General features: G+C 61.5%; 55 protein-coding genes (1 of these 55 running past the window's edge). 34 read left to right on the top strand and 21 right to left on the bottom strand.

Annotated elements, in window-relative coordinates:
• Positions 1–1,045 carry the 3' portion of an adenylate/guanylate cyclase domain-containing protein gene (locus FHT79_RS22935; protein WP_063475265.1) on the top strand. 173 nt of this gene lie to the left of the window's left edge, so the window shows 1,045 of its 1,218 coding nt (coding positions 174–1,218); the start codon falls outside the window, past its left edge; the stop codon is at positions 1,043–1,045.
• Between the two features lie 21 nt (positions 1,046–1,066).
• Here the strand turns inward: FHT79_RS22935 and FHT79_RS22930 are convergent, their stop codons facing one another.
• The 4 genes from FHT79_RS22930 to FHT79_RS22915 all read right to left on the bottom strand — a co-directional run bounded on the left by FHT79_RS22930 (position 1,067) and on the right by FHT79_RS22915 (position 4,375).
• A complete protein-coding gene (locus tag FHT79_RS22930) occupies positions 1,067–1,846 on the bottom strand; it encodes an SDR family NAD(P)-dependent oxidoreductase (RefSeq protein ID WP_183904179.1) in 780 nt (259 codons plus the stop codon).
• 79 nt (positions 1,847–1,925) lie between these two features.
• The gene (locus FHT79_RS22925) at positions 1,926–2,321 is read right to left on the bottom strand and encodes a DoxX family protein (RefSeq protein ID WP_183904178.1); all 396 of its coding nucleotides are present in this window, start codon (positions 2,319–2,321) and stop codon (positions 1,926–1,928) included.
• Between the two features lie 95 nt (positions 2,322–2,416).
• A complete protein-coding gene (dgoD, locus tag FHT79_RS22920) occupies positions 2,417–3,565 on the bottom strand; it encodes a galactonate dehydratase (RefSeq protein WP_047616194.1) in 1,149 nt (382 codons plus the stop codon).
• Positions 3,566–3,631: 66 nt separating this feature from the next.
• Positions 3,632–4,375: a FadR/GntR family transcriptional regulator gene (locus FHT79_RS22915; RefSeq protein ID WP_183904177.1), complete on the bottom strand. Its 744-nt coding sequence runs from the start codon at positions 4,373–4,375 to the stop codon at positions 3,632–3,634.
• A gap of 212 nt (positions 4,376–4,587) precedes the next feature.
• Between FHT79_RS22915 and FHT79_RS22910 the strand changes: the two genes are divergently transcribed.
• From FHT79_RS22910 to FHT79_RS22865, 10 genes are all read left to right on the top strand, one after another.
• Positions 4,588–5,571, top strand: a complete 984-nt coding sequence (locus tag FHT79_RS22910) for an arabinose ABC transporter substrate-binding protein (protein WP_047616198.1) — start codon at positions 4,588–4,590, stop codon at positions 5,569–5,571.
• 69 nt (positions 5,572–5,640) lie between these two features.
• The gene (gene araG, locus FHT79_RS22905; RefSeq protein WP_063475267.1) at positions 5,641–7,146 is read left to right on the top strand and encodes an L-arabinose ABC transporter ATP-binding protein AraG; all 1,506 of its coding nucleotides are present in this window, start codon (positions 5,641–5,643) and stop codon (positions 7,144–7,146) included.
• Between the two features lie 17 nt (positions 7,147–7,163).
• Complete coding sequence (araH, locus tag FHT79_RS22900) at positions 7,164–8,114, top strand: L-arabinose ABC transporter permease AraH (protein ID WP_183904176.1); 951 nt, start codon at positions 7,164–7,166, stop codon at positions 8,112–8,114.
• Positions 8,111–9,001, top strand: coding sequence for an aldose 1-epimerase (locus FHT79_RS22895; protein ID WP_097543060.1), 891 nt, complete (start codon positions 8,111–8,113; stop codon positions 8,999–9,001). Before araH ends, FHT79_RS22895 begins: the two co-directional genes overlap by 4 nt.
• Positions 9,002–9,781 carry an SDR family oxidoreductase gene (locus tag FHT79_RS22890; protein WP_047616204.1) on the top strand — a complete coding sequence of 260 codons (780 nt, stop codon included), beginning with the start codon at positions 9,002–9,004 and terminating at the stop codon, positions 9,779–9,781.
• A 151-nt stretch (positions 9,782–9,932) separates the two neighbouring features.
• Positions 9,933–10,364 carry an OsmC family protein gene (locus FHT79_RS22885; RefSeq protein ID WP_047616206.1) on the top strand — a complete coding sequence of 144 codons (432 nt, stop codon included), beginning with the start codon at positions 9,933–9,935 and terminating at the stop codon, positions 10,362–10,364.
• Positions 10,365–10,585: 221 nt separating this feature from the next.
• The gene (locus tag FHT79_RS22880; RefSeq protein ID WP_047616208.1) at positions 10,586–11,194 is read left to right on the top strand and encodes a TetR family transcriptional regulator; all 609 of its coding nucleotides are present in this window, start codon (positions 10,586–10,588) and stop codon (positions 11,192–11,194) included.
• 50 nt (positions 11,195–11,244) lie between these two features.
• Positions 11,245–12,384, top strand: coding sequence for an efflux RND transporter periplasmic adaptor subunit (locus tag FHT79_RS22875; protein ID WP_097543062.1), 1,140 nt, complete (start codon positions 11,245–11,247; stop codon positions 12,382–12,384).
• 27 nt (positions 12,385–12,411) lie between these two features.
• On the top strand, positions 12,412–15,558 hold the full coding sequence (locus FHT79_RS22870; RefSeq protein ID WP_047616212.1) for an efflux RND transporter permease subunit: 3,147 nt from the start codon (positions 12,412–12,414) through the stop codon (positions 15,556–15,558).
• Between the two features lie 234 nt (positions 15,559–15,792).
• The gene (locus FHT79_RS22865; RefSeq protein WP_183904175.1) at positions 15,793–17,703 is read left to right on the top strand and encodes a family 20 glycosylhydrolase; all 1,911 of its coding nucleotides are present in this window, start codon (positions 15,793–15,795) and stop codon (positions 17,701–17,703) included.
• Between the two features lie 14 nt (positions 17,704–17,717).
• On the opposite strand, the gene FHT79_RS22860 is transcribed toward FHT79_RS22865, so the two are convergent.
• Positions 17,718–18,629, bottom strand: a complete 912-nt coding sequence (locus tag FHT79_RS22860) for an ROK family protein (RefSeq protein ID WP_183904174.1) — start codon at positions 18,627–18,629, stop codon at positions 17,718–17,720.
• Between the two features lie 295 nt (positions 18,630–18,924).
• On the opposite strand from FHT79_RS22860, the gene FHT79_RS22855 reads away from it, so the two are divergent.
• The 9 genes from FHT79_RS22855 to FHT79_RS22815 all read left to right on the top strand — a co-directional run bounded on the left by FHT79_RS22855 (position 18,925) and on the right by FHT79_RS22815 (position 28,924).
• A complete protein-coding gene (locus FHT79_RS22855) occupies positions 18,925–19,545 on the top strand; it encodes an exopolysaccharide biosynthesis protein (RefSeq protein WP_280952264.1) in 621 nt (206 codons plus the stop codon).
• Positions 19,546–19,723: 178 nt separating this feature from the next.
• Positions 19,724–20,677 (top strand): sugar-binding transcriptional regulator, encoded by a 954-nt coding sequence (locus tag FHT79_RS22850; protein WP_047616217.1) that lies wholly within the window; start codon positions 19,724–19,726, stop codon positions 20,675–20,677.
• Between the two features lie 145 nt (positions 20,678–20,822).
• A complete protein-coding gene (locus FHT79_RS22845) occupies positions 20,823–22,133 on the top strand; it encodes a sugar ABC transporter substrate-binding protein (protein ID WP_047616219.1) in 1,311 nt (436 codons plus the stop codon).
• A gap of 139 nt (positions 22,134–22,272) precedes the next feature.
• Complete coding sequence (locus FHT79_RS22840) at positions 22,273–23,145, top strand: sugar ABC transporter permease (protein WP_047616221.1); 873 nt, start codon at positions 22,273–22,275, stop codon at positions 23,143–23,145.
• A 1-nt stretch (position 23,146) separates the two neighbouring features.
• Entirely contained in the window at positions 23,147–23,977 is an 831-nt protein-coding gene (locus tag FHT79_RS22835; protein ID WP_018483649.1) for a carbohydrate ABC transporter permease, read from the top strand.
• A 17-nt stretch (positions 23,978–23,994) separates the two neighbouring features.
• Positions 23,995–24,993: an ABC transporter ATP-binding protein gene (locus tag FHT79_RS22830; protein ID WP_047616223.1), complete on the top strand. Its 999-nt coding sequence runs from the start codon at positions 23,995–23,997 to the stop codon at positions 24,991–24,993.
• A gap of 78 nt (positions 24,994–25,071) precedes the next feature.
• A complete protein-coding gene (locus tag FHT79_RS22825) occupies positions 25,072–26,553 on the top strand; it encodes a mannitol dehydrogenase family protein (RefSeq protein ID WP_183904173.1) in 1,482 nt (493 codons plus the stop codon).
• A gap of 98 nt (positions 26,554–26,651) precedes the next feature.
• The gene (locus FHT79_RS22820) at positions 26,652–27,341 is read left to right on the top strand and encodes an HAD family hydrolase (protein ID WP_183904172.1); all 690 of its coding nucleotides are present in this window, start codon (positions 26,652–26,654) and stop codon (positions 27,339–27,341) included.
• Positions 27,341–28,924, top strand: a complete 1,584-nt coding sequence (locus FHT79_RS22815; protein WP_183904171.1) for an FGGY-family carbohydrate kinase — start codon at positions 27,341–27,343, stop codon at positions 28,922–28,924. Before FHT79_RS22820 ends, FHT79_RS22815 begins: the two co-directional genes overlap by 1 nt.
• Before the next feature lie 34 nt (positions 28,925–28,958).
• Here the strand turns inward: FHT79_RS22815 and FHT79_RS22810 are convergent, their stop codons facing one another.
• Positions 28,959–29,813 carry a MurR/RpiR family transcriptional regulator gene (locus FHT79_RS22810; protein ID WP_047616230.1) on the bottom strand — a complete coding sequence of 285 codons (855 nt, stop codon included), beginning with the start codon at positions 29,811–29,813 and terminating at the stop codon, positions 28,959–28,961.
• A gap of 233 nt (positions 29,814–30,046) precedes the next feature.
• Here FHT79_RS22810 and FHT79_RS22805 point away from each other — a divergent pair, with 233 nt between their 5' ends.
• Positions 30,047–30,763, top strand: a complete 717-nt coding sequence (locus tag FHT79_RS22805) for a sulfate transporter family protein (protein ID WP_183904170.1) — start codon at positions 30,047–30,049, stop codon at positions 30,761–30,763.
• A 3-nt stretch (positions 30,764–30,766) separates the two neighbouring features.
• Here FHT79_RS22805 and FHT79_RS22800 read toward each other — a convergent pair whose 3' ends face one another.
• On the bottom strand, positions 30,767–31,192 hold the full coding sequence (locus FHT79_RS22800) for a VOC family protein (protein WP_183904169.1): 426 nt from the start codon (positions 31,190–31,192) through the stop codon (positions 30,767–30,769).
• A gap of 82 nt (positions 31,193–31,274) precedes the next feature.
• Here FHT79_RS22800 and FHT79_RS22795 point away from each other — a divergent pair, with 82 nt between their 5' ends.
• Positions 31,275–31,853, top strand: a complete 579-nt coding sequence (locus tag FHT79_RS22795) for a TetR family transcriptional regulator (protein ID WP_183904168.1) — start codon at positions 31,275–31,277, stop codon at positions 31,851–31,853.
• Here FHT79_RS22795 and nth read toward each other — a convergent pair.
• Positions 31,818–32,624 carry an endonuclease III gene (gene nth, locus FHT79_RS22790; RefSeq protein ID WP_183904167.1) on the bottom strand — a complete coding sequence of 269 codons (807 nt, stop codon included), beginning with the start codon at positions 32,622–32,624 and terminating at the stop codon, positions 31,818–31,820. The genes FHT79_RS22795 and nth overlap by 36 nt on opposite strands.
• Between nth and FHT79_RS22785 the strand changes: the two genes are divergently transcribed.
• Entirely contained in the window at positions 32,623–33,120 is a 498-nt protein-coding gene (locus tag FHT79_RS22785; RefSeq protein ID WP_047616676.1) for a DUF2244 domain-containing protein, read from the top strand. The genes nth and FHT79_RS22785 overlap by 2 nt on opposite strands.
• Positions 33,121–33,199: 79 nt before the next feature.
• Complete coding sequence (locus FHT79_RS22780; RefSeq protein WP_183904166.1) at positions 33,200–34,072, top strand: bifunctional helix-turn-helix domain-containing protein/methylated-DNA--[protein]-cysteine S-methyltransferase; 873 nt, start codon at positions 33,200–33,202, stop codon at positions 34,070–34,072.
• Positions 34,073–34,136: 64 nt separating this feature from the next.
• Here the strand turns inward: FHT79_RS22780 and FHT79_RS22775 are convergent, their stop codons facing one another.
• Positions 34,137–35,162, bottom strand: a complete 1,026-nt coding sequence (locus FHT79_RS22775) for a sugar-binding transcriptional regulator (protein WP_047616241.1) — start codon at positions 35,160–35,162, stop codon at positions 34,137–34,139.
• A gap of 422 nt (positions 35,163–35,584) precedes the next feature.
• Here FHT79_RS22775 and tal point away from each other — a divergent pair, with 422 nt between their 5' ends.
• The 8 genes from tal to FHT79_RS22735 all read left to right on the top strand — a co-directional run bounded on the left by tal (position 35,585) and on the right by FHT79_RS22735 (position 42,112).
• A complete protein-coding gene (gene tal / locus FHT79_RS22770; RefSeq protein WP_047616243.1) occupies positions 35,585–36,550 on the top strand; it encodes a transaldolase in 966 nt (321 codons plus the stop codon).
• A 92-nt stretch (positions 36,551–36,642) separates the two neighbouring features.
• The gene (locus FHT79_RS22765) at positions 36,643–37,311 is read left to right on the top strand and encodes a DUF1345 domain-containing protein (RefSeq protein ID WP_183904165.1); all 669 of its coding nucleotides are present in this window, start codon (positions 36,643–36,645) and stop codon (positions 37,309–37,311) included.
• A gap of 81 nt (positions 37,312–37,392) precedes the next feature.
• Positions 37,393–37,839 carry a DoxX family protein gene (locus tag FHT79_RS22760; RefSeq protein WP_183904191.1) on the top strand — a complete coding sequence of 149 codons (447 nt, stop codon included), beginning with the start codon at positions 37,393–37,395 and terminating at the stop codon, positions 37,837–37,839.
• A gap of 122 nt (positions 37,840–37,961) precedes the next feature.
• Entirely contained in the window at positions 37,962–38,453 is a 492-nt protein-coding gene (locus tag FHT79_RS22755) for a hypothetical protein (protein WP_183904164.1), read from the top strand.
• A gap of 188 nt (positions 38,454–38,641) precedes the next feature.
• A complete protein-coding gene (locus tag FHT79_RS22750) occupies positions 38,642–38,920 on the top strand; it encodes a hypothetical protein (RefSeq protein WP_183904163.1) in 279 nt (92 codons plus the stop codon).
• Between the two features lie 253 nt (positions 38,921–39,173).
• Entirely contained in the window at positions 39,174–39,914 is a 741-nt protein-coding gene (locus FHT79_RS22745) for a response regulator transcription factor (protein WP_183904162.1), read from the top strand.
• Complete coding sequence (locus FHT79_RS22740; RefSeq protein WP_183904161.1) at positions 39,911–41,287, top strand: ATP-binding protein; 1,377 nt, start codon at positions 39,911–39,913, stop codon at positions 41,285–41,287. Before FHT79_RS22745 ends, FHT79_RS22740 begins: the two co-directional genes overlap by 4 nt.
• 165 nt (positions 41,288–41,452) lie before the next feature.
• Positions 41,453–42,112: a DUF3313 domain-containing protein gene (locus FHT79_RS22735; protein WP_183904160.1), complete on the top strand. Its 660-nt coding sequence runs from the start codon at positions 41,453–41,455 to the stop codon at positions 42,110–42,112.
• A gap of 62 nt (positions 42,113–42,174) precedes the next feature.
• Here FHT79_RS22735 and FHT79_RS22730 read toward each other — a convergent pair whose 3' ends face one another.
• The 7 genes from FHT79_RS22730 to FHT79_RS22700 form a co-directional block, all read right to left on the bottom strand.
• Positions 42,175–42,348: a DUF1328 domain-containing protein gene (locus FHT79_RS22730; RefSeq protein ID WP_003566688.1), complete on the bottom strand. Its 174-nt coding sequence runs from the start codon at positions 42,346–42,348 to the stop codon at positions 42,175–42,177.
• 149 nt (positions 42,349–42,497) lie between these two features.
• Positions 42,498–43,925, bottom strand: a complete 1,428-nt coding sequence (locus FHT79_RS22725) for a gamma-aminobutyraldehyde dehydrogenase (RefSeq protein ID WP_097595189.1) — start codon at positions 43,923–43,925, stop codon at positions 42,498–42,500.
• Between the two features lie 13 nt (positions 43,926–43,938).
• On the bottom strand, positions 43,939–44,751 hold the full coding sequence (locus FHT79_RS22720; RefSeq protein ID WP_183904159.1) for an ABC transporter permease: 813 nt from the start codon (positions 44,749–44,751) through the stop codon (positions 43,939–43,941).
• A complete protein-coding gene (locus FHT79_RS22715; protein ID WP_183904158.1) occupies positions 44,741–45,703 on the bottom strand; it encodes an ABC transporter permease in 963 nt (320 codons plus the stop codon). Before FHT79_RS22715 ends, FHT79_RS22720 begins: the two co-directional genes overlap by 11 nt.
• Complete coding sequence (locus FHT79_RS22710) at positions 45,700–46,686, bottom strand: ABC transporter ATP-binding protein (protein ID WP_183904157.1); 987 nt, start codon at positions 46,684–46,686, stop codon at positions 45,700–45,702. Before FHT79_RS22710 ends, FHT79_RS22715 begins: the two co-directional genes overlap by 4 nt.
• A gap of 199 nt (positions 46,687–46,885) precedes the next feature.
• Complete coding sequence (locus tag FHT79_RS22705) at positions 46,886–48,046, bottom strand: ABC transporter substrate-binding protein (RefSeq protein ID WP_183904156.1); 1,161 nt, start codon at positions 48,044–48,046, stop codon at positions 46,886–46,888.
• A 119-nt stretch (positions 48,047–48,165) separates the two neighbouring features.
• Positions 48,166–49,074, bottom strand: coding sequence for a LysR family transcriptional regulator (locus FHT79_RS22700; RefSeq protein ID WP_047616258.1), 909 nt, complete (start codon positions 49,072–49,074; stop codon positions 48,166–48,168).
• A 179-nt stretch (positions 49,075–49,253) separates the two neighbouring features.
• Here FHT79_RS22700 and FHT79_RS22695 point away from each other — a divergent pair, with 179 nt between their 5' ends.
• A complete protein-coding gene (locus tag FHT79_RS22695; RefSeq protein ID WP_183904155.1) occupies positions 49,254–50,003 on the top strand; it encodes a hypothetical protein in 750 nt (249 codons plus the stop codon).
• 167 nt (positions 50,004–50,170) lie between these two features.
• Here FHT79_RS22695 and lysS read toward each other — a convergent pair whose 3' ends face one another.
• From lysS to FHT79_RS22670, 5 genes are all read right to left on the bottom strand, one after another.
• Positions 50,171–51,667: a lysine--tRNA ligase gene (gene lysS, locus FHT79_RS22690; protein WP_063475288.1), complete on the bottom strand. Its 1,497-nt coding sequence runs from the start codon at positions 51,665–51,667 to the stop codon at positions 50,171–50,173.
• A 22-nt stretch (positions 51,668–51,689) separates the two neighbouring features.
• Positions 51,690–53,156, bottom strand: a complete 1,467-nt coding sequence (gltX, locus tag FHT79_RS22685; protein WP_183904154.1) for a glutamate--tRNA ligase — start codon at positions 53,154–53,156, stop codon at positions 51,690–51,692.
• Between the two features lie 245 nt (positions 53,157–53,401).
• Positions 53,402–54,151: a TerC family protein gene (locus FHT79_RS22680; RefSeq protein WP_183904153.1), complete on the bottom strand. Its 750-nt coding sequence runs from the start codon at positions 54,149–54,151 to the stop codon at positions 53,402–53,404.
• A 106-nt stretch (positions 54,152–54,257) separates the two neighbouring features.
• Positions 54,258–55,097 (bottom strand): AraC family transcriptional regulator, encoded by an 840-nt coding sequence (locus tag FHT79_RS22675; RefSeq protein ID WP_183904152.1) that lies wholly within the window; start codon positions 55,095–55,097, stop codon positions 54,258–54,260.
• A gap of 105 nt (positions 55,098–55,202) precedes the next feature.
• Positions 55,203–55,883: a TetR/AcrR family transcriptional regulator gene (locus tag FHT79_RS22670; protein WP_047616269.1), complete on the bottom strand. Its 681-nt coding sequence runs from the start codon at positions 55,881–55,883 to the stop codon at positions 55,203–55,205.
• A 152-nt stretch (positions 55,884–56,035) separates the two neighbouring features.
• Here FHT79_RS22670 and FHT79_RS22665 point away from each other — a divergent pair, with 152 nt between their 5' ends.
• Positions 56,036–57,250, top strand: coding sequence for an HlyD family secretion protein (locus FHT79_RS22665; protein WP_183904151.1), 1,215 nt, complete (start codon positions 56,036–56,038; stop codon positions 57,248–57,250).
• Positions 57,251–57,267: the final 17 nt, after the last annotated feature.

Below are 57,267 nucleotides of genomic sequence, written 5' to 3'. Positions count from 1 at the left end.
TGCTTTCCGCTGGGACAGCGTCGAGGAGATCCAGACAGAGTTCGAATATGGTCCGACGAGCTCGGGGGAAGCGGCGTCGAACTGGCAGCGTTCGGCTTTCTATCATCTTTGGTCTCGCAACGAGCGGGAGATCCGCCGGCGTCTCGGTTTCGGCGATCCGATCGATTTCAGCCTGCTCGATACGATCGCTGAAGCCGGCCACACGGATTTCGTGGCGATGATGCATCGTTTTTCCGAGGCTGGAACGATCGGCGAGATGGATTGCTTCTTCTCGCATTTCGCGACGAAACATCCTGAGGGCTTTTCCGATCACGACCTTGCCATCCTGCGCAAGCTGGTGCCGGTGTTGGGGCTGGCGATCAAATGCATCGCGCTTGGGCGCATCGCCCGCACCATCGCAGAGGTCTATCTCGGCGAAGACGCCGCGCGCCAGGTCATGGAAGGCAAGATCAGCCGCGGCAAATCGGAGCGGATTTCCGCAGCGCTCTGGTTTTCCGATCTGCTAAACTACACCAAGATCTCCGACAGCGTGCCGCCGGAGGAGATCATCCCGCTGCTCAACGACTACAGCGAGGCTGTGATCACGGCGATCCACGCATCCGGCGGCAACGTGCTGAAGCTGATCGGCGACGGCGTGCTGGCGATCTTCAAGGGCGAGGTTCCGGCGGAGGCTTGTTCCGCGGCCCTACGCGCCGAATCCCTTCTGCGGGAAAAGCTCGGCACGTTGAATGATGAACGCCGGGCGGCCGGCCGGGCCGCGACCGACGTCTATATCGGCCTGCATATCGGCGACGTCTTCTACGGCAATATCGGCAGCCAGGACCGGCTGGACTTTACCGTCATCGGCCCTGCCGTCAACGAGGTCAGCCGCATCGCCTCGATCTGCCGCTCGGTCGATCTCAACCTCTTGATGTCCTCCGATTTCGCCTCGGCGATCCCGGAGGAGGAGCGCGCGACACTCGCCTGCATCGGGCGTTACGCATTGCGCGGCGTACAGCGCGCCCAGCAGCTCTATACGCTGGAAAGCGCCCGGCTGAACGGCTGACCGCGGCAGAATCGGCAAGGACTATCGCAGCAGACCCTGACCGCCGTCGATCCAGATCGGCGTGCCGGTGATGTGTCGGGCGCGGTCGGAGGCGAGGAAGAGGATGGTTTCGGCGACGTCCTCGCTCTTGCCTGCCCTGCCGCCGGCGATCGGGATATCCCCCTGCGGCCAGATGACCGGCACCTCGGTCTCTTCGCGATGGCGGCTGTTCGTGTTGGCGCCGATATTGGTCTCGATCTCGCCGGGGCAGACGGCATTGACGCGAATGCCGTGCCGACCAAGTTCGAGGGCGAGCTGCTGGACCATGGCGACCTGGCCGGCCTTGGTTGCGGTGTAGGCGGTGGCGCCCGGCGTGGTGAAGCTACGGGTGCCGTTGATGGACGAAACGACGACGATCGAACCGCCGCGGCGCTTCAGATGCGGAACCGCCAGATGCAGGGTCAGATAGGTGCCGCGCAGATTGACGGCGATGGTCTTGTCCCATTCATCCGGCTGCAGATCATCGATCGGCGCCCAGACTCCGTTGATCCCGGCATTGGCGACAACGATGTCGAGGCCGTCGAAGGTGTTGGTCAGTTGCTTCACGGCGCCCCGCATTTGAGCTTCGTCGCTTGTATCTGCCGTCAACGCCATCGACTGGCCGCCGGCGGCCTCGATCTCGGCGCAGGTTTTCTCGACTTCTTCCGCTGTGCGGCTCAATGCTGCGACCCTTGCTCCCTCGGCGGCAAGCCGCAAGACGGCGGCTTTGCCGATGCCCGAACCGGCGCCTGTCACCAATGCGATCTTTCCTTTCAGTTCCATGGGCTCTCCTTGCCGTTTTGCCGGTAAGCCAATGTTCGGCGCGGTTGTTTGGTTCCGCAAGGAGCGCCGGTCGTTCGGGCTATCTGAGGAGGCTGTGGTTCAACGTCCATTTCTCCGGCCCATGGACGGCGGCAAAGAGCAGGCCGGCGAGGAAGGTAAAGTGATCGATGAAGAAGCCGAACTCTGCCTGGTTCTGCTGCCAATGGGATGGGCCGTGGAAGGCGAAGGCGAGGAAGATCACATAGATGCCTGCGAGCAGGCTGGCCTCGGTGAAGAAGGCTCCCGATATGAGGGCAAGCGCCAGCGCGATCTCGAAGAAGGCGGCGACCCAGGCCAGGAATGTCGCCATCGGAAAGCCTGCGGCGGTGATATAGCCCGCCGTCGCGGCGATATCGGCGAATTTGAAGCCGGCGGCCATGAAGAAGATAAAACTGAAGATGATGCGGGCGACGATGATTGCGATCGCTCTGGCCATATGGAAACCTCCTCTTGAGCTTCTACTATGACGGATGAGAGGCTCGATGTCCGACACCATGAATGAAAAAGGGCCGCTTGCGCGACCCTTATCTCTTACCACTCGGCGAAGCTGCCGTCGGCGTGCCGCCAGATCGGGTTGCGCCAGCGATGGCCCTCCTTGGCGCGTTCGATGACATAAGCCTCGTCGACCTCGATGCCGAGGCCGGGACCCTGCGGGATCGAAACGAAACCATCGGCATAGTGGAACACCTCCTTGTTGGAAATGTAGTCGAGGATGTCGTTGCCCTTGTTGTAGTGGATGCCGAGGCTCTGTTCCTGGATGAAGGCGTTGTAGCTGACGGCATCGACCTGCAGGCAGGCGGCGAGCGCGATCGGGCCGAGCGGGCAATGCGGCGCCAGCGCCACGTCATAGGCTTCGGCCATCGCCGCGATCTTGCGGCATTCGGTAATGCCGCCGGCATGGGAGAGATCCGGCTGGATGATGTCGACATAGCCGTCGGACAGAACCTGCTTGAAGTCCCAGCGCGAAAACAGCCGTTCGCCGAGCGCGATCGGCGTCGAGGTATGGTTGACGATATCGCGCAGCGCTTCCTTGTTTTCCGAAAGCACCGGCTCCTCGATAAACATCAGCTTGTAGGGATCGAGCTCCTTGGCGAGAACCTTCGCCATCGGTTTGTGCACGCGGCCGTGGAAATCGACGCCGATGCCGATATGCGGGCCGATCGCTTCGCGGATGGCGGCGATGGTTTCGACTGCCTTCTCCACCTTCTCGTTGGTGTCGACGATCTGCATCTCCTCGCAGCCATTGAGTTTGATCGCCTTGAAACCGCGGGCAACCACCTCCCTGGCATTGTTGGCGACATCCGAGGGGCGGTCGCCGCCGATCCAGGAATAGACCTTGATACGATCACGGAGCTGGCCGCCGAGGAGCGAATGGATCGGCTGGCCGAGCGCCTTGCCCTTGATGTCCCACAGCGCCTGGTCGATGCCCGAGATCGCGCTCATATGAACGGCGCCGCCGCGATAGAAGCCGCCGCGATACATCACGGTCCAGTGGTCCTCGATCAGGAAGGGATCCTTGCCGATCAGATAGTCTTCCAGTTCGTGGACGGCCGCCTGAACAGTCAGCGCCCGGCCCTCGACGACCGGTTCGCCCCAGCCGACGATGCCCTCGTCGGTCTCGACCTTCAAAAACAGCCAGCGCGGCGGCACGATATAGGTGGTGAGTTTGGTGATCTTCATCGCTGTCTTTCAGTTTCTTCCCGGATTTGCGATCGGTGGCGCTTCGGCGGGGTTTCTGGTGATCCATCACTTCGTTCTGCCGATCGCCTTTTCGGCGGCGGCAAGGTCGCGCACCGCAAGATCGAGCATGCGGTTGGCGCATTCGCGGGCGCCCGCCTTGTCGCGCATGCGCAGGGCCTCGACCAACTGGCCGTGGACGATGACCGCATCCTCGCGATTCTCGACGGCGATGTTGGAGGCATGCAGCGCATATTTCAGCGCCGCATGGATGGCGCTCGACAGGCGGCGGAAGACCTGGTTGTGGCTGGCGGTGAGCAGCACCGTATGGAACATGACATCGGCCTCGGTGAAGCTTTCCGGGTCGCGGGCACTGTCGCGCATCTGCCGCCAGGCCTTGTCGAGATCGGCGATCTCCTGGGCGCTGGCCCGCTCGGCGGCATATTCCGCAGCTGCCGGCTCGATGGTGCGGCGGGCTTCGAGAATGCAGCCGAGCAGGTCGAAATCCTTGATGTAAGGGCCGATCCACTCGAGCACGTCGGCATCGAGTATATTCCAGTCGTCCCGGTCGCAGACGGTGGTTCCGACCCGCGGTTTGCCGCGGACGAGGCCCTTTGATTCCAGCACCTTCAGCGATTCGCGAATGACGGTGCGGCTGACGCCGTAGAGCTCGCACAGGTCGTTCTCGCGCGGCAGCGGCGTGCCTGAGGGATAGCGGTTCGCGCAGATATCCTGAGCGATCGCCGCCGTGACGTTGCGGCCTACGCGCGGTCGGCGCTTTTCGGCCGCGTCCTGTCGCTCGATTGTTTCCAACTCACCTCTCCGCTCTATCTCCGGCGCGAAGCAATCGAACCTCATTATCCGAATTCGATCCGCTTTGCGACGCTTCCTCCCGGCCTCTCGTCAATAATCCTATTATTCCAATCATCATACATTGGCAATTGACTGGTATGATGATTTATCATAATTCATAGGGCGCTGCCGGGGAGGCAGCTGCTCGGTTTTTAGAGTTCAGGGAGAGAGACATGCGCTTGTTCAAAGCAGCCATCCTGGCTGGCACCTTCGCCATTCTGGCGGCCGGCTCGGCATTTTCCGCAGACGTCAAGATTGGGTTCATCGTCAAGCAGCCCGAGGAGCCGTGGTTCCAGGACGAATGGAAATTCGCCGACCAGGCCGCCAAGGAAAAAGGCTTCACCGTCGTCAAGATCGGCGCCGAAGACGGCGAGAAGGTGCAGTCGGCAATCGACAATCTCGGCGCCCAGGGTGCGCAGGGCTTCATCATCTGCACGCCCGACGTAAAACTCGGCCCCGGCATTGTCGCCAAGGCTGAAGCCAACCAACTGAAGCTGATGACGGTCGACGACCGCCTCGTCAGCGCCGATGGCAAGCCGTTGGAAGACGTACCGCATATGGGCATTTCTGCCACCAAGATCGGCGAGACCGTCGGCCAGGCCATCGTCGACGAAATCAAGAAGCGCGGCTGGGATATGAGAAATGTCGGTGCGGTGCGGGTCTCCTACGACCAGCTACCGACTGCCGTCGACCGCGTCGAAGGGGCGATCTCGGTGCTGAAGTCCGCCGGCTTCCCGGCCGAGAACATCTATGACGCGCCGCAGGCAAAGACCGACACGGAAGCGGCGCTCAATGCGGCAACCACCGTTCTCAACAAACATGCTGATGTGAAATATTGGGTCGCCTTCGGCCTCAACGACGAAGCCGTTCTCGGCGCCGTCCGTGCCTCCGAGTCGGTCGGCATTCCGGCGGCCAACGTCATCGGTGTCGGCATCGGCGGCGCGGAATCGGCGATCAACGAATTCAAGAAGCCGGCTGCGACGGGCTTCTTCGGCACCGTCATCATCTCACCGAAGCGTCACGGCTATGAGACGGCGCTCAACATGTATGACTGGATCGCCAACGGCAAGGAGCCGGCAAAACTGACGCTGACCGCTGGTTCCCTGGCGCTGCGCGGCGATTACGACAAGGTTCGCAAGGATCTTGGCATCGAGTGATCGTCCTTTGAGGATGATATATGCCCGGCGGCCGCTCAGCGCCGCCGGGTCTTTCTCGACGGAGCGACGATGGCTTTCCTCGAATTCAACAATATTTCCAAGGGTTATCCCGGCGTGCAGGCGCTGGCGGATGTTTCCTTCCCTGTCGAGAAGGGCGCCGTCCACGGCCTGATGGGCGAAAACGGCGCCGGTAAATCGACGCTGATCCGGGTGCTGTCAGGCGACCAGGCCGCCGATAGCGGCACTATCCTCATCGACGGCGAGGAGCAGAAATACGGCTCCGTCCGCGACGCCTTCCATGCCGGCGTCATCGTCATCCATCAGGAACTACAGCTCGTTCCGGAGTTGACGGTCGCCGAAAATCTCTGGCTTGGGCGCTTTCCGGCCAAGGGCGGCGTCATCCATTCGAAGACGTTGATCGAGACGGTGCGCACGAAGCTGGAAGAGATCGGCATCGAAGTTGATCCCGCGGCCAAGGTTGCCTCACTTTCGATCGGCGCGCGGCAGATGGTCGAGATCGCCAAGGCCGTCATGCTCGATGCACGGGTAATCGCGCTCGACGAGCCGACCTCCTCGCTTTCCTCGCGCGAAAGCGAGATCCTGTTTTCTCTCATCGAGACACTGAAGGCGAAGGGAACTGTCATCCTCTATGTCTCGCATCGTCTCGACGAAATTTTCAGGCTTTGCGACAGCCTGACGGTGCTGCGCGACGGCAAGCTTGCCGCCCACCATCCTCAAATCGGCGAAACGACGCGCGAACAGATCATCTCGGAAATGGTCGGACGCGAGATCAGCAATGTCTGGGGATGGCGCGAACGTCCGCTCGGCGCCGTTCGGCTAGAGGTCAAGGGCCTGTCGGGGCCGAGGCTGCGCCACCCGATCAGCTTTTCGGTCCGCCAGGGCGAGATTCTCGGCTTCTTCGGTCTGATCGGCGCCGGCCGCAGCGAGATGGCGCGGCTGCTTTACGGCGCCGATGCCCGGCATCAGGGCCAAGTGACGATCGACGGCGTCGCCGTTTCGCCGAACAATCCGAAAGCGGCGATCAATGCCGGCATGGTGCTGTGCCCCGAGGACCGCAAGTTCGACGGCATCGTCCAGGGCCGATCGATCGAAGAGAATATCGCGATCTCGTCGCGCCGGCATTTTTCGCCCTTCGGCATTCTGAGCCTGAGACAAGAGGCGGCGCTCGCCGACCAGTTCATCGCCAAGCTTCGGGTGCGAACGCCGTCGCGCAAGCAGGACATCATCAATCTCTCCGGCGGCAACCAGCAGAAAGTCATTCTCGGCCGCTGGCTGTCCGAGCAGGGCATCCAGGTTCTCGTCATCGACGAGCCGACGCGCGGCATCGACGTCGGGGCGAAATCGGAAATCTACGAAATCCTCTACGAGCTTGCCGCCGGCGGTATGGCGATCGTGGTGATTTCAAGCGAGTTGCCCGAAGTCATGGGCATCTCCGATCGCATCATGGTGATGTGCCAGGGCAGGGTGGCGGCCAATGTCGCCCGCCAAGATTTCGACGAGCGCAGCATCCTGACGGCGGCGCTCCCCGACAAGAATGCCGCAGGCACCATTTAAGACTGGGAACACGGACGATGCATTCGGTGAAAAAAATCCTTCTCGGCGAACAGGGACTGGTGGTGATCTTCACTGCTGCCTTCGTGATCGTCTCGCTCTTCGTGCCGAACTTTCTGACCGAGCGAAACATGCTGGGGCTGCTTCAGTCGGTCGTCACGATCGGCATCGTCGCCTGTACGATGATGTTCTGCCTGGCGTCTCGCGATTTCGACCTTTCAGTCGGATCGATCGTCGCCTTCTCCGGCATGATCGCGGTGATGGTCTCGAATGCGACGGGCTCCATTCCCCTCGGGCTGCTCGCCGCCTTGCTGTGCGGCGCCCTCGTCGGCTTCGTCAACGGCATCGTCATCGCCCGCCTTCGCATCAATGCGCTGATCACCACGCTGGCGACCATGCAGATCGTGCGCGGGCTGGCGCTGATCGCCTCGGATGGTCGCGCCGTCGGCATCAACGATCCTGCCTTCTACCAGCTTGCCCTGTCGCGTTTCCTGACCGTGCCGACGCCGATCTGGATCATGCTGATCCTTTTCATCCTCTTCGGTTTCGTTCTCAACCGCACCGTCTTCGGCAAGAACACCCTGGCGATCGGCGGCAATCCCGAGGCCTCGCGGCTTGCGGGCGTCAACGTCGTCAACATGCGCATCTGGATCTTTGCGCTGCAGGGTCTCGTCTGCGGCGTTGCCGGCATCCTGCTTGCCTCGCGCATCACCTCCGGCCAGCCGAATGCAGCGACGGGACTCGAACTCTCGGTGATTTCGGCCTGCGTTCTCGGCGGTGTTTCGCTGGCCGGCGGCAGGGCGGCGATGAGCGGTGTGATCGTCGGCGTGCTGATCATGGGCATTGCCGAAAATGTCATGAACCTCTTGAATATCCAGGCATTCTATCAATATGTCGTACGTGGGCTGATCCTGCTGATCGCGGTGCTGCTCGACAATTTGAGGTCTTCAGCTGCGGGGCGACGCGGATGAACCAAGGAAGAGCCGGCGACGAAATCGAATTGCGGCACGGCGACCTCGTCGTCCGGGTCAGCCATCGGGGTGCCGCCGTCACCGCCGCAACATATCGGGACGTGCCCTTTCTCGTTGCGGCCGGCGGGCCTGAAGAAACGATGGCGAATTTCGCGATGGTGCCGTTCGGCAACCGCGTGGAAGGCAATGTCATGTCCTTTGCCGGTCGCGACTATACCTTCCAGCCGAATACTGCCGATTCGCTCTATCGGCATGGCGATGGCTGGCTCAGCCTCTGGCAGCTTGAAGACTCGAGCCCGGAGCACGCGCAGTTCTGCTTTTCCCGGGGCGCCGACAGTGTTTCACCTTATGCCTATCTCACCCGGCAGGAGATCCGTCTCGCCGGCAATGCGCTGGTGCTGACACTTTTCGTGGAAAACCGGGGCGAAACCGCTCTTCCCTTCGGGCTCGGTCAGCATCCCTTCTTCGCGCGCACGCCAAAGACGAGGCTGATGATTGCGGCCGATCGTTACTGGAACGAGCGACCCGACCATCTTCCCGATATGCCCGGCTCCGTGCCCGATGATTTCGATTTCAGGTCCGGCAGGCTGTTGCCGCAGAAATGGATGAACAATGCCTTCGAGGGTTGGAACGGACGGGCTGCTATCACCTGGCCGGAACTTGGAATTCAGGCGGCGCTCGAAGCCGATGGTGCGCTCGATCGCTTCATGCTCTATATGCCCGTCACCCGCGGCGACTTCTTCTGCCTCGAGCCGATGAGCCACTTGCCGAACGGCCACCACCTGCCCGATTTCGGTGGGCTCAGGCGGCTTGCGCCGGGGGAGGCTCTTGCCGGCACGGTGACGATCCTGATGTCGGAACTGCCGGTTCAATCGGAGGTGAGATAGATGGGCAGCCGCCTGCATGGCAAGAACATCCTGATCACGGGTGCCGCGCAGGGTATCGGTCTTGCGATGGCAAAGGCTTTCATGCGGGAGGATGCCGCCGTTTTTCTCGTCGATCGCGATGCGGCGCGGCTGGCGAAGGCAGCGAAAGCGCTTCAGAGCAGTGGCGGCCGGCTTGGTTATCTGCCGGCCGACATTACCGATGCCGGAACGATCACGACGTTGGTGGCCCAGGCGAAGGAAGAGATCGGAGAGCTGAACGCGCTCGTCAACAATGCCGGGGTGAATGTCTTTGCCGAACCACTCGAGACGACGGACGAGGAATGGAACCGCTGCTTCGACATCAATCTCAAGGGCGCCTGGAACTGCTGCAAGGCGGTGCTGCCCGGCCTGATCGAACAGGGCGGCGGCGTCATTCTCAACATTGCCTCGACGCACGCTTTCACCATCATCCCGCACACATTTCCCTATCCGCTGGCAAAACACGCCCTGCTCGGGATGACGAAATCCCTGGGTCTCGAATATGCGGCCCGCAATATCCGCGTCAACGCACTGGCGCCGGGCTATGTCTCGACACAGAAGGTGATCGATTACTGGAACAGCTTCCCCGATCCGGAAGCGGCAAAGGCCGAAACGATGAGGCTGCATCCCGGCGGGCGCATCGCGACACCGGAGGAGATCGCCATGGCGGCCGTGTTCATGATTTCGGACGAATGCCCGTTCATGAATGGCACTTGCCTGACGATCGACGGTGGTCTCAGCGTCTTGCAGCATCCCGGCTGAAAGGGCTTCGATTTTCGCTGATTTTTACAGGCCTGTCGTCTTCTCCGGATAGAGCATTATATTGCCCTTCGGGAAGGCTATTTGATCTCCCGCGGGCATGGAGCGGCGCCCTGCCGCTTGCTCGAAAGCACAATCGAAACAGGAGGACGGCATGCAGATCAATCGTACGGCTTCGGCCCATTGGACCGGTGGCCTCAAGGACGGCAAAGGCCTGATCTCGACGCAGAGCGGCGCCCTGAAGGACTATCCCTACGGCTTCGCAAGTCGCTTCGAAGGCATTGCCGGCACCAACCCGGAAGAACTGATCGGCGCAGCCCATGCCGGTTGCTTCACCATGGCGCTGTCGTTGATCCTCGGCGAAGCCGGCTTTACCGCCGAGCATATGGAAACCTCCGCCAAGGTAACGCTGGAAAGCGTCGAGGGCGGCTTTGCCATCACCGCCATCCATCTTTCGCTCTCTGGCCGTATTCCCGGTGCCGATGAGGCGACCTTCACCGAGCTTGCCAACAAGGCCAAGGCCGGTTGCCCTGTGTCCAAGGCGCTCGCCTCCGTTCCGATCACGCTCGACGTCAAGCTCGCCTGATTTCCGGCCGCCGATGAGGTGCCGCGCGCGTTTCGCGTCGCGGCACTTTTCAATTGCGCCCGATCGCCATCGTCCATCTGCTTCAGAAAATCCCTCACACGACCAAATGGCCGTCCTGCCGAGAGCTGTACTGCGTTCAGGGATGTTGACAAGTGACGCCTGATATTTTACGACTGACGAAATTCAAAATTCGTCAGTCGTAATTCGAGGCATCGAAAATCATGGACGAGATTGCGGAAAACACGCTCGACATCACTCGGCAGGAGAATGTCACCCGCATTCTTGATGCGGCCGAGCGGCTGTTTCGGCATTATGGCTACAGCAAGACGACGGTGGCCGACATTGCCCGCGATCTTGGCATGTCGCCCGCCAATATCTATCGTTTCTTCGCCTCCAAGGTGGAAATCCACCAGGCGCTCTGCGGGCGCATGCTCGCCACCGCGTATCAGATCGCCTACGACATCCGCCATCAGCCGATCAGCGCCAGTGAGCGGTTGCGCCGCTATGTCGAGACCCAGCATCAATTGACGCTGGATCTGATGCTCGATGAGATGAAGGTGCATGAGATGATCATCGTCGCGATTGAGCGCGACTGGCACGTCATCGAAAAACATATCGACCGCGTCCATGATCTCATTGCCGAAATCATTGCCGAAGGCATTGCCGCCGGCGAGTTCGTCGAGCAGGACCCGGTCGTTGCCTCGCGCTGCTTCGGCGCGGCGACGATCAATCTCTGCCATCCGCAAATGGTGGCCCAATGCCTTGCCAAAACCAACCGCGCAAGCGTCGACGAACTGATCGACTACGTGATCAGGGCGCTGAAGAAATAATGGACGGCAGCCGCCGTCGAGACCCCCGAAACGATCCAGGAGTGCGGAAGATGTTTTCGCTCAAGACCCTCAGCTACCGCATGCCGTCCGTCACCAGTCTCGCGCTCGTCGGCGCGATCGGCATCGGCGTTTCCGCGTGCTCGGAAGAGAAGGCTGAGGTCAAGCAAGTCGTCCGGCCGGTGAAGGTCGTCGAGATCGCCAAGGCCGGCGACACGCGCAAGCTCGATTATTCCGGCTCGGTCAAGGCGCGCACGGAGATGAACCTCGGTTTCCGCGTCGCCGGCAAGATCACCGAACGCCTCGTCGATATCGGCGACCGGGTGACACCGGGCGATGTTCTTGCCCGCGTCGACGCCACGGATTACCAGCTGGCGGTCAGGACGGCCGAAGCCAATCTCGCCGCGGCCGAAAGGGGTGTCGAAACCACCGATCTCGTCAACAAACGCGCCGAGCAGCTTTTCGACAAGAGTGTCGCCCCCAAGTCGCAGGTCGAACAGGCCTCACTCAGCCATGACCAGGCGATCTCGCAGCGCGATGCCGCCCTTTCGGCGCTCGACCAGGCGAAAAACCAGGTGAGCTACACCGAGCTCAAGGCCGGTCAGAACGGCATCGTCACCGCGATCAATGCCGATACCGGCCAGGTCGTCGGCTCCGGCACCGCCGTCGTCACCGTTGCCGTCGACGGCGAGAAGGAAGTGCAGATCGCGGTTCCGGAAAACGACATTGCCGAATTCAAGCCGGGCAAGACAGTCAAGGCCAGTTTCTGGGCCGACGACAGGCTGGTGCTCGACGGCAAGGTGCGGGAGGTTTCCGGTAGCGCCGACCAGCAATCGCGCACCTTTGCGGTTCGCGTGAGCTTGCCGAACGATCCGCAGGTGCTACTCGGCATGACGGCGACGATCGAGGCCAATGTCAGCAATGGCAACAGCTATGTCTCGATCCCGCTCAGCGCGCTCGCCGAGAAGGACGGCAAGAAGATGGTCTGGACCGTCGATCGCGATACGTCGACTGTGCATGGCCGCGACATCAAGGTCGCCGATTTCACCGGCGACGGCGTGCATGTGATCGAGGGCCTCGACAGCGGCGATCTCGTCGTTGCGGCCGGCACGCAGTTCATGAGCGAAAACCTGAAGGTGAAGGTGCCGGACCAGCAGTCGGCCCTGGCCGCCACGGACCAGACCGTGCGCTGATCGGGCCATAGGATAGGGAATAAGACCATGGACGCCACCACCACCGAGAAGCGGCCCTTCAACCTGTCGCGCTGGGCAATCGGACATCCGAGCATCGCCCGTTTCCTCTTCGGGCTGATCATCATCACCGGCGTGCTCGGGCTGATGCGCATGGGCCAGCGCGAGGATCCCGAATTCACCTTCCGCGTCATGGTCGTTCAGGCGATCTGGCCGGGCGCTTCCATACAGGAGATGGAAGATCAGGTCGTCAACAAGATCGAGCGCAAGCTGCAGGAAACTCCGCATATCGACTGGGTCAAGTCCTATACGCGGGCGGGCAGTGCGATCATCACCCTGCAGGTCAAGGGCGATACGAATTCGAAGGATGTGGCGGACGCTTTCTACCAGGTGCGCAAGAAGGTCGGCGACATCTCCAGCGAGCTGCCGCAGGGCCTGCTCGGCCCCTATTTCAACGACGAGTTCGGCGACACGTTCATCACACTGCATTCGATCAGCGGCGACGGCTATTCCTATCCGGAACTGAAGAAATTCGCGATCCAGGCGCGCGACATGCTGCTGACGACGCCGGGCGTCGAGAAGGCCGTGATCATCGGCGACCAGCCTGAGAAGATCTATATCGACGTCTCGTCCAAGGCGCTCGCCGAGCGCGGCCTGACGATCCTCGATCTGCAGAATGCCATCAAGGGCCAGAACAATGTCGATCCGGCCGGCTCCGTCGATACCGGCTTGCGCTCGGTGCGCATATCCGTCGAAGGCGACGTGAAGAAGGCGACCGATATTCGCGAGCTGCGCCTTCGCGCCGGCGGCCAGGTGACGCGGCTTGGCGATATCGCCACCGTCAGTTCCGGGCTCGAAGATCCCTATCAGCGCAAGTACCGTTTCAACGGCCACGAGAGCGTTCAGGTCGGCGTCGTCATGGCCAAGGGCTTCAACGTCACCGATGTCGGCAAGGATGTGGAGGCGACCTATCAGCGCTTCGAGGAGGCGCTGCCTTATGGCGTCTCGGTCGATCAGATCGCCAACCAGCCCGACGTGGTGACGGACGCGATCAGCGAATTCATGCATGCGCTCGGCGAAGCCCTCGTCATCGTGCTGGTTGTCTCGTTCCTGTCGATCGGCTGGCGTTCGGGCCTCGTCATCGCCATCGCCATTCCTCTGGTGCTCGCAGCCACCTTCGCGCTGATGTACGAACTCGGCATCGACCTGCAGCGCATCTCGCTCGGCGCGCTGATCATCGCGCTCGGCCTGCTCGTCGACGATGCGATGATCGTCGTCGAGATGATGGAGCGAAAGCTGGAGGAGGGGCTCGTCAAGATCGAAGCGGCGAGCTTCGCCTATTCCTCGACCGCCTTCCCGATGCTGACGGGTACGCTGATCACCACGGCCGGCTTCATCCCCGTCGGCTTTGCCGCATCGACGGCCGGCGAATATGTGCGGTCGCTGTTCTATGTGGTCGGTATCGCGCTGGTGACCTCGTGGTTCGTCGCGGTCTACTTCACGCCGTGGCTCGGCTATATGATCCTCAAGCAGCGCCATCACGCCGGCGAGCATCACGATGCCTTCGACACCGGCTTCTATCGCCGGCTGCGCGGCACGGTCGGCTGGGCGGTGCGCCACCGGGTCATCGTGCTGCTTCTGACGCTCGGCACCTTCGTCACCAGCCTCTGGGCCTTCCAGTTCATCCCGCAGAATTTCTTCCCGCAGTCCTCGCGGCCGGAAATCCTCGTCGATCTCTGGCTGCCCGAGGGCACCAGCATCAAGGAAGTCGAGGTGCAGGCAAAGGCGCTCGAAGCCAAGATGATGGACGACCCCGACAAGAAGTTCATCGCCACCTATATCGGCGAAGGCGCGCCGCGTTTCTTCCTGCCGCTCGACCAGCAGCTGCGCAATCCGAACTTCGCCCAGTTGCTCGTCATGGCCAATGACGAACCGGCGCGCGAGCGGCTGATCACCAAGCTGCGGACGATCCTTGCGGAAGACTTCCCCGACATTCGCGGCAAGGTCGACCGCCTCTTCCTCGGCCCACCGACTGGCTGGCCCGTGCAAATGCGCGTCATGGGGCCGGACCGCGGGGAAGTCAGGGCGATCGCCGATCAGGTGAAGGCGCGTTTCCAGGCCAATCCGATGCTCGGCGCCATCCATGACGATTGGCTGGAGCAGGTGCCGGCGATGAAGTTGGTGATCGACCAGGATCGCGCTCGGGCACTCGGCGTCACTTCGCAGCGCGTTCGCCAGATGTTGCAGACTGCCATGTCGGGTGCGGCGCTCGATGATTTCCGCGACGGCGAGGAGACGGTCTCGATCGTCGCCCGCGAGCCGGATGCCAGCCGTTCGCTGCTGTCGGCGGTCAACTCTGTCTATGTGCCGACGGACTTCGGCGGCTTCGTGCCGGTCTCGCAGGTCGCCAAGGTCGTGCCGGTCATGGAGCAGGGCATCGAATGGCGGCGCGACCGCCTGCCGACGATCACCGTGCGTGCGACGCTGCCCGACGATGTGCAGCCGAACGATGTGGTGATGAAGATGTATGCCGACATGAAGGACCTGCGCGACAGCCTGCCGGCCGGCTATAAAGTCGAGATCCAGGGCGGCGCCGAGGATGCGGCGGAAAGCCAGATGTCGATCGCCGCCAAGGCGCCGATCATGCTCGCCGTCATCATCGTGCTGCTGATGATACAGCTGCAGCATTTCGGCAAGGCGATGCTGGTGCTCGCCACCGGGCCGCTCGGCATTATCGGTGCGGCGGCGGCACTGCTGATCAGCGGTGCGCCCTTCGGCTTCGTGGCGATCCTCGGGGTCATCGCGCTGCTCGGCATCATCATGCGCAACTCGATCATCCTGGTTGACCAGATTGACCAGGATATCAAAGCCGGCATGCACCGGCAGGAGGCGATCGTCGGCGCGGCTGTGCGGCGTTTCCGGCCGATCATGCTGACGGCGCTGACCGCCGTGCTGGCGCTTATCCCGATCTCGCGCGGCGTCTTCTGGGGTCCGCTCGCCTACGCGATGATGGGCGGCATCCTGGTTGCCACAGTGCTCACCATTCTGGTTCTGCCCGCCGGTTACGCCCTTTTCTTCGGCCGGGAGCCGAAGGCGAAGGACGAGCCAGGCCAGCATGCCGACGCCATCCAGGAAGAGGCGGATGACAGGCATCCGCCGGCGTTGGCAGCAGAGTGAGGACGGCGCGGCGAAAGCCGCGCCGTTTTCCTTGCAGGCCCGCAGATCCCGACCAAGATGCACCGCTGTTGAACCCGTAGAGCCTGGTTGGAAGGCTTTGAACGGTTTTCATGCTGCAGCCCGCCCTGAACCTGCGCGCCGATTCCATTGCCGCCTCGAAAAAGCTAAGCTGGGAAAGCACGCCGGGACTCCAGTCGCGATCCCGGTCATTCATCGACGGGGCAGGGCACGACCATGGCCGATTACCATCTGGAAGCAAGCTGGAGCCCGATCGAGGGCAGCTTTGGGCGCTTGACCTTCACGCTGTTCAATCTTTCGGCCGAGCCGCTCTCCGGCTTCTCGCTGGCCTACACCTCGGAAACGCGCGTTGCCGACAAACATGTCTGCGATGGCGGCAGCCTCAAACGGCAGCTCGCGCATTTCCACGAATTCCTACCGAGCGACGGCCTGAGCGTGCCGCCCGGCGGGCGCTGGCGGTTCACCGTCGACGGGCTGACCAGAGAGCCGAAACATGCGACATCAGGTATCAAATCGGCCTATCTGACACTTGGCGACGGGCGCCATGTTCCCGTCGGTTTCGGCGATCTCATGCTCGAAGGCCGGGAAGGCGGCGTGGCGCCGCCGCTTCTGCCGCCGGGTCGGGCCGAGGAGCCCTATGCGCTGCTGCCCTGGCCGCTGGCTCTCGGGCTGAAGGCAGGAGAGCTGCCCGTCGTCCTTTATCCGGCCGAGCGGACGCGGCCCGATGCGGTCAAGGCGCTCTCCCTGGTTCTGGAACTCTACCAGCGGCTCTATCCGGCCGACAGCGTGCCGTTCTCCCTCAGTGCCGTCAAAGGCGGACGGGCCATTCGTTTCGTCACCGAATCCTCGATCGCCGCCTTTGCCTATGAATTGCGTTTCACCACGCATGAGATCGTGCTGTCGAGTGCCGATGCCGCTGGGCGGCAATACGGGCTGACCAGCCTGGCGCAGCTGCTGCATGGCGGCCGCGCCGCTCGTGAGAGCTTCAAATTCCCCAATTTCGGCACGATCGCCGACCAGCCGCGTTATGACTGGCGCGGTTGTCATCTCGACGTGTCCAGGCAGTTTTATCCGGTGGCCGATATCATGCGGCTGATCGATATTCTCGCCTGGAACAAGCTCAACATCTTCCACTGGCATCTGACCGACGACGAAGCCTGGCGGCTGGAGATCAAGGCCTATCCCGCACTGACGGAGATCGGCGCGCGGCGCGGGCCTGATGAAGTGCTCGTGCCGCAGCTCGGCGACGGGGCGGAACCGCGCTCCGGCCATTACACTCAGGACAATGTCAGGCGGATCGTTGCGCATGCGGCCTCTCTGCACATCGAGGTGGTGCCGGAAATCGATATTCCCGGCCACAGCAGCGCGACGCTGCTGTCGCTACCTGCGCTTGTCGACGGGCAGGAGGCGCCGGACAGCTACCGCTCCGTGCAGGGTTATCCCAACAATGCCCTCAATCCGGCTGTCGAATTCACTTATGAATTCCTCGGCAAGGTGTTCGACGAGATGGTGGCGCTGTTTCCCAGCGAATATCTTCATATCGGCGGCGACGAAGTGGCGCAGGGTTCCTGGCTTTCCTCGCCGCTCTGCAAGGCATTGATGGAGCGGGAGAAACTTGCCGGCACCGCCGAGCTGCAATCCTATTTCCTGAAACGTATCAAAGTCATGCTGTCGGAGCGTGGCAGGAAGCTCGCCGGCTGGAACGAGGTCTCGCATGGCGGCGGCGTCGAGCGCGACGGCACGCTGCTGATGGCCTGGGAAAAGCCTGCCGTCGGCATCGAGCTGGCACAGGAAGGCTACGACGTGGTGATGACGCCGGGCCAGGCCTATTATCTCGACATGGCGCAGGCCGAAGCCTGGGCCGAACCCGGCGCGGGCTGGGCGGGGTTCAGCCCGCCGGAACACACCTATGCTTATGAGGCCGAGGGCGAGCTGCCGGAGGCGCTGCAGCAGAAGATGCGCGGCATCCAGGCCTGCATCTGGACCGAGAACTTCCTGTCCCGCGCCTATTTCAACCGGCTGGCTTTTCCGCGCCTTCCGGCCGTTGCCGAGGCTGCCTGGACGCCTTTGGCGCGCAAGGACTGGGATCGGTTCGCAGCGATCGTGCGGATGTGGCCGGTGCTTTAGGGAGTCCTCTGGATTTAGGCCGCCTCGGCCTTCAACCCCAGCAGGGCTGCGCCGATCAGGCCGGGCTCGATGCGGCATTCGCTGCGCACCACCAGCGGGCGCTCGAACTTGCGCAGGATGCGGGGGCGCACGGCGTGGTCGAGTTCAGCCAGCAGCGGCTCGACATTGGAAAGCCCGCCGCCGACCGGGACGATGGTCGCGCCGGTGATGTTGATCGTTAGCGCCAAGGGCGAGGCGACGAGATCGACATAGACGTCGATCGTGCGTGTCGCCTTCTCCTCGCCATGCCGCCACTGAGCGATGATCTCCTCACTGGAAAGGTCGAGATTGTGCAGCGTCTGATGCAGCCGCTCCAGGCCGCGAGCGCCGCCGACGGTGTCGACGCAGCCCTTCTGGCCGCAGCCGCAGGCATAGGCGGGAATGGCGACGGGTGGATTGCCGGCTGCGGATGCGATGATCGGCCCGTGACCCCATTCGCCGGCAAAACCGCCGGCCTCATTGACGAGGCGTCCGTCGGCAACCAAGCCGCCGCCGACGCCGGTGCCGAGGATGGCGCCGAAGACGATGCGGTGGCCGCGGCCGGCGCCGAGGCCGGCTTCGGCCATGGCGAAACAGTCGGCGTCGTTGGCAATCAGCACCCGCAGGCCGAGTTCGGTTTCGAGGTCGGCCGCGAGCGTGCGGCCGTGAATGCAGGGAATGTTGGCGCAGATCAGGCGCTGGGTATCGGGATCGACGACGCCGGCGATGGAAAGCGCGATGCGGCTCGGCCGTTCGCCGGTTTCAGCGATAATGTCGCGCAGGGTCTCGACGAAAGCGGCGAAATCATCCTTCGGCGTCGGGCGGCGGCCGAGGGGAACGATGTCTGTCTCGGAGCGGGCGATGCCCCCTTTGATGGCGGTGCCGCCGATGTCGAATGAAATGATCATTACACTCTGCCGTTTCTCTGGTCTCCGCGTCTGCTTGCATTGTTGGCGGGGAATTTCAAGCGCTCATTCGGCGGCGGTGTTGGCTGCTTCAGGGGCGTGCCGTGTGGCACCCCACTGTTCTGCCGGATATCTCGCCCACGGGTGGGGCAATTGGATAGCCGGGATCGGCTCCGATCGCAGCCGCAATTTCTAACCCCGCAAGTCATTCAATTGGCATATTGCATCGCCAAAATCCGGCCCTACACTTTCATCAACCGCCGGATCCACGATCATCGATACGAGAGAAAACAGTACCATCCGAAGACCACGTCCCAAAGGCCGCCGCCTCTCATCCATTTTACGGCAGATGGCCGCCGACCAGAGCCGTGAGCGGATCTCGATCGGTGATCTATTCGACACGATGGGCGACAGGGCGATCAGCGCGTTGATGCTGATCTTCGCGCTGCCGAACGCCTTTCCCACGCCGCCCGGCACCTCGGCCGTGCTCGGCGCGCCATTGGTCTTCCTGGCCGCGCAATTGACCTTCGGGCTGAAACCCTGGCTGCCGAGGGTGATTGCCGACCGTTCGATGCGGCGGGAGGATTTCGAGAATATCGTCGGCCGCATTCACCGCTGGCTCGCCTGGGCGGAGCGCATGCTGAAGCCGAGGCTTGCGATCTTTGCCGAGCCGCCGGCGGAATATCTCGCCGGGGCCGCATGCCTGCTGCTGTCGATCGTGCTGCTGCTGCCGGTCCCGCTCGGCAACATCCTGCCGGCGATCACGATCTCGGTCTTCGCTTTCGGCATATTGGGCCGTGACGGTCTCTTCGCGCTCATCGGCTTCGTGATGACGGCCGTGTCGCTCGTCATCGCCGGCGGGGTGATCTACGGGCTGGTGAGGGCGGCGATCTATCTCGTCGTGCAATGGTTCGCCTGAGTGGGTTTGCCTAAGCGGGGTTGCCTGAGCGGAGTTTGCGTTGGTGATAGCGGTTATTTGGCGGGGCTCTTTGCAACAGGCTCGACATTTGCCGGAATTTTGTTTTGATCTGGCGCGATACAAATTCAAATCATGTTCGGCGGCGGTACGCCGGCTCACTTTGCGCGGTAGGCATTAAATGGCAAAAAGATCAGAGACCCCTGCACGGCTCGACGATGCGGCTCGGGCTGGCTGGCTCTATTACGTCGCCGGGCGCACGCAGGATGAAATCGCCGCTGCGATGGGCATCTCGCGGCAATCGGCGCAGCGGCTGGTGTCGCTGGCGGTCGCCGAGCGCCTGATCAAGGTGCGGCTCGACCATCCGATAGCCGCCTGCCTGGAACTCGGCAGTCAGTTGCGCCGGAAATTCGGGCTGAAACATGTTGAGGTGGTGCCGAGTGATCCCGCGTCGTCATCGACGACGGTCGGTATCGCCGAGGCGGCGGCCGCCGAGATCGAGCGGTGGCTGAAACGGCCGGAGCCAATCGTCCTCGCCATCGGCACCGGCCGCACGCTGAAGGCGGCCGTCGACCAGCTGCCGGCGATCGAATGTCCGAATCACCGCATCGTTTCGCTGACCGGCAATATCGCCCCGGACGGGTCGGCGGCCTATTACAACGTCATCTTCAGCATGGCCGATGCGGTGAAGGCGCGGCACTATCCGATGCCGTTGCCGGTGCTCGTCACGTCGGCGGAGGAACGGGAGCTGCTGCACGGCCAGCAACTGGTGCGTTCGACGCTCGACATGAGTGCGCAAGCCGATGTTACCTTCGTCGGCATCGGCGAACTCGGCATCGACGGGCCGCTCTGCGTCGACGGTTTTCTCGAGAAGGACGAGATGATGGAGCTGATGCGCGGCGGCGCGGTCGGCGAGATCTGCGGCTGGATCTTCGATGTCGACGGCAGGTTGCTCGACAACCCGATCAACGAGCGCGTCGCGTCGGCGCCGATCCCGTCCCGCGACGCGTCGATCGTCATTGGACTGGCCAAGGGCAAGCGCAAATTCAAGGCGATCAGGGCTGCCATTGTCGGCCATCAAATCAATGCTCTGATCACCGATGAAGAAACTGCTGAGTTTTTGCTCAGGAATTGAGCAAAAAATATTCTAGTTAAATCAATGAGATGACTATCGCCTTCGGCATCGCAGCAACGATTGCCGATTGACATTCTTTGTTGATTGTTGAGTAATTGCCCATGAGCAAAGCGAATGCTCACACTCCATCTTCTGGGAGGAAGATATGACATTGAGAACTTTTCTGCTGGGCGCCTGCTCAGCACTGGCGTTTGCCGGCATGGCTTCGGCCGAGACGCTGACAATCGCGACCGTGAACAACGGCGACATGATCCGGATGCAGAAGCTGACGGATGATTTCAAGGCGAAGAATCCCGGCATCGACCTTGAATGGGTAACCCTCGAAGAAAACGTGCTGCGCCAGAAGGTCACGACCGACATCGCGACCAAGGGCGGCCAGTACGACGTCTTGACGATCGGCACCTATGAAGTTCCGATCTGGGCAAAGCAGGGCTGGCTGGTGCCGCTCGACAATCTCGGCGCCAACTATGACGTCGACGACCTGCTGCCGGCCATCCGCAGCGGCTTGACCCTGGACGGCAAGCTCTATGCGGCGCCGTTCTACGGCGAAAGCTCGATGGTCATGTACCGCAAGGACCTGTTCGACGCCGCCGGCCTGAAGATGCCCGACGCCCCGACCTGGGACTTCATTGCCGACGCTGCCCGCAAGATCACCAACAAGGACAAGGAAGTCTACGGCATCTGCCTTCGCGGCAAGGCCGGCTGGGGCGAGAACATGGCCTTCCTGACGGCCATGTCCAACTCCTTCGGCGCCCGTTGGTTCGATGAAAGCTGGAAGCCGCAGTTCGATCAGCCCGAGTGGAAGGACACGCTCGACTTCTATGTCAAGCTGATGAAGGATGCCGGCCCTCCGGGCGCCTCCTCCAACGGCTTCAACGAGAACCTGGCGCTGTTCCAGACCGGCAAGTGCGGCATGTGGATCGATGCCACCGTTGCTGCATCCTTCGTCAGCAACCCGAAGGAATCGACCGTCGCCGACAAGGTCGGCTTCGCGCTCGCTCCGGATAAGGGCCTCGGCAAGCGCGGCAACTGGCTGTGGGCCTGGAGCCTCGCCATCCCGGCAGGTTCGCAGAAGGCCGAAGCGGCCGAGAAGTTCGTCGCCTGGGCCACGAGCAAGGATTACACCAACCTCGTTGCCGAAAAGGAAGGCTGGCTGAATGCACCTCCTGGCACCCGCAGCTCGCTCTATGCGAATGCGGAGTATCAGAAGGCGGCCCCCTTCGCCAAGACGACGCTCGACTCGATCAACTCGGCCGACCCAAGCAAGCCGACCGTCAAGCCGGTCCCCTATGTCGGCGTCCAGTTCGTGGCGATCCCGGAATTCCAGGGCATCGGCACGGCGATCGGTCAGCAGTTCTCGGCAGCCCTTGCCGGCCAGATTTCGGTCGACCAGGCCCTGCAGAGCGCACAGCAGCTCGCCACCCGCGAAATGACCAAGGCCGGCTACATTAAATAAAAGCCTCCCAAGCAAGAGGCGGATCCTTGACAATCCGCCTCTCTGGGCCGCCGATTGCCCGAACTGCATCGGCGGCCTCTTTTTTCAGACAAAGCTGCCTTGCGGCCGCTCCCCGCTTCAGTCCAGATCGGTGATTGCCATGGCGACCTTACATACCCGCTCCGCTGCGCGCCTGATGATTGCGCCCTCCGTGCTGCTGCTCTTTGCGTGGATGATCGTCCCGCTGGCGATGACGATCTATTTCTCGCTGCTGAACTACAATCTGCTCAGCCCCGGCATGGAAAGCTTCGTCGGTTTTCTGAACTACGAATATTTCCTGTCCGACCCGGCCTTTATTGCGGCGCTGATCAACACGCTGCTGCTCGTCGCCGGCGTGCTGTTGATCACCGTCATTGGCGGCATCGCCTTTGCACTGCTGCTCGACCAGCCGATGTACGGCCAGGGCATCGTGCGCATCCTGGTGATCGCGCCGTTCTTCGTCATGCCGACGGTGGCAGCCCTGGTCTGGAAGAACATGTTCATGAACCCGGTCAACGGGTTGTTTGCCCATCTCGCCAAGGCGCTCGGCCTGCAGCCGATCGACTGGCTGGCCAATGTGCCGCTGTTTTCCGTCATTCTCATCGTCGCCTGGCAATGGCTGCCCTTTGCCACCCTCATCATGCTGACGGCGCTGCAGTCGCTCGACGAGGAGCAGAAGGAGGCGGCAGAGATGGACGGCGCCGGGCCGATCTCGAAATTCATCTACATCATCCTGCCGCATATGGCGCGCGCCATCACCGTGGTGATCCTGATCCAGACGATCTTCCTGCTTTCGGTCTTCGCCGAAATCCTCGTCACCACCAATGGCGGGCCGGGCACCGACAGCACCAACCTCACCTATCTCGTCTATGCCCAGGCGCTGCTGCAGTTCGATATCGGTGGCGCATCGGCCGGCGGCATCGTGGCTGTTATCCTCGCCAATATCGTTGCGATCTTCCTCGTGCGCCTCGTCGGCAAGAATCTGGAGGCTTGAGATGGCCAGAAAAGTCACAACGAAGCGCAAGCTCATCGTCACCGCAATCGCCTGGACGCTCGGCATCCTGATCTTCTTCCCGATTCTGTGGACCTTTCTCACCAGCTTCAAGTCGGAAGCCGACGCCATCGCCTCGCCGCCGCAGTTCCTGTTTTTCCATTGGACGACGGAAAACTATGCCGAGGTGCAGAGCCGGTCGAACTATCTCAGCCACTTCATGAACTCGGTGATCATCTCCTTCGGCTCGACGCTGATCGGCCTGATCATCGCCATTCCGGCCGCCTGGGCCATGGCGTTTTCGCCGACCAAGCGGACCAAGGACGTGCTGATGTGGATGCTGTCGACCAAGATGATGCCGCCGGTCGGCGCACTGATCCCGATCTATCTGATGTTCCGCAATTCAGGTCTGCTTGACACGCGCACCGGCCTGGTGATCGTGCTGACGCTGATCAACCTGCCGATCATCGTCTGGATGCTCTACACCTATTTCAAGGAAATCCCCGGCGAGATCCTCGAAGCGGCGCGCATGGACGGGGCATCGCTGATGAAGGAGATCGTCTACGTGCTGACGCCGATGGCGGTGCCCGGCATTGCCTCGACGCTGCTTTTGAACATCATCCTGGCCTGGAACGAGGCGTTCTGGACGCTCAACCTCACCGCTTCGAAGGCGGCGCCGCTGACGGCCTTCATCGCCTCCTATTCCAGCCCCGAGGGCTTGTTCTATGCCAAGCTGTCGGCGGCATCGACGATGGCGATCGCGCCGATCCTGATCCTTGGCTGGTTCAGCCAGAAACAACTCGTCCGCGGCCTGACCTTCGGCGCTGTGAAATAAGATAAAGGGAGAGAAACATGGGCAGCATTACCCTTCAGAAGGTTTCGAAGGTCTTCGGCGAAGCCAAGGTCATCCCGTCGATCGATCTCGACATCAAGGACGGCGAGTTCGTCGTCTTCGTCGGCCCGTCGGGCTGCGGCAAGTCCACCTTGCTTAGGTTGATTGCCGGGCTCGAGGACGTCTCCGGCGGCAAGATCGTCATCGACGGCAGGGACGCCACCGAAAAGGCGCCCTCGGAGCGCGGCCTGGCCATGGTGTTCCAATCCTATGCGCTCTATCCGCACATGAGCGTGCGCAACAACATCGCCTTCCCGCTGAAGATGGCGGGTGTCGACAAGGCAGAGATCGACCGCAAGGTGACGGATGCCGCCCGGGTGCTGAACCTGACCGACTATCTCGAACGCAAGCCGCGCCAGCTGTCCGGCGGCCAGCGCCAGCGCGTGGCGATCGGCCGCGCCATCGTGCGCCAGCCTTCGGCCTTCCTGTTCGACGAACCGCTGTCGAACCTCGATGCGGCACTGCGCGTCAACATGCGCCTCGAAATCAGCGAGTTGCACCAGCAGCTGAAGACGACGATGGTCTACGTCACCCACGACCAGGTCGAGGCGATGACCATGGCCGACAAGATCGTCGTGTTGAACAGGGGCAATATCGAGCAGGTCGGCTCGCCGCTCGAGCTCTATAGCCGCCCGCGCAACCTGTTCGTCGCCGGCTTCATCGGCTCGCCGAAGATGAATTTCATCAAGGGCCAGAATGCGGCCCAGCTCGGAGCCCATACGATCGGTATCCGTCCCGAGCATGTGCTGCTGTCGATGGAGAGCGGCGACTGGAAGGGCAGGGTCGTGGTCGCCGAACATCTCGGCTCCGACACTTTCCTGCATATCGATGCCGAGGGCATCGGCATGGTGACGGCGCGCGGCAGCGGCGATTTCGCGGCCAAGGCGGGCGATACGGTCTATCTGACGCCGGACCGTTCACGCATCCACAAATTCAACGAGGGCGGCCTTGCCATCTGAGCAGGCGGCGGGGGGCAGGCATGCGAGCCGGACGATGACGCCCGGCCGTCTCGGCAAGACCTTCAAGAGGACTGAAACATGACGTGCAAATTATCGCTGGCAACGCTTTCGGATGTGGCCCGCACGGCGGCTATCCCTGGATACGACAGGGCATCGCTGAAAGCTGGCATCGTGCACTTCGGCGTCGGTAATTTCCACCGCGCTCACCAGGCGATCTATCTCGACGATCTCTTCAATGCAGGCTCGGATCACGATTGGGCGATCGTCGGCGCCGGCGTGCTGCCGTCGGATGCCGCCATGCGCGAAAAACTTGCGGCGCAGGATTTCCTGACGACGGTGGTCGAGCAGGACAACAACAAGACGGCGGCGCGCGTTACTGCGCCGATGATCGACATCCTGCCGGTCGGCGATGCGAGCGCCATCATCGCCAGGCTCGCCGATCCCGAGATCCGCATCGTCTCGCTGACGATCACCGAGGGCGGCTATTTCATCGACGCATCGGGCAGGTTCAATCCGGCTCATCCGGCGATTGCTGCCGACGGACAGAATCCCGATGCGCCGAAGACGGTGTTCGGCCTGATCGTCGCCGGCCTGAAGGCGCGCAAGGCCAGGGGCATCGGACCGTTCACGGTCATGTCCTGCGACAACATTCCTCACAACGGCGTCGTCACCGCCAATGCCGTCGTCGGCACGGCCGCACTTTCAGATCCTGCCCTTGCCGACTGGATCAGGGCGAATGTCGCCTTCCCGAACGCGATGGTCGATCGCATCACGCCGGCGACCAGCCAGCGTGAGGTCGATTTCCTCCGCGACAATTTTGGGATCGAGGACAATTGGCCGGTCTATTGCGAGGAATTTAAGCAATGGGTGCTGGAGGATAAGTTCACAGCCGGCCGGCCGGCGCTGGAAAAGGTCGGGGTGACCTTCGTTGCCGATGTCACGCCCTACGAGCATATGAAGATCCGCATCCTCAACGGCGGGCATGCCGCGATCGCCTATCCGGCGGCGCTGATGGATATTCATTTCGTTCACGATTCCATGGAAGAGCCGCTGATCCGCGCCTTCCTCGCCAAGCTCGAAAAAGATGAGATCATCCCGATCGTCCCGCCGGTGCCGAACACGTCGCTGACGGATTATTTCGCCCTGATTGAGCACCGCCTGCTCAATCCGAAGATTGCCGACACCATTCCGCGACTGGCGCAGGACGGCTCGAACCGCCAGCCGAAATTCATCCTGCCGTCGACGCTCGACAATCTGCATCAGGGCAGGGACGTCGTCGGCCTGGCGCTGGTTTCAGCACTCTGGTGCCGTTATTTCGCCGGCAAGACCGACAGTGGCAAGGATATCGTCTTCAACGACGCCAGTGCCGATCGCCTGCATGCGGCGGCGCTGAAAGCCAAGGACGATCCGTCAGCCTTCCTCGCCTTCGACGATATTTTTGGCGAAGTGGCAAAATCCGAACTTTTCCGCAAGCGTTTCGCCCATGCACTCAAAACCCTGTGGGAAAAGGGCACGCGGGAGACGCTGCAACTCTATCTCGACGGCAAGCTCGCAGTGTAAGGGAATGGGATGGCGGCACGCTGTTGTCGCCAACCATCCGGCCTTGCGAGCAAAGCGGGACGGTGATGCGTCCGAATTGAACTCAGGTTGGGTCTTCCATGGCTGATGCTGAAACACGGCTGGTCATCTTCGATTGCGATGGCGTGCTCGTCGACAGCGAGCCGATTTCGATCAGCGTGCTCGTCGGCGCCATGAACGATCTCGGCGTCTCGATCACCGAGGACCAGGCCTATGAGCGCTTTCTCGGCCGTAGCCTGTCGACCCTCATCGATACGCTCGAAACCGAATTCAACGTCCAAGCTGGCGAGGAATTCCTCGAGCGCATCCGCACCGATCTCTATGCCCGTTTCCGCACCGAGTTGAAGCCGATCGAGGGTGTCGCCGCGACGATCGACGGACTTGGCGTGCCCTGTTGCGTTGCCTCGTCCAGCCAGATGGAGCGAATCCGCCTGTCGCTGTCGGTGACCGGACTTCTGGGCAAGCTGCCCGACATCTTCAGCGCGACGATGGTCAAGCGCGGCAAACCGGCGCCCGATCTTTTCCTGCATGCGGCGCGTGAAATGCAGGTCGAGCCGGCACATTGCCTTGTCGTCGAGGACAGCCCGGCCGGTATTGCTGCCGCCAAGGCGGCGGGCATGACGGTCTTCGCCTTCACCGGTGGGTCCCACGCCAATTTCGCCGGATACCGCGCCGAACTCGATCGTCTTTCGCCTGAGGTGGTGTTTGACGCCATGCCGGATTTGATACACCTTGTCCGCAACCATAAGCTGGACGGGACCAAGATTTGATGCGTGATCATGTGGTTGCGGTGGATATCGGCACGGGCAGCGCGCGCGCCGGCGTCTTCGACGCACGCGGCGGCCTGCTCGCCAAATCCGAACATCCGATCGTGATGAACCGGCCGCGTGAAAACCATGCCGAGCACGATTCCGAAGATATCTGGTCGGCCGCCTGCACGGCAGTGCGCAGGGCGATGGAGCAATCCGGCATCGCCGCCGCCTCGGTTGGAGCGATCGGCTTCGACGCCACCTGTTCGCTGGTCGTCCGCGACGTCGAGGGACGTCAGCTCAGCGTTTCCACCGGCGGCGAGCGGCGTTTCGACACGATCGTCTGGCTCGATCACCGGGCGCTGAAGGAAGCCGATTTCTGCACGGCGACGGAGCACAGGGTGCTCGAACATTCCGGGCATGTGATGTCGCCCGAGATGGAAATGCCGAAGCTGATGTGGTTGAAGAAGAAGCTGCCGGCCACCTGGGAAAAGTCCGGCTACTTCTTCGATCTCGCCGATTTCATGACGTGGAAATCGACCGGTTCGCCTGCCCGTTCACGCTGCACGCTGACGGCGAAATGGAATTATCTCGCCCATCTCGAAAAGGGCTGGCAGCAGGATTTCCTGGAGCGGATCGGCCTCGAGGACCTTCATGAGCGCGGCCATCTGCCGGACGAGACCACGCCTGTAGGAGACAGTGTCGGGCAGTTGACACCGGAAGCGGCGGAAGCGCTGGGGCTGACGACGGATTGCCATGTCGCTGCCGGGATGATCGACGCTTATGCGGGTGCACTGGGCGCGCTCGGCGGCTATGCCGCCGATCCTGTAAAACGCGAGCACCAGCTGGCGCTGATTGCCGGAACGTCGAGCTGCATCGTTACCTTCTCCCGGGAACGCAAGCCGAGCCATGGCATGTGGGGACCCTATTACGAGGCGGTCTTCCCGCAATCCTGGCTGGTGGAGGCCGGGCAATCGGCGACCGGCGCGCTGCTCGACCACATCGTGCGTATGCATGCGGCCGGCGGCGAGCCGACGGCGGCGCTGCATCAGAGGATCGTCGCGCGCATCGCCGAATTGAGGGCCGAGGAGGGCGATGCCTTCGGTGCGCGGATTTTCGTGCTGCCGGATTTCCATGGCAACCGCTCGCCGCTCGCCGATCCGCATGCCGTCGGCGTCGTCAGCGGGCTGACGCTCGATACGTCCTTCGACGGGCTCTGCGCGCTCTATTGGCGGTCTGCGGTGGGGATTGCCCTCGGCATCCGCCATATCCTGGAAATGATGAAGGAATATGGCTACATGCCCGATACGCTGCATATTGCCGGCGGGCATGTGAAGAACCCGGTGCTGATGGAGCTTTACAGCGATGCGACCGGCTGCAAGGTCGTGGTGCCGAAAATGAACGAGGCGGTGCTGCTCGGCACGGCGGTCGCCGCATCCGTCGCCTGCGGTTTGTACAAGGATCTGGCGGCGGCCGGCGAGGCGATGTATCCAGGTGGCGACGAACGGCTTCCCGACAAGGCGAAACAGGCGCTCTACGACCGCGACTACCGCCGTCTTCTCGCCATGCACCGCCACCGCGCCGAACTGGAAACGATGCTATAGAGCGCCGCGCGTCTTTTGAGACGCGCTAAGGACCTCAGTGGTTTGCGGCCTCGCCGAGCACGGTCGCGAATTCCATCATGCGGCGACGGCGAAGGGCCGCTTCTTCTCCGACTTCGAGGATGACGGATTCCGACAGGCAATCGAGCAGCGCGATCAGCGGCGGAAGGTTGTCGAGATCGGGCGCGCGCGCTGGCGGCAAGGGCAGCATGACGTTCGACTGGTCCGCCATCCAGTCCGCCTGTTGCGGCGAAATGAGGACGACCTTATAGCCGTAGCGCCGCGCCGTCCTGGCCAGCAGTCGCGCCTTGGCGAAGCGGCGACAGTCGATAATGACAAGCAGCGCGTCATCGACCGCCAGCCGGGCGAACAGCTCGGCAAAACGGTTGTCGGCGGCGTCGAGCGTGCGCACGCCGTCGCGGGCCTGTGTCAGCCGCTGGCAGAAATGATTGGCGAGGCTCGCGAGCCGCGCATGCGTGGCGATTGATACTTCTCGGGCCGTGCTGATCAAGCCGACGGCTTCTGACCAATGTGGCTGTGCCGTCAGATGATAGATATGATGGAGCGCCTGGATCTGTTCGGCAACCAGCACGGCGAGCGGTTTGCCCTCCGCGGCGTCCTGATGCAGCTCGCTCATGGCGCTCTGCAATTGCGCCGGCGATGTGGTCACGGTCTCGCGAATCTCGACCTTGACGCTGTCCAACCCTTGATAGCCGAGCGCGCGCAGGAACCGGCCGACGGTCATCGGCGAGAGATCCAGCCTGTCAGCGACGGATGCAGCTGTCTCGAACGGCAGGTCATTCAGGTGTTCGGTGAAATATTTCGCGATACGGCGTTCGGCTGGTGTGCCGTTTTTTGCGTATTGCCTGAGTTTTTGCACAAAGTCTTCCACATCGGCCTCCCCGTCTTCCCTCAGAGGCGTTCCGTGGATGCGCTTTTGCGACCCCTTGTCTTTGCAACTATTTCGGAAGCTGCTTCTCAGGCCCGTGCGTATTTCATATACGTCACAATATTATATTAGTATTTAGTTTTCGACAAGTTTTCTATTACTGCATGTAATTTTATTCTCTTGTCGGCGACCCCCACCTTTCCTACATCTTGCGCGCAACCGGAGACGCCTGAGACATGATTCTTGACGCCGCTCGACTATCGCTCACCAATCTCTTCGCGGCGGAAACGCGCTCGGTCTTCTGGAAGGTGCTCGGCCTGACGATTCTCGTGCTCGTCGGCCTCTGGTTTGCGCTGCGCGGGGCCTTCATGGCCTTTCTCTTTCCATGGCTCACGAGCTTCTTTCCCGATGTGCCGGATTGGGCGGGGTGGTTCGCTTTCGTCTTCGCGATCCTTGCCGGTATCGGCCTCGCCCTGATGCTGGCGCTGTTGCTTTCGCCGGTCACGGCGCTGATCGCCGGCCTGTTTCTCGACGATGTCGCCGACGTCATCGAAAAACGCGACTATCCCGGGGATGCGCCGGGCACCGCCATGCCGCTCGGTCCGGCGATGGCAAGCTCGATCAAGTTCCTCGGCGTGGTGATCCTCGGCAATATCGTTGCCTTGCTGCTGCTGTTCATCCCCGGGGTCAATCTGGTCGCGTTCTTTCTGGTGAACGGCTATCTGCTCGGACGGGAATTCTTCGAATTCGCCGCCATGCGATTCCGTTCGCCTGAGGAGGCACGGCTCTTCCGCGCCAGGCATGCTTCGACCGTCTTTCTCGGCGGGCTGGTGATCGCCCTTTTCCTGGCGATCCCCTTCGTCAATCTTCTGACGCCGCTCTTTGCCGCCGGCATGATGGTGCATCTGCACAAGCTGGTTTCCGCCAGGGATGTCGCGTTGCACCACCCCTGAGGCTCAGCCGGGCAGGGCGGCGGTGTCGTACATCGCCGCGAATTCGGCGCTCGGCGGGATCGGCTTGATGATGTCGATCAGGACGCCGTTCGGATCTGCGGTGATGAAATGCCGCTGACCGAAATCCTCGTCACGGATCTCTCTCAGTATAGGCAGGCCGGCGCTCCGGCAGGCGGCATAGATCGCATCGACGTCGGCGACCTCGAAATTGAGCAGCAGGCCGGACACCCTGCCGCGGGCTATGGCCGGGATGGTTTCGTGGCTGCCGTCAAGGATGGCAAGCGCGATATGCTCCTCTTCTATCGATCGCAGGTGAACGTACCAGTCGCTTTCGAACAGCGCCTTGAAGCCGAAATGCCTGCAATAGAAGCTGGCAGTGCCGGCGACATCGCCGGTCATGATGACAGGATAATAGCTCGTCGATCTCATCTCTTTCCTCCATCTTTCCATTTACATACATTCTGTATGTTTTTCTATTAGCATACATGCTGTTTGTATGTAAAGAAAATGCATGAGTCGCAGCAATCGCGAGAGAACGGAACAGACGAGGCAGGCGCTGATCGATGCCGGTCGGCGTCTTTTCGTCGAGAAGGGTTATGCCGAAACCGCAACGCCCGAGATCGTGGCGGCGGCGGGTGTGACGCGTGGCGCGCTCTATCATCATTTTGAAGACAAGAAGGCGCTCTTTCGCGCGGTGATCGAATGCGAGGCGCAAGCGGTGGCCGGGGTGATCGAAGCGCATTCGGCGCCGCACGACGCGCCGCGTGCCGCACTGATCGCCGGTGCCTCGGCCTATTTCGATGCGATGATGGCAGAAGGGCGCACACGGCTGCTGCTGATCGAGGCGCCTGCCGTTCTCGGTTCGTCGGCGGCCGCGGCAATCGATGCCGAGAATGCGGAAGCGACGCTGCGGGCAGGGCTTGCAGCCATGTTTCCGGAAGCCGGCGCCATGCTCGAACCGTTGACCTCGCTGCTATCGGCCGCCTTCGACCGCGCGGCGATCGCGATCGAGGCGGGTGGGGAAAGGCGGGACTACGAGCAGGCGATCGCCGTTCTACTCGACGGCCTCGCCGATCACCTGCGGCGGTAGCGCGACGAGCGCCGCCGGTATATCCGAACTCTTCTCCGGCGACTTGCAGAGATCGGCGATGATACAGCGTTCGCATTCGGGCCGGCGCGCCTTGCAGGTGTAGCGGCCGTGCAGGATCAGCCAGTGATGGGCGTGATAGAGGTAATGTTTCGGGATCACCTTCATCAGCCGTGCCTCGACCTCGTCGGGCGTCTTGCCGGGGGCGAGCCTGATGCGATTGGCGATGCGGAAGATGTGCGTGTCGACGGCCATCGTCGCCTGGCCGAAGGCCATGGAAAGCACGACATTGGCGGTCTTGCGGCCGACGCCCGGCAATCTCACCAGTTCCTCGCGCGTTTCCGGCACCTTGCCGCCGAATTGCTCGACCAGCATCTGTGAGAGCGCGATGACGTTTTTCGCCTTGTTGCGATAGAGGCCGATCGTCCTGATATAGTCGCGCAGCCGTTCCTCGCCGAGATCGAGCATCTTTTCCGGCGTATCGGCAATCCTGAAGAGCGCGCGTGTCGCCTTGTTGACGCCGACATCGGTCGCCTGCGCCGAAAGTGCCACGGCGACGACGAGTGTGAAGGCGTTGGTGTGTTCGAGCTCGCCTCTCGGTTCCGGCCGCTGAACGGAGAAGCGGCGGAAGATCTCCTCGCGCTCGGCCAGTGAATAGACCGTGCGCACCGCTGCCGCCGGTTTGCGGCGGGCGATCACATTCGCACCCTGAGGCATCTTGGTAACGGATTTGAGTTTCGGATTTGCCATGGAAACTCTATACTCAGCAGCCATGATGGAAAGCAACGCCGACAGCTCCAACGAGCAGCCTGTTTTCGCCGCCGAGCTCTTTCCCCACCGGTCACTTGGCCGTCGGGGCTTCAAGGTGCTGCTTGCTTTGTCCGGCGCCGTCTGCTTCCTCTACGGCATGTTCTTCGTCGTGACAGGCGCCTGGCCGATCGGCTTCTTCTTCGGACTGGATTTCGTGCTTTTGTACGGCGCCTTCTGGCTGAATTACCGCTCCGGGAAAGCGCGCGAACAGGTGACGGTGTCGCGCATGGACGTGTCGGTGCGCAAGTTTGCACCATCGGGACGGATGGTGGAGCATCATTTCAATCCGTTCTGGGCGCGTTTCCTCGTTCGCCGGCACCAGGAGATCGGCATCCTCTCCATGCATATCTTCGGCGAGGGGCGGCGCACGGATATCGGATCCTTCCTCAATCCCGACGATCGGGAAAGCTTCGCCAAGGCTTTCAAGGGCGCACTCGCGACCGTCAAACAGCGGATCTGAGCCTCTCTGGCGGATGCGCAAGAATCGGGTGGTTTGCTCACCCCCTATTGACTATCTCCTTGTGACAAGGAGAAAGACGATGAATATGATTGCCAACCTACAGACAGACATCACGCCTGACGGCCCTGATTATGACATTGTCCGTCGGGTCATCGAACTCATCACCGAGGATTACCGCGATCAGCCTTCGCTGGAGGCGATCGCGGCGCGGCTCAACCAGTCGCCGACCCAGCTGCAGAAGACCTTCACCCGCTGGGCCGGCCTGTCGCCCAAGGGCTTCCTGCAGGCGGTGACGCTCGACCATGCCAAGCGGCTGCTGCGCAGCGAAGACATGCCGCTGCTCGAGACGTCGATCGAGGTCGGCCTCTCCGGGCCGAGCCGCCTGCACGATCTTTTCGTCACCCATGAGGCGATGTCACCCGGCGAATGGAAGGCCAAGGGTGGCGGTCTCACCATCCGCTACGGCTTTCACATCTGCCCCTTCGGTGTCGCGCTGATCATGGTGACCGACCGCGGCCTCGCCGGCCTCGCCTTCAGCGATTCCGGCGACGAGAAGGCCTGCCTCGAGGATATGACCTGCCGCTGGCCGAACGCCTGTTATGTCGAAGATCTGCAGGCGACGGTTCCCTATGCCGCTCGCATCTTCGAACCCGGCAAATGGTCCTCGGAGCAGCCGCTGCGCGTCGTGCTGATCGGCACGGATTTCCAGGTGCGCGTCTGGCAGAGCCTGCTGAAGATCCCGTTCGGCAAGGCCGTGACCTATTCCGATATCGCCAACGATATCGGCCGGCCGACGGCGCAGCGCGCCGTCGGTGCGGCGGTCGGGGCAAACCCGATCTCCTTCGTGGTCCCCTGCCATCGGGCGCTCGGCAAGAACGGCGCATTGACGGGCTATCATTGGGGCCTCACCCGCAAACGGGCGATGCTCGGCTGGGAATCGGCGCACGCCTGATGGCGTTTCCCGGGGCGGAGCGGCGGGCCGTTCAATCTCCGACCCATTCGCCTTGCTCCGCTCGCTATCGCTCCGGCACTTCTTCCCACTGGGGAGAGGGAGCAGACGGTGATGTCTCCGCCAGTTCCAGCAATGCCCGTGCAGCCCTTTCGTCGGTGATCAGCGTGTTGCAGCCGATGCGCTTGATCGTGGCGCGGATCGCCACGGCCCGATGAGCGCCGCCGGAAGAGAGCACGATGTGTTTGGCCTCCTTCAGCGTGTCGAGATCGACGGACATGACGCGCCGGTTGATCGAGTGGTCGACCGAATTGCCGTCCTTGTCGAGGAAGTTGAACATGGTGTCGCAGACGCAGCCGGCATCGATCAATTCCTGCAACTCGGCCTTGGAGATCCAGCCCTCCGATAGCGAGGTCGAATGCGGGCCGATATCGCCGCAGCTGACGATCGCCAAATCGAGGTTTTCGGCGAGACGGTAGATCGTGTCCAGCCCGCATTTTTCGATCAGATTGCGCTTGGTCTCGATGGAATCGACGAGAAGCGGCGCCAGGAACATATAACATTCGGCGCCGAGCTGATTTGCCAGCCGCCATGTGTAGTCGATCGGGTTGGTCTGGTGCACGGCGACGATGCCGCCAAGCAGCGACACGACCTTGCAATTGGTGCGGCGCGGCGGCCGGAAGCTTGACAGCGAGGCGGTCATGGTGCGGCCCCAGCCGACGCCGATCGTATAGTCGTCGGGAATGGCTTCGGAGAGGAACTGGCCAAGCGCCAGGCCGACATTTTTCGCCAGCGAATTCACATCACAGCTGATCGGTGCGGGTACGACGATCGCCTCGTCGAGGCCGTAGGCGCGCTCCAGCTTCACCGAAAGTTCAACGCAATCGCCGATCGAATCGTTGATCCAGATCTGGACTTCGCTGCGTTTCATCGCCTCGTCGAGCAGGCGGATCACGGTGGTGCGGCTGATGCCGAGCTGTTCGGCCACGTCTTTCTGGGTGAGGCCCTCGTTATAATAGAGCCATGCCGCCCTCAGCCGCAGCGAGGATGCTTCGGAATAGGCCGTGTGCGTGCCGCGTTTGAGCTTGACCACATCTCCCCCGCAGGATCCTTCCCTCAATCCCTCATGGGATGAAAGGCCGTAACGACGCTTTCGTTGGGGGGATAATGACGGGTGTGACACTTATGTCAATTGAAATGCACAAATGTCCTTGACTTTTCCTTGGGCGAATGGCGATAGTCCGGGTGACACAAGTCGTTCTTGTCCGTCGAGGAGGACATAGTGCGGGCATGCCGAAAGTCACGACCGGCCTTCCAGCCGCAGGCGGCATCGCTTGCGTTCGAGCCGTCGTTCGTTGGTGGCCGGAACACGGCGACTGTCCTTCACGTTTATGAATCATCCGTGACGGATGCGCGCATTTTCGCCTGCAGCATGCAAACAACCTGTCGGTAGATCACCTTTGCCGGGCGGAACTCGCGCCGGTCGCAGCCCAAGTTCAACAAGGATTATTGACCATGACATCCAAGCTTGACCAACTTCGCGAGATTACCACCGTCGTCGCCGATACCGGCGACATCGAGGCCGTCGCCCGCCTGAAGCCGGTTGATTGCACGACGAACCCAAGCATCGTGCTGAAGGCTCTCGGCACGCCCATGTTCGCCGACGCCATCAAGGAAGCCGTCGCCTGGGGCAAGAAGCAGGGCGGCAATCCCGAAGCCGTTTCATCCGCCGTCGCCGATCGCCTCGCCATCTCCGTCGGCGCTGCGCTTTCCAAGCTTGTTCCGGGACGCGTATCGACCGAAGTCGATGCCGACCTTTCTTTCGATACCCAAGCTTCGATCGACAAGGCTCACAGCATCATCGCCGGGTACAAGGAACGCGGCATCGAGAAGGATCGCATCCTGATCAAGCTCGCCTCCACCTGGGAAGGCATACGCGCTGCCGAAGTGCTGCAGAAGGAAGGCATCGATTGCAATCTGACGCTTCTCTTCTCGAAGGCACAGGCCGTTGCCTGCGCCGACGCCAAGGTGTTCCTGATCTCGCCCTTCGTCGGCCGTATCCTCGACTGGTACAAGAAGTCGACGGGCAAGGATTACACGCCTGAGGAAGACCCGGGCGTCATTTCGGTTCGCGACATTTACAATTATTACAAGGCCAACGACATCAAGACGATCGTCATGGGTGCTTCGTTCCGCAGCGCTGGCGAAATCGAAGCGCTGGCTGGTTGCGACCGCCTGACGATCGCTCCGAACCTGCTCGACGAACTCTCCAAGGACGAAGGCAAGCTCGAGCGCAAGCTTTCGCCCGAGATCATCAAGCCGGCTGCGAAGATCACCGTCGACGAGAAGACCTTCCGCTGGCTGATGAACGAAGATGCGATGGCGACGGAAAAACTCGCCGAAGGCATTCGCGCCTTCGCCAAGGATCTGGGGACGTTGCGGACCATGGTGCAGAAGGAACTGCAGCTCGCCGCCGCCTGATCGGCACGGCATGCAATCGGAGGCGCGGCTGCCGGCTGGCAGGCGCGCCTTTTTCGTGCTGTTATCAAGGGCATATGCTGTCGGAGACCGATATGGCGGATGAGGAAAGGACGAATTCGCTTGCGGCATTTGTCTACAAGCATGCGAGCTTCATCATCGCCACCCTTGCCGGACTGGCGGTCTTCCTGGCTGTGACGTCGCGCGAAGTCAGCGCCGGCAATATCCTGTTCGGCTGGAATGTCAGCGCCGGCGTTTTTGTCGCGCTGAGCTGGCGCAAGATGCTGCGGGCGACGGTTGACAGCATCCGAAAACGCTCCGCGGATCTCGACTTCTCCGATACCGTGCTCCTGGCTCTTTCGATCGGTGCCGCACTTGCCAGCATCGCCGGCATCGGCATCGAGCTTCATTCGATCAAGGAGGCAGCACCTGACGTCGCGCTGGCGCGGGCAAGTGCGGCGATTTTGACGATCCTGATCTCCTGGATCTTCCTGCATACGCTCTTCACCATTCACTATGCCCATTATTTCTACGGGGGGGCGGACGAGGAGGGCGGGCTCAAATTTCCCGACGGGATCGAAGAGCCAGGCTACTGGGATTTCCTCTATTTCTCCTTCACTATCGGCGTTGCCGCGCAGACGGCGGATGTCGCGGTCAGTTCGACCAGCATGCGCAAGCTGACGCTGTTGCATGCCGTGCTGTCGTTCCTCTTCAATACGACGATCCTGGCGCTGGCGATCAATGTCGGGGCAAGTCTGCTATAATGCATTGCCAGAGCGGCTGCGAGGATCTGAGGAGCCGAAGGCATGAGCGGGCCGCGCCGCCTGCTCTTCAAACCGGAGGGTATGATGGAAAGCGCCTCAAGCCGGTCCCGGCCGGCCGATTTCGTTCTTCTCCTCGGCAGGTTTCTGCTGGCTCTGATCTTTCTGCATGAGGGCTGGTCCCTTGCGGCAGATCTCACCGCGACCATCGACATTTTCGCAAAACTGGGGCTGTCGGCGCCGGTGGCACTTGCTACCATCGCCCTTCAGATCTGCGCCGGCTTTTCCGTCGCGGCAGGTTTCCTCACCCGGCTTGGCGCACTGGCGCTGGCGCTCTTCTGCCTGGCGACCGCCTTGCTCTTCCATACGAATTTCGAAAGCCAGAACGAGCTGCTGCATTTCGAGAAGGACCTGGCGATTGCCGGCGGCATGTTCGTGCTTTCGGGTTCCGGCGCGGGATCGATATCGATCGACAGGCTGCTCAGAAAGAGGGCCTCGATGCATCCCTGGCTCAGGGCAGCGTTGTCGTAAATAGCGAGGTCCGTCGCCCTTGGCCTGAACTTCGCGGGCGCTTCGCGGCGCAATAAAACCGAATAAAACCGAACAAACAGCAGCGCCGATGCGGGGTAAACTTCTGGCAACAGGTCAGGAGTATGCCAGTGATGTCATCAGTGCAAAGCAACCAGCAAAAGCCAATTCTCGTCTTTCTCGGCAAAGGCGCTGCCTGCAATATCGTCTCGAAGCTGAATGAGAACGGATATGCCGCGACGGCTGTGTCTTCCGTACCGGAGCTCTTCGACGCTTTGCGCTCGGACCGATATTGTCTGGCGGTAACGATGCGGGCGGATATCGACCTGGTGCGAAACATCAAGCCGATACCGGTTATCAATCTGGAGGTGTTTTTCCATGCCATCCAGCCGACAGCAAAGTCCGTTCCTTCCTCGAAAGAATTCGACAGCGATGCCTTTCTGAGAAGGATCGCGGCGCTCACGGAGTCAAAGACAGCCAGGATTGCTGCGGTCCAAAGAACGCCAACTCTCAATGAGACGGTGATTGCAGCCGCGGCGAAGGCATCACGGTGGCGTGCCGCCACATCTCTGCTTCTAAGTCGCCGCGCCTCGCCCCGCGCAGAGCGAGCCGATTAACAGTGGCCGAATTCCCATCGCCGCCGAACCGGACTTCGCTGGGCCCGGATCCGGACCACCCGGCCCCGCCTTCCCGGCCGATCACGCGCCTTGCGGACGGATCTCATCGGCGTCGTTCCATCGGGTTTCGTCGGTTTGAAGGCGTCATTCCAAAACGCGAAGTCTTCACTTGGTGCGGGTGTCTTTTGATGTTCCAGTTATTGGGGGCGGCCTCGGCAAGCGGGTACATCATTACGGCACTGTTTCTGCTCGTGGCGATCGGTCGTCTTGCCAGAAACGCCCTTCATAAACTCACCGCCCGGCTCCCCAAGCGTTCCGCGTTGAAGCACCATGCGACGGCGAGCCTCTCGCTGGTATTCTTCTGTCTGCTGGTCATCCGCGTCTGTTTCGTCGCCACGGTTATCATCGACAGCACAATCCGAGATGACCATGTGAAAGTCAGTGGCGATCCCGAAAGGCAGTTTTGATACCGGGCGCCGTGTCGGCGACGTTGGCAACCCTGTTCGCAACATTTCGCAACATTATCGAACATAGCATTGCACGAGACCTGATAAGGCGGAGCCGTATCGGTGTGGCAGCTGATATCGTACGGAGAAAAATGCCTGGCGACACGACATTGGAGATTTTAACCACCGTGATCGATGGCGGATGAGGCCGCCTGATTGATAAAGGCGGAAACGTGATAATTTCGCGCCGACAGGACTCCTGGCAAGAGAGCAAATGACGATGGCATATGAAATGGCAGTTCCCAATCAGGCTCATATCCTCATCGTCGAAGACGATTCCGCGATCGCCGATATGCTGGTGGACCTCGTCCGGACCAGCGGCTTCGAAGCCTCGTCGGTGGAGAGCGGCGCGGCTATGGATCGGATGATGGCGCGACAGCAATTCGATCTCATTGTCCTCGACGCGATGTTGCCGGGCGAGGACGGCTTCAGCATCTGCCGGCGGCTTCGCGCGTCGCGCTCGGTGCCGATCCTGATGCTGACGGCGCTCCAGGAGGATATCGACCGCATTCTCGGCCTGGAGCTCGGTGCTGACGACTATGTCACGAAACCATTCAACTCACGCGAGCTGCTGGCCCGGATCAAGAGCATTCTCCGCAGATCGTCATATGCCCACCATCACGAGGAAACACTTGAGCCTATGACGTTTTCGGGATGGCGCATCGATCCGAAAAGCCGTCAACTTCTCGACGCGGACGGCGCGCAGGTTTCCCTGACAACCGCGGAGTTCGATATCCTCCTGGCCTTCTGCTGCAATCCCAATAAGGTTCTGACGCGCGAACAGCTTTTGTCGATGACACATGCAGGGTCGGCAGGGCCGGTGGAACGCAGCATCGACGCCCACATCAGCCGGGTCAGGCAAAAGATAGAGCCAAATCTGAAAGACCCGACGTTCATCAAGACGGTGCGCTTGGGGGGCTATCTTTTCGCATCCAAGGTAGAGCGTCTCTCGTGAGAAATTTCCGGCGCGCTTCGATCCAGAGCCAGATCCTCATATTGGCGACCTTCCTTGTCGTGCTGGTTTCCGTCGTGGCGACCGCGATGGAGCCCTATATCTACGGCCGTCATGATCGCGGCTTTCAAAACGGCCTGTTTGCCGGCAGGGCGGCGATGGTCGCCGAGCAATTTGCGCAGGCAAGGTCAGTCGAGGACGAAGCCGCGGTTCTCAAGAGAGCAGCGGCACTCGGCGTTGGGGTCGAAAAATTGTCCCTGGATCAGCCGCTTGCCGGCAAACAGCCGATGATAGCTGCAAGCGAGATCGTGGCGCGCATCGACGCGCTGCTCGCCGACAATATTTTCGCGGCATTTCATCGTTTCGTCATGGGTCAATCGCATCCAGACGTGCTGACTGTCGGAATTGACGACAGGTGTGCTCTCATCTTTCAACTGCCGGTTTTTCCCAGCTATCTGTGGTTCGTTCCGGCAGCTGCAAGCGGATTTTTGAAAATCGTCATTCCGTTGGTGCTGCTCGCATATTTCAGCAGCCGACTTATTACCGAACCTCTGAGGCGCTTTGCTGCCGCTGCCAAACGCGCGAGCATGGAAGGCAGCCTGGAAAAGCCTTTCGAACCGGATGGCGCAGCCGAGATCCGAAGCCTGGCGGAATCGCTCAACGTCATGAGCGATCGCATCCAGAGCATGGCGGAGGATCGAACAAGAGTGCTGAGCGGCGTGGGTCATGATCTCAGGACACCGCTGACGAGATTGCGGATGCGTGCCGAGCGTTCCTCAGAGCCGGAACTTCGCAGCCTGATGCTCGCCGATATCGCCACTTTGAATTTCATGATCGACGAGTGCCTGGCCTATTTCAAAGATCCATCGGTGAGGGCGGTCGATCGAAAGGTCGATATCTCAAGCCTGCTACAGACGATTACGACCGATTTCTCCGACACCGGCGTCGATGTGCGGTTCACCGGTCCGCGGCGACTGGCGTTTGTCTGCAAACCTCAGGCGCTGACCCGCGCGATAACCAATCTGGTCGAAAACGCGTCCCGTTACGCAACGCAGGTCGAAATCGAGTTGCAAGGCCGTGACGATGGCGGGATCCGGATAGAGGTGAGGGACAATGGTCCCGGTCTGACGGACGAGCTCAAGGTGAAGGTTCTGGAGCCATTCTTCAAAGGGGACAAATCGCGGCAGATCGGCGCCGCAGGCGGTTCCGGGCTTGGGCTTGGTCTTCCGATCGCCCAAGGGATCGTCACCAAAGCGCATAACGGACAATTGACGTTGTTGGACGGGAAACCACACGGCCTGGTCGTCGTGATCGATCTGCCCGCTCCTCAGGTGATCCAGCCCGAAGGCTCGCCGTCGATCTCTTCATCACACTGACTGCCGGCCGGCCGACGGCGTGGTCACGCGTCGCGTCGCGCTGCTTGGTCGCAAAGACGGTTTGCGAACATTTCCGCATATCATAACAAACACAGCAACATCCGAATTCCATAAAACCGGTGCCAGCAGATGCCGTTCGGCATTTCCAAAGCTGGAGCCAAGCCATTGATAAAAAATTTGAAAATCGGCGCCGCACTGATGCTCGCCTGCTTGAGCGTTGCCGCATGCACGACCCCTGACCCGACGGTGTATTCCGGACTTGCTTCGGCATCACAGCTTCGACCGAACATTGAGGATAAGACCGGCCGCGTGCCATATCGCTATCAGACGAATGTCAACTGGAGCCAGTACAACAGGATCATGGTAGATCCCGTTACGGTCTATAGCGGCCCTGACAATCAGTTCGGCAAGGTCTCCGAAAAGGACAGGATTTTCCTCGCCAATTACATGCAGCAGCAATTCACGGAAAAATTGAAGACGCGCTTTGCCGTCGTCAGTACGCCTGCTCCGGCAACGCTCAGATTGCATCTGACACTGACGGGCGCGAAGGCGACGACTGCGGTGCTCGGAACGGTCACGCGCATCGACGTCGCCGGCGGACTTTATAACACCGTCCAGGCGGTCCGCGGCCGAGAAGGCTCGATGACCGGTTCGGTGAACTATGCCGTGGAGATCTATGATGCTGCGAGCAATCGTCTCCTGTCTTCCTATGTCACCAAGCAATATCCGAATGCGATGAATATCGGTGCAAGCTTCACGGCGATGGATGCCTCGATGGTCGGTGTCCGGAAAGGCGCCGACGCGCTCCTTGCGGATCTGAAATAGCCGGTGGAGTCAAAGCGCGTGGGCATGTTCTGCGTCCACGCTCATTGCCGCCTCGTTTCCGTTTATAAGATCGCCTGCCCGGCCATCAGCGCAAGGACAAGGAAAATCAGGAAGATCACCAGCGCGATGCCGAAAAGAACGCGGGCGATCGTCGCGGTTGCTGCCGATACGCCGGAAAAACCAAAGAAGCCGGCAACGATCGAAATCACGAAAAATATCAGAGCCCATTTCAGCATGGCGTCATCCTTTGCGTTTTGACTGGGAAGACGCAGCAACCGGGAAAATGTTCCAGATCGTCGGAATGGAATGGCGCTGATCTTCGGCCTGCCCCTCCGGTGCTGCTGATGGGTCTAACGTCGAATTTCGTATCCTTGCCTTCTCCCGATCAGCCGTGATTGATCATCACGTGGCGCACGGCGGTGTAGTCCTCCAGCGCGTAGACCGACATGTCCTTGCCGTAGCCCGACTGTTTGAGGCCGCCATGCGGCATCTCGTTGACCAGCATGAAATGGGTGTTGATCCAGGTGCAGCCATATTGCAGGCGGGCGGCGGTTCTCATGCCGCGGCCGATATCCTTGGTCCAGACGGAGGAGGCGAGGCCGTAATCGCTGTCGTTTGCCCAGGCAACGGCATCATCGGCATCGGAGAAACGGGTGATCGAGACGACCGGACCGAAGACTTCGCGGCGGACGATCTCATCGTCCTGCAGAGCGCCTGCTATGACCGTCGGGGCGAAGAAGAAGCCCTTGTCGCCGGAGACCTTGCCGCCGGTGGTGATCTCCATGTGCTTGTGTTCGGAAGCGCGGGCGACGAAGCTTTCGACGCGGTCGCGCTGGCGCCTGGAGATCAGCGGCCCGATCTCGTTTTCGGTATCGTCGGCCTGGTTGAAGCGGATGCTTCCGACGGCCGAGGAGAGATCGGCGACGAAGTTGTCGTAGACCCTGGCATCAGCATAGATACGGCAGGCCGCGGTACAGTCCTGACCGGCATTGTAATAGCCGAAGGTGCGGATGCCGGCGACGACGGCATCGATATCGGCGTCGTCGAAGACGATGACCGGGGCCTTGCCGCCGAGTTCCAGATGGGTGCGCTTGACCGTCTTGGCGGCGGCCTGCAGCACCTTCTTGCCGGTGGCGACATCGCCTGTTATCGAGACCATGCCGATCTTGGCATGGTTGATCAGGGCGTTGCCGACGCTTTCGCCGCGCCCGAGGATGACGTTGACGACGCCTTCGGGAAGGATTTCGGAGAGCAGTTTCGCCATTTTCAGCGACGTCAGCGGCGTCTGTTCCGATGGTTTGAAGACGACGGTGTTGCCGCCGGCGATCGCCGGCGCCAGCTTCCAGGCCATCATCATCAGCGGATAGTTCCATGGCGCGATGGAGCCGACGATGCCGATCGGATCGCGGCGGATCATCGAGGTGTGGCCAGGCAGATATTCGCCGGCGGCCGGGCCGTGCAGGTTGCGCACGGCGCCGGCGAAGAAGCGATAACAATCGACGATCGCCGGGATTTCGTCGTTCAGCACGGCATTGATCGGCTTGCCGCAGTTCAGCGCTTCCAGAGTCGCGAAGCCGACCGCATCCTTCTCGATGGCGTCGGCGATCTTCAGCAGGTAGCCGGAACGCTCGCCCGGCGTCGTCTGCGACCAGCTTGCGAAGGCCTTTTCAGCAGCGTCGACGGCGGCGTCGATCTGGGAAAGCGAGGCTTCTGGAAGGTCGATCACCGTCTCGCCCGTCTTCGGGTTCAGGATGTGCTCTTCCGTCTCCGTGCCTTTTTCGAAGCGGGAACCGATCAGCATTTGGGTATCCATGATGTTCTCCCTGTTATTTGCCGGCGCCGGCGATCTGGTCGCCGTCGCGGGTGAGGTAGTAGGCTGCCAGGATCGGCAGGAAGGTGACGAGCACCACGACCATGGCGACCACGTTGGTGACCGGGCGCTGGCGTGGGCGGATGAGTTCTTCGAGCATCCAGATCGGCAAGGTCGATTGCTGGCCGCCGGTGAAGGTGGTGACGATGACCTCGTCGAAAGACAGCGCAAAAGCGAGCATGCCGCCGGCAAGAAGGGCGGTGCCGATATTCGGCAGGATGATATGGCGGAAGGTCTGGAAGCCGTCGGCGCCGAGATCCATTGAGGCTTCGATCAGCGAGCCGGAGGTGCGGCGGAAGCGGGCGACGGCATTGTTGTAGACGACGACCACGCAGAAAGTGGCGTGGCCGAGCACGATGGTCCAGACCGAAAACGGGATGTCGAACAGGCTGAAGGCGGAGCGCAGCGCAATGCCGGTGATGATGCCGGGAAGGGCGATCGGCAGGATGACCAGCAGCGAGATCGCCTCGCGGCCGAAGAATTTCGTCTGACTGACGGCCGCCGCACAGAGCGTGCCGAGGACCAGCGCGATCGCCGTGGCGATGACGGCAACCTGTACGGAGAGGCTGAGCGCCGACCAGACGTCCGGCCGGTTCCAGGCAACGGCAAACCATTGCAGCGTCAAACCCGGCGGTGGCCATTGATAGCTCTTTTCCTCCGTCGTGAAGGCATAGACGAAGATTAACAGGATCGGCAGGTGCAGGAAGAGCAGTCCGACGGCTGCGGCGATCTTCAGGGGCAGCGGCGATGTCTTGAGGTCAGAGCGCATCGAAGGCCCCCATCTTCTTGGCGAGCGACAGGTAGAGCGCCATGATGACGATCGGCACGATGGAGAAGGCGGCCGCCAGCGGCACGTTGCCGGCTGTCCCCTGCTGGGCATAGACGGCCTGGCCGATGAATAGCCTGGACGAGCCGATGATCTGCGGGATGATGTAATCGCCCAACGTCAGCGAGAAGGTGAAGATCGAACCGGCGACGATGCCGGGCAGTGCCAAGGGCAGCAGCACGGTACGGAAGGTCTGGCGTGGCGTGGCGCCGAGATCCGCCGAGGCCTCGATCAGGTTGCCGGGCACGCGCTCGAGGGCTGCCTGCGTCGGCAGGATCATATAGGGAAGCCAGATATAGACGAAGACGATGAAGGTGCCGAGGTAGCTCACCGAGAGCGAATTGCCGCCGACGACAGGCAGGTTAAGGACGGCGTCGAGCAGCCAGGAGAGATGGAGTTTTTCGAAGATCCAGGTGAGGATGCCTTCCTTGGCGAGGATCAGCTTCCAGGCGTAGATCTTGACGAGATAGCTCGACCAGAGCGGCAGCATGACGCCGAGATAGAAGAGCGCCTTCCATTTGCCTTGCGCATAACGCGCCGCGTAATAAGCGATCGGAAAGGCGATCAGGGCGGAAGCGATGGTGACCAGCGCCGCCATGACGACGGTGCGGATGATGATGTCGAAATTCGCAGGATTCAGCAGCTGGGCATAGGTCGAGAGGGTGAATTCGTAATTCACCAGACCGGAGAAATCGTCGATCGAGAAGAAGCTCTGCAGAAGCAGGGCGATCAGCGAGCCGATATAGATGATGCCGAGCCAGAGCAGTGGCGGCGTCAGCATCAGGAAAAGCAGCAGCTTCGGGTGCCGCCAGAAGGCATCCGACAACTGGCCGAAGAAGCCGCCGCGCCCCGGAAGGATCGATGTCTTGCCGCCTGAGATGGTGAGCGCCGTCATGCCGCATCATCCATGTAGTGGATATCGGCCGGCTGCCAGGCGAGGCGGATGCCGGCTCCGACATCCGGCACAAGCGCACCTGCCGGCAGCATGACATGCAGCCGGCTGCCCTTGAGATCGACGCTGAGACGCGTGGCGGCGCCCAGGAAGCTCGCATTTTCGACTTTCGCCTCGACGCCGTCGCTTGTCAGCCGGATCGCCTCGGGACGCAGGCTCGCCCAGCGTTTCTCGCCGCCGAGCAAGGCCATCAGATCAGGCGCGATGACGTTGGAGGAGCCGACAAAATCGGCGACGAAACGGGTCTTCGGGCAGCGATAAATATCCTGCGGCGTGCCTTGCTGGACGATATTGCCATCGTTGAAGACGGCGACGCGATCGGCCATCGACAGCGCCTCGCCCTGATCGTGGGTGACGAAGACGAAGGTGATGCCGAGCGCGCGCTGCAGGCTCTTCAATTCCTCCTGCATCTGCTCGCGCAGCTTCAGGTCGAGTGCGCCGAGCGGCTCGTCGAGCAGCAGCACCTTCGGCTTGTTGACCAGCGCGCGGGCAAGCGCCACGCGCTGCCGCTGGCCGCCAGACAGCTGACCGGGGCGGCGGCCGCCATAACCTGGCAGCTTGACGAGCTCGAGGGCATCGCCCGCCGCCTTCATCCGCTCCGCCTTGCCGACACCCTTGACCATCAGCCCATAGGCGACATTGTCGAGGATATTGAGGTGCGGAAAAAGCGCGTAGTCCTGGAACACGGTGTTGACGTTGCGGCGATAGGGCGGAACGCCGTCGGCCGTTTCGCCGAAGATCTGGATATGGCCCGATGTCGGCTGCTCAAAGCCGGCTATCAATCTCAAACACGTCGTCTTGCCGGAGCCGGAGGGTCCGAGCATGGCGAAGAATTCGCCCGGCGCAATCTCGAGATCGACGCCGTCGACGGCGCGAACCTGGCCGAAATGGCGCGATACCTGCTGGAAACGGACAGCTGACGTCATGGGGGCTCCGGGTCGTGTGTGTTCAGTGAGAGGCTCGGTCTTGGTCAACAAAGACCCTGCCCCAAACCCCTCCCCACGAGGGGGAGGGGCTTAACCTGCCGTACCCTTTCGCAAATACCTTGGTGTTTCGGCAGGATTCGGCGGCGCCACTCAGACCCCCTCGTAGGGAGGGGACTTTATGGACGCGGACCGGCCCGGTTCATCGCCCGCCGATCACTCCGATATAATCCGACACCCAGCGATGATAGGGCACGCATTCGCTCTGCGTCGTGCATTTGGCGACCGGGGTTTTCCAGAACTTGATCTTGTCGAAGTGATCGAAGCCGTTGGTGGCGCAGCCGGCCTCGCCCATCAGTTCGTTGCCCTTGCAGGCTGCGGGAACCGAGGGCACGGCGCCGAACCAGGCGGCGGCATCGCCCTGGACCTTGGCCTTCAGCGAATGTTCCATCCACATATAGGCGCAGTTCGGATGTTCGCTGTCGGCATGCAGCATGGTGGTGTCGGCCCAGCCGGTGACGCCTTCCTCCGGGAAGGTGGAGGCGATTTTCTGCTTGTCGGCCTGCAGCAGGTTTACCTGGAAGGGCCAGGAGCCGGAGGCGACGACGCCCTCGTTCTTGAAGTCGTCGATCTGGATCATCGCGTCGTGCCAGTAGCGCGAGACGAGCTTGCGCTGGCCGCGAAGCAGGTCGAGGGCGGCCTTGTACTGGTCCTCGTTTAACTCGTAGGGATCCTTGATGCCGAGATCCGGCTTGTGGGCCATCAGATACATGGCGGCGTCGGCGATATAGATCGCGCCGTCATAGGCCTGGACGCGGCCCTTGTTCGACTTGCCGTCGGGCAGCGTCTGCTCCTCGAAGACGACGTTCCAGCTGGTCGGCGCCTTGTCCTTGAAGGCATCGGTATTGTACATCAGCACGTTCGGTCCCCAGAGATAGGGCACGCCGTAATGGACGCCGCCGACCGTGTACCATGGGCCGTTCTGCAGGCGCTCGTCGACGGTCTTGAAGCTCGGGATCAGATCGGTGTTGATCGGCTGGACGCGCTTGCCGGCGATGAGGCGCAGCGAGGCGTCGCCGGACGCCGTGACGAGATCGAAACCGCCCTCGTTCATCAGCGAGACCATTTCATCCGAGGTGGCGGCGGTCTTGACGGAAACCTTGCAGCCGGTCTCCTTTTCGAAATCGGTGACCCAGTCATAGTTCTTGTCGGTTTCGCCGCGTTCGATATAACCGGCCCAGGCGACGATGCTGACCGCACCTTCGCCCTTGCCGAGCGCCTTCAGCGGTTCGGCGGCGACCACCTGCGTCGCGAAGCTCAGGCAGGCAAGCGCTGCCGTGCAGGATTTCAAGAGATTCGTCATCATCCGTCTCCCGGTCTGGTGCCACTTTTGTGGCGGTTCGTTCCCGGATGAAAAGGTGACGCGAAAAGGTCGCTTTCGCAAATTCATTTATCAGAAGGGCGTTATCGGAAATTCCGATATCAGCGGATGCGGCCGGACCGCAGGCTTTCGGCGATGCCGACGAAATCGCGCGCCGCCTGCGGCAGGCTGGAACCCTTGCGCCAGACCATGCCGACCTGGACGACCGGCAGCGAACCGGAGACGTCGCGGCTCTCGATGCGGTCGCCTTCGAGCGACCAGGGCCGGTAGACGAGATCGGGAAGCAGCGCCACGCCGGCTCCCGTTGCAACCAGGCTGCGGACCGCCTCCACCGAGCGGGTGCGGAAGGCGACATGCGGGCGGGCGCCGAGTGCCGAGAGCAGCTTGCCGGTATTCTCCTCGATTTCGTCGACCGTCAGCATGATCAACGGTTCGCGGGCGATGTCGGCGACCGAGATGATGTCGGCCGACACCAGCGGATGGCCCATCGGCAGCCACAGCCGATAGGGGGAGGTTTCGAGGATTTCCGCCTGCAGCGCCATGCGGTCGCGCAGGTTTGAGATCACCATGACGGCGACATCCAGTTCGCCGCCGACCAGGAGATGTTCGAGGTAACCGCCATTGTCCTCGATGGCGCTGACCTCGATGCCCGGGCAGGCGCGCCGGTATCGCGCCAGCAGGTCGGAAAGCACATAGCCGGCGACGAGCGAGGTGACGCCGATGTTCAGCGTGCCGGAAAGGGTGCTTTGCTGGCCGGAGAAGCTGGTCCGCGCATCGGAGACGGAGGCCAGGATCTTTGTCGCGTGGCGCAGGAACTGGTGGCCGTTATGGGTGATCGTCAGGCCGCGCGGATGACGCTCGAACAACTCGACGCCGAGGTCGGTTTCGAGCTCCTTCAGCGCTTCCGTCACCGAGGATTGCGAGATCGAAAGGTTCTGCGCGGCGCGCGTTACCGACCCCTGTTCGGCGACGGCGACGAAATATTGAACCTGGCGAAGCGTGAAGGCCATGGGCGTTTAGAGCATGGCGCAACAGGCCGTGGCAAGCGGCCTAAAAAAGTGGACCTTTTTTGGTGTTTTTCCAAAATGGCGCAGGCTTTGCGCGCCCACTTAAACTTTCTGAAACGTCATTTCCTTAGCGTTCTCAGCACTAGTCCTGCGTTGGAGTTTCAGATGGCGGAGCAGTTGGCGTGAAGGCCTTACTGCGCATCTTCCGGCCCTCCCGGAAATTGGCAATCATCATCGGTGGAGTCGCTCTTCTGGCGGGCGTTTCCGGCGGTGCGGCGGTCTATGTCGGCAAGGACAGGCTGATCGGTGCTGCTGGTGGCGGCTACGGGCTCGAATGCAGCGACGTCAACCTGGTGACGATCCGCAAGCAGAACCACGTCTGGGTGCGCAAATACATCAAGACCGAACCGACCGACGGGATGACGCGCGTCAGGACCGCGCTTCGTGTCGCCCAGGCTGTTTATGCCGCGCAGAAGCCGGATCTGGTGCAGGTGGTGGTGCTCGACGAGAACGGCCCGACGTTGCGTGCCGACATTCGCGGCCGGGCGATTGGCGCCGATGTCGTCTATATCCCGCATCCCGATCAGACCGTTCCCGGCCTTAACGACAAGTCCTATACGGCGCGCTATTATGACGGCAAGGCCAGCGAAAACGGGCTGTTCTTCGGCGAACGGATAGACATGCCGTCCGAGGAGGTCGCCATGATCAGCGCCGCCTTCAAGGACCCCGAGGATTGCGTCGATCCGGTCGCGGTTGGCTCGACGAAGAACGGGGAAAAAGCCAGGGAAACGAAGGCTGCCGGCGGCGGCCATGGTGTCGCACCGGCGGGCGAAAGCGAAGCCGCGCCTGCCGCAGAGGGCGGGAGCGCCGATGTGGTGGCGGAGGCCCCGGCCGAAGAGCCGCCGGAAACCGCGCCTGCCAAGAAACACTGATTAAACGGCATGAAAAAGCGGAGCGCCGGCTACAGCGCCGCGCGTCTTTCAGACGCGCAAAGGACGCTGTCGCACTTTGAATCGCTGCATAATTTTATCCGTAAATCGATTCCGATTTAAGGAATTATGCAATGGCACTCCGCTTCGTTTCTCTGCGTCTTTTTCCGTCAGTCGGCCTTGTTGCGGCGGGCCGGGAAGAGGATGACGTCGCGGATCGACGGCGCGTTGGTGAGAAGCATGATGAGGCGGTCGACGCCGATGCCGAGGCCGCCGGCCGGCGGCATGCCCTGATCGATCGCGTCGAGGAATTCCTCGTCCAGTTGCTTTTCCTTCTCGCCGCGGGCATGCGCCTGTTCGAGCTGCTCGACCATGCGGCGGCGCTGCTCTTCGGGATCGTTGAGTTCCGAGAAGGCGTTGCCGAGTTCCCAGGCGTTGCAATAGGTCTCGAAACGTTCGACGAGGCGCGGCTCGCCCGGCACTTCCTTGGCGAAGGGCGAGATGTCCTTCGGGAAATGCGTGACATGCGACGGCTGAATCAGTGTCGATTCAACCTTTTCCTCGAAGATGAAGGCGAGGCATTCGCCCCAGGTCCAATCCTTCTCGACCGCGAAGCCGGCAGCCTTGGCGGCGGCGCGTGCCTCTTCATCGGTCTTGATGGCGCGGAAATCGATGCCGGTCGCTTCCTTGACGGCATCGGGCATCGGCACGCGCTTGAACGGTCCTTTGAAGGAGATCCGCTTGTCGCCGAAGTCGAATTCCGTCGTGCCGTGAATGGAGAGCGCCAGGGTCTCGAACAGCCGCTCGACGAGGTCCATGACGTCCTCGTAATCGGCATAGGCCCAGTAGCACTCCATCATGGTGAATTCGGGATTGTGCCGGGTGGAGACGCCTTCGTTGCGGAAGTTCCGGTTGATCTCGAAGACCTTGTCGGTGAGGCCCGAGACCAGCGTGCGCTTCAAGAACAGTTCCGGCGCGATGCGCAGATACATGTCGAGCTTCAGCGTGTTGTGATGCGTCTTGAACGGCTCGGCGGTGGCGCCGCCATAGACCGAATGCAGCATCGGCGTCTCGACTTCCATGAAGCCGTCATTTTCCATGAAGCGGCGAATGCCGGAGACGATCTTCGAACGCTGCTGGAAGCGGAGCTTCGAATCCTCGTTGGTCATGATGTCGAGATGGCGCTTGCGGTACCGCAGCTCGATGTCGGAGAGGCCGTGCCACTTCTCGGGCATCGGCAGCAGCGACTTCGTCAGCATTTCGATCTTCTGCGCATTGATCGTCAGCTCGCCACGCTTGGTGCGGCGGACGATGCCGGTGACGCCGATGATGTCGCCGATGTCGATCATCGGCAGCAGGGCGCGGGCCTCCTCGCCGGTGACGTCCTTGTGCGAGAAGATCTGGATCTTGCCGGAGGCGTCATGGATATCCATGAACATGCCGGAGTTGCGCGAGGAATAGACGCGGCCGGCGACGGTGACGACATCCTGCGTCTCTGTATCCGGCTCCAGGCTCTCGTATTTCGCGGTCAGCTCGGCATTGCCCATCGTCCGATGGAAATGCGCCGGATAGACCTCGCCGATCTGTTCGCGCAGCAGCTTCAGCTTCTGGGCGCGCACCTCAGTCGCGTCGGAGGAGAGGGTGTTTTCGGTCTTGTTGTCAGCCACTGTCGAAATCCTCTGACTGTTCTTACTTCGAGCCGACGAGGGCGGCGACCGCCTGTGCGGCGAGCTTCAGGCGCTGGCGTACGACGGAGCGGCCGAGGATCGCCATGGAATCGAAGAGCGGCAGGGACCGCGACGAGCCGGACACGGCGACGAAGAGCGGCGAGACCACGACCTTCAGTTTCTTGCCCATGCGGTCGGCGATCGCGCGCAGCTCGGCCTCGATCGTCTCGACATTCCATTCCAGGATCTTTTCGAGATCCGGCTGAACGGTGTTGAGGATCTCGAGGATCTCCTCCGGCGGCGACTTGATCTTGGCAAAGTCGGAAGGCTGCAGGCCGAGATCGGACTTCAGCAGGAAGCCGGCGAGATCGGGCAGCTCGCCGAGCTTGGAAATGCGCGTCTGCGACAGCCGCAGGCCTTGCTTCAGACGATCGTTTTCCATCGCCCAGCTCAGCACGCGTGCCTGGAATTCTTCTTCCGACAGCTTCTCGCGGATCCAGCGGCCGTTCAGCCAGTCGAGCTTCTGAATGTCGAAGATCGCACCGGCCTTGGAGAGGTTTTCCGGGTCGAATTTTTCGGAGAGCTCGTCTATCTCAAGCAGTTCTTCGCCTTCGGCGATCTGGATGAAGAACAGGCCGAGGAAGTTCATCAGCGCTTCCGGGATATAGCCGAGCGCGGAGTAATAGGAGATCGAGGTCGGGTTCTTGCGCTTCGACAGCTTCGATTTGTCGGCATTGCGCATCAGCGACAGATGCATGAAGACCGGCTGATCCCAGCCGAAGTAGCGATAGAGCAGGATGTGCTTCGGCACCGAAGCCAGCCATTCCTCGCCGCGCGCCACATGGGTGATCTTCATCAGATGGTCGTCGATGACGTTGGCCATATGATAGGTCGGCATGCCGTCGGCCTTGATGAGGACCTGCATGTCGACCGAATCCCACGGGATGGAAACATCGCCGTAGACGCCGTCCGTGAAGTCGCAGGAGCCTTCGGCCGGGATCTTCATGCGGATGACGGTCGTTTCGCCGGCGGCCATGCGTGAGGTGACTTCCTCAGCCGTGAGGCTGAGGCAGAGACCGTCATATTTCGGCGGCTTGCCGGCGGCGCGCTGGGTTTCGCGCATCTGCTCCAGCCGCGCGGGCGTGCAGAAACAGCGGAAGGCATGGCCCTTGTCCAGCAATTCCTGCCCGTAAGGCTGGTACATTTCCTTGCGGTCGGATTGGCGATAGGGGCCGTAGGGGCCGCCGATATCCGGGCCTTCCTTCCATTCCAGCCCGCACCATTTCAGTGCGTCCAACACCTTCGTTTCGAATTCCGGGGTCGAGCGCGTCGCATCGGTATCCTCGATGCGCAGGATGAACTCGCCGCCATGCTTCTTGGCGAAAAGATAGTTGAAGAGAGCGATGTAAGCGGTGCCGACATGCGGCTCGCCGGTCGGCGAGGGAGCGATGCGGACGCGGACGCCGGTAGCTGTCCCGGAAACTGTCATTGTGTGTGCCCGTCAATGAATGCCGGACGGCTTTCATGGGAAAGCGACGTTCGGCCGGAAGGATGCAGATATCTTCATCGGCAAACCGGCCGGAAAAGGGCATGCGCCCGCACTCTCCGCCGATCGTCCGTTCGGCTGGCCTTAGGCCATATTCAACCGGGCGCGTCAAGAAAAACCACGTTTGCAAAGGCCTGATGGCGGCGGGTGAGGGCGCGGCGGTTCGGCCGCGCCCTCCAGCCCAAGCCTCAATGGGCGGCGTCGCGTTTTCGCTTGCGGCCGTTGCGCGCAAACATGTTCAGCACCTCGACCAGCGCCGAGAAGGCCATGGCGGCGTAGACGTAGCCCTTCGGCACGTGGAAGCCCATGCCTTCGGCGATCAGCGTCGTGCCGATCATCAGCAGGAAGGCGAGCGCCAGCATGACGATCGTCGGGTTCCTCTCGATGAAGTTGGCAAGCGGGGTCGCCGCAACCAGCATGACGGTGACGGCGGCGACGACTGCGATCACCATGATCGGCAGATGCGGCGTCATGCCGACGGCGGTGATGATGCTGTCGACGGAGAAGACCAGGTCGAGCAGCAGAATCTGGCCGATAGCCGATGCAAAGCCTGTCGTTGCCGACGTGGCGATGAAATCCTCCTGATGGTCTTCCGGGTCGACGGTATGATGGATTTCCTTGGTGGCCTTCCAGACGAGGAACAGGCCGCCGGCAATCAGGATCAAATCCTTCCAGGAGAAGCCATGGCCGAAGGCTTCAAATAGCGGTTCGGTCAGTTGCACGATCCAGGCGATGGTGCCGAGCAGAGCCAGGCGCATGACGAGCGCAAGGCCGATGCCGATCTTGCGGGCCTTCTCCCGGTGCTCGGGCGGCAGTTTGTTGGTGAGAATGGAAATGAAGATCAGGTTGTCGATCCCGAGAACGACTTCCATCACCACCAGCGTGATGAGCGCCACCCAGGCGGCCGGATCCTGAATGAGCGTCATGATTTCCTGCATCAGCGTATATCCCTTTTGCGTCATATGGATAAATGACGCTCGCAATGTAATGACGCCGGCCTGCCAGACAAGCGCCGCAAGGGGGTATACGAAAGTGATGTGACTTTTATTCCTTGATCGGCAACCAGATTTCGGTGACGCCCATGCCGGTATAGGGATCGAAGCGCTCGTCGTAGCGTTCGAACATGTCGGGTATCTCGCCGTGCTCCAGGCCGGATGTTGGCCACCATGCGCCAAAAATCCGGTTCATCGTCCCCGGAATGCCCGAGACATGGCCGCGATGGCTAAAGACGACGTAACGCTGGCCGGGAAGCTTGAGCGTTGCAAAATCCGCCGGCAGATCGCCAGCATCGGCGATTTCGGCTGCGGCCATATAGCGGAATTTCTCCGCTTCGCGGGTGATATGCGTGCAGATGCCATAGGCGACGTTGCCCTTCTGGCCGGGGATATGACCGAAATGGGCATTGAACTTCTGCCAGAGGGAGGGGATGGCGGCATTGCCACCATAGGGATAGATCTCCTGCAGGCCGGCAAAGAGCATCGGCGGAAGGGTTTCGAAGCGGGGCGGTTCGAGGTCGTTGAGGTGGGCGGGGTCCATTCTGATCGGCTCCAGCAAGATAAGGTTACGGGCGTGTCCCTGTCTGCGCACCGCATCCGGCGTCATGCCGAATTGGTCGCGGAAGGCACGGGTGAAAGCCTCGTGCGAGCCGTAGCCCGCGCAAAGCGCAACCTCGAGAATGGTCGATGAACCGCCGACCAAGGCCGGCACGGCGCGGCTGAGGCGCCGCCCTCTGATATAGCTGCTGATCGAGTGGCCGGTGACGAGCCCGAAGACGCGCGACAGATGGTAGCGCGACAATCCGGCGGCTTCCGATATCTCTTCCAGCGATATATCGCTTTCGAAATGGCTCTCTATGAACCAGATCGCCCGTCCAACGGCGCTCATCCTCACTCCCCTGGTTGCGGCTTCTTCCTTAAAGAAAAGCCGGCAGCCGGGTTTGATCGCAGTTGCGGACTTTTGGCCGATGGAGGCGGGCAGTCAAGGGGGCGGTCAGTCGGTCTTGTGTCGGGGCGCACCGTAGGCGGCCATGAAGACCCGGATGGCGCCGCGGATGACGCGCTCGATTTCGTCGCGAGACGGCGGTTCTTCCATGCTTCCGAACAGCCGGAGCTTGAAGAAGCTGCCGCTGGCGAGATCGAGAAACTGGCCGGCGGCCAGATCGATGTCGTCGATCTCAAATCTGCCTTCGGCGATGTGCCGCTCCAGGAAGTCGCGCATGATGGTGCGCAGGTTTTCCGGACCCTTGAAGAAGCGTTGACAGAGAACCGGCATGCGGTCGCGAACGCCGAGAACGGTGCGCATCGCGTTGATGACCTTTTCATCGGTCATATGGGTGACGAAGCTTATCCCGAATTCATACAGGCCGGCTTCGGGATCGTCATGTTCGGCAAGCGCCGTGCGCACGGCCGCCACGAAGGCGGCGCGCTCGGCCTCGATCATCGCCGAAAACAGTTCTTCCTTGTTGGTGAAATAGACGTAGAGCGTTCCCTTGGAGACACCGGCCTCGCGCGTCACGTCGTTCATGCTGGCGGCGTCGAAACCCATTTTCATGAAGACACGCTTGGCGCCGGCGAGAATCTGCTGGCGCTTGGCCGGATCTTCGCCTGCAGCAAATCGGCCTCCGGGCGCGGGAGGGCTGAAGACGGCGGCGTGGTCGGGGTTCAGCGTCATGTCTCCTTAACCGTGTTGACGGTTTCGTATTTTCTTTAAAAGAAATCGAACCGATTGGTTCTATACATCTTGATATGACGGTAAAATAGGTTTAAGTCAACTGAACCGAACCGTTCAGTTCGATTATTTACTCCAAGATCGGTAAAGTGGCCATGTCGAGCAACCAGAAGAGCAATGTCGCGCGGATTGTCAGCGAAAACGCCGAGACCGAAGAGGTCAAGGCCGAGGTCGCAACTGTTGCGGAAGCTCCGACGGCGGAAGCCCGCGAAGTCCCTTCCACTCCCGCCCAGTCGGCGCCGGCCTCGGTCGCCGCACCTGCGGCTGCGAAGAAACGCCGCAGCCCGGTGTTGCCGATCGTCGTGCTCGCCCTTCTCGCAGGCGGCGGCTGGTATGGTTATGAATGGTGGACGAACGGCCGCTTCATGGTGTCGACCGACGACGCCTATATCGAGGGCGATATTGCAACGATTTCGCCGAAGGTCACGGGCTACGTCGCGAAGGTGAATGTTGTCGCCAACCAGGAAGTCAAAGCGGGCGACGTGCTTGCCACGCTTGATAACGGCGACTATCAGAACGCCCTCGACCAGGCCCAGGCCCAGATCGCCACCGAACAGCTTTCGCTGCAGCGTATCGACGCGCAGATCGAAGGCGCCAATGCGAGCCTCGTGCAGGCGCGGGCGCAGAAGGTGGCACTCGAAGCGGCCGTTCGCGGTGCCGAGATCACCCAGAAGCGCCAGAGCGAGCTTCAGGCGAAGTCGGTCGGCACTGCCGCCGATCTCGACAACGCCAACATCGCTCTCGATCAGGCCAAGGCCAATCTTTCCGGCGGCGATGCCAACATCGTGGTTGCGCAGGCCAATGTCACCATTCTCCAGGCCCAGCGCAAAGAGGCTGAAGGCTCGGTCCGTTCGCTCGAGATCTCGCGCGACAAGGCTGCCCGCGACCTTTCCTTCACCGTGCTGAAGGCGCCTTATGACGGCATTGTCGGCAACCGCTCGGTCCAGGAAGGCGATCTCGTCTCGCCCGGCCAGCGCCTGATGGCGCTCGTTCCGGTGCGCCAGCTCTATATCGACGCCAATTTCAAGGAAACGCAGATCCAGCATCTGGTGGCGGGATCGAAGGTCAACGTGCATGTCGATGCCTATAGCGATCATCCGATCGTCGGCACCGTCGAATCGATCTCGCCGGCATCCGGCTCGGTCTTTTCGCTGCTGCCGCCGGAAAATGCGACGGGCAACTTCACCAAGGTGATCCAGCGCGTGCCGGTGCGCATCGCGCTGCCGCAGGATGCGCTCGATAGCGGCCGTCTGCGCGCGGGCCTGAGCGTCGTCGTCGACGTTGACACCCGTACGGCGCCGAGCAAGTAAGCCTTCAGGAAAGGCAG

The organism is Rhizobium sp. BK212, assembly GCF_014197475.1.
In the GTDB taxonomy this organism is placed as follows: Bacteria; Pseudomonadota; Alphaproteobacteria; order Rhizobiales; family Rhizobiaceae; genus Rhizobium; species Rhizobium anhuiense.
Note: the sequence above shows the minus strand (reverse complement) of the source record. Positions and strands in the feature narration are given on the sequence as shown.

Coding starts and splice junctions, on each gene's coding strand:
- FHT79_RS22890 (WP_047616204.1), top strand. CDS start 9,002: ATGGGCAGCCGCCTGCATGGCAAGAACATCCTGATCACGGGTGCCGCG.
- FHT79_RS22930 (WP_183904179.1), bottom strand. CDS start 1,846: ATGGAACTGAAAGGAAAGATCGCATTGGTGACAGGCGCCGGTTCGGGC.
- FHT79_RS22730 (WP_003566688.1), bottom strand. CDS start 42,348: ATGCTGAAATGGGCTCTGATATTTTTCGTGATTTCGATCGTTGCCGGC.
- FHT79_RS22700 (WP_047616258.1), bottom strand. CDS start 49,074: ATGGCCTTCACGCTTCGCCAGGTTCAATATTTCGTCGCCGTCGCCGAA.
- gltX (WP_183904154.1), bottom strand. CDS start 53,156: ATGACAGTTTCCGGGACAGCTACCGGCGTCCGCGTCCGCATCGCTCCC.
- FHT79_RS22715 (WP_183904158.1), bottom strand. CDS start 45,703: ATGACGGCGCTCACCATCTCAGGCGGCAAGACATCGATCCTTCCGGGG.
- dgoD (WP_047616194.1), bottom strand. CDS start 3,565: ATGAAGATCACCAAACTCACCACCTATATCGTGCCGCCGCGCTGGCTG.
- FHT79_RS22830 (WP_047616223.1), top strand. CDS start 23,995: ATGGGCAGCATTACCCTTCAGAAGGTTTCGAAGGTCTTCGGCGAAGCC.
- FHT79_RS22670 (WP_047616269.1), bottom strand. CDS start 55,883: ATGACGCTGAACCCCGACCACGCCGCCGTCTTCAGCCCTCCCGCGCCC.
- FHT79_RS22750 (WP_183904163.1), top strand. CDS start 38,642: ATGTTCCAGTTATTGGGGGCGGCCTCGGCAAGCGGGTACATCATTACG.
- FHT79_RS22910 (WP_047616198.1), top strand. CDS start 4,588: ATGCGCTTGTTCAAAGCAGCCATCCTGGCTGGCACCTTCGCCATTCTG.
- FHT79_RS22785 (WP_047616676.1), top strand. CDS start 32,623: ATGATGGAAAGCAACGCCGACAGCTCCAACGAGCAGCCTGTTTTCGCC.
- FHT79_RS22755 (WP_183904164.1), top strand. CDS start 37,962: ATGCCAGTGATGTCATCAGTGCAAAGCAACCAGCAAAAGCCAATTCTC.
- tal (WP_047616243.1), top strand. CDS start 35,585: ATGACATCCAAGCTTGACCAACTTCGCGAGATTACCACCGTCGTCGCC.
- araH (WP_183904176.1), top strand. CDS start 7,164: ATGCATTCGGTGAAAAAAATCCTTCTCGGCGAACAGGGACTGGTGGTG.
- araG (WP_063475267.1), top strand. CDS start 5,641: ATGGCTTTCCTCGAATTCAACAATATTTCCAAGGGTTATCCCGGCGTG.
- FHT79_RS22760 (WP_183904191.1), top strand. CDS start 37,393: ATGATGGAAAGCGCCTCAAGCCGGTCCCGGCCGGCCGATTTCGTTCTT.
- nth (WP_183904167.1), bottom strand. CDS start 32,624: ATGGCTGCTGAGTATAGAGTTTCCATGGCAAATCCGAAACTCAAATCC.
- FHT79_RS22895 (WP_097543060.1), top strand. CDS start 8,111: ATGAACCAAGGAAGAGCCGGCGACGAAATCGAATTGCGGCACGGCGAC.
- FHT79_RS22880 (WP_047616208.1), top strand. CDS start 10,586: ATGGACGAGATTGCGGAAAACACGCTCGACATCACTCGGCAGGAGAAT.
- FHT79_RS22710 (WP_183904157.1), bottom strand. CDS start 46,686: ATGACGTCAGCTGTCCGTTTCCAGCAGGTATCGCGCCATTTCGGCCAG.
- FHT79_RS22820 (WP_183904172.1), top strand. CDS start 26,652: ATGGCTGATGCTGAAACACGGCTGGTCATCTTCGATTGCGATGGCGTG.
- FHT79_RS22835 (WP_018483649.1), top strand. CDS start 23,147: ATGGCCAGAAAAGTCACAACGAAGCGCAAGCTCATCGTCACCGCAATC.
- FHT79_RS22805 (WP_183904170.1), top strand. CDS start 30,047: ATGATTCTTGACGCCGCTCGACTATCGCTCACCAATCTCTTCGCGGCG.
- FHT79_RS22885 (WP_047616206.1), top strand. CDS start 9,933: ATGCAGATCAATCGTACGGCTTCGGCCCATTGGACCGGTGGCCTCAAG.
- FHT79_RS22705 (WP_183904156.1), bottom strand. CDS start 48,046: ATGACGAATCTCTTGAAATCCTGCACGGCAGCGCTTGCCTGCCTGAGC.
- FHT79_RS22765 (WP_183904165.1), top strand. CDS start 36,643: ATGGCGGATGAGGAAAGGACGAATTCGCTTGCGGCATTTGTCTACAAG.
- FHT79_RS22675 (WP_183904152.1), bottom strand. CDS start 55,097: ATGAGCGCCGTTGGACGGGCGATCTGGTTCATAGAGAGCCATTTCGAA.
- FHT79_RS22720 (WP_183904159.1), bottom strand. CDS start 44,751: ATGCGCTCTGACCTCAAGACATCGCCGCTGCCCCTGAAGATCGCCGCA.
- FHT79_RS22795 (WP_183904168.1), top strand. CDS start 31,275: ATGAGTCGCAGCAATCGCGAGAGAACGGAACAGACGAGGCAGGCGCTG.
- FHT79_RS22850 (WP_047616217.1), top strand. CDS start 19,724: ATGGCAAAAAGATCAGAGACCCCTGCACGGCTCGACGATGCGGCTCGG.
- FHT79_RS22825 (WP_183904173.1), top strand. CDS start 25,072: ATGACGTGCAAATTATCGCTGGCAACGCTTTCGGATGTGGCCCGCACG.
- FHT79_RS22845 (WP_047616219.1), top strand. CDS start 20,823: ATGACATTGAGAACTTTTCTGCTGGGCGCCTGCTCAGCACTGGCGTTT.
- FHT79_RS22870 (WP_047616212.1), top strand. CDS start 12,412: ATGGACGCCACCACCACCGAGAAGCGGCCCTTCAACCTGTCGCGCTGG.
- FHT79_RS22925 (WP_183904178.1), bottom strand. CDS start 2,321: ATGGCCAGAGCGATCGCAATCATCGTCGCCCGCATCATCTTCAGTTTT.
- FHT79_RS22745 (WP_183904162.1), top strand. CDS start 39,174: ATGACGATGGCATATGAAATGGCAGTTCCCAATCAGGCTCATATCCTC.
- FHT79_RS22860 (WP_183904174.1), bottom strand. CDS start 18,629: ATGATCATTTCATTCGACATCGGCGGCACCGCCATCAAAGGGGGCATC.
- FHT79_RS22875 (WP_097543062.1), top strand. CDS start 11,245: ATGTTTTCGCTCAAGACCCTCAGCTACCGCATGCCGTCCGTCACCAGT.
- FHT79_RS22840 (WP_047616221.1), top strand. CDS start 22,273: ATGGCGACCTTACATACCCGCTCCGCTGCGCGCCTGATGATTGCGCCC.
- FHT79_RS22665 (WP_183904151.1), top strand. CDS start 56,036: ATGTCGAGCAACCAGAAGAGCAATGTCGCGCGGATTGTCAGCGAAAAC.
- FHT79_RS22815 (WP_183904171.1), top strand. CDS start 27,341: ATGCGTGATCATGTGGTTGCGGTGGATATCGGCACGGGCAGCGCGCGC.
- FHT79_RS22680 (WP_183904153.1), bottom strand. CDS start 54,151: ATGCAGGAAATCATGACGCTCATTCAGGATCCGGCCGCCTGGGTGGCG.
- FHT79_RS22800 (WP_183904169.1), bottom strand. CDS start 31,192: ATGAGATCGACGAGCTATTATCCTGTCATCATGACCGGCGATGTCGCC.
- FHT79_RS22725 (WP_097595189.1), bottom strand. CDS start 43,925: ATGGATACCCAAATGCTGATCGGTTCCCGCTTCGAAAAAGGCACGGAG.
- FHT79_RS22780 (WP_183904166.1), top strand. CDS start 33,200: ATGAATATGATTGCCAACCTACAGACAGACATCACGCCTGACGGCCCT.
- FHT79_RS22865 (WP_183904175.1), top strand. CDS start 15,793: ATGGCCGATTACCATCTGGAAGCAAGCTGGAGCCCGATCGAGGGCAGC.